This window comes from Ralstonia sp. OTU4908 (assembly GCF_038440115.1).
In the GTDB taxonomy this organism is placed as follows: domain Bacteria; phylum Pseudomonadota; class Gammaproteobacteria; order Burkholderiales; family Burkholderiaceae; genus Ralstonia; species Ralstonia pickettii.
In genome coordinates, this window is sequence record NZ_JASATD010000002.1 from 1 (window position 1) to 57,671 (window position 57,671).

The window sequence follows — 57,671 nt, forward strand, 5'->3', positions numbered from 1 at the left end:
CCTCACTCCCTGGCGGAGAAAAAGTGTCAACCTTATTCAGGACGGGTCACGCGAACAAAAAAAAGCCACGCGTAGCTGCGTGGCTTTTTTGGTCAGCCGATCGGCTTAAAGATGCACGAGCCGCTCCGGCCGGAGCACACCGCCTTGCCAGGCAGCCACTCCGAGCAGCGACGCAGTGGCATCCGCCGCGATCGCGTCACGCACGCCGTAGACGCGCACCTGGTCTGCATTCGGCAACGCCAATTGCAACGGCAAGCGCTGGCCATGCAGGAAGCGACGGCTCTCTTGCGCATCCAGCTCCACGCGCGGCAGCGTCTGCAACAGCGCATCGACCGGCGCCAGCAATGCACCACGTGCATCTTCAGCAGCAGCGTCCAACGCTTCGAGCGTCACGGCGCCGTCCAGCGTGAGGTTGCCCACCTGGGTGCGACGCAGCGCAACCAGATGCCCGCCGCAGCCCAGCGCCTCCCCAATGTCTTCACCCAACGTGCGGATGTATGTTCCTTTGCTGCATGACACGCGCAACGTGATCGTCGGTTCGGCCGATTGCAGGTCGGTTGCCAGCAGATCAATCGCGTAGATCGTTACCCGACGCGCAGCACGTTCCACCGTTTGCCCCGCACGGGCGTACTCGTACAGCGGCTTGCCGTCCTTCTTCAGCGCCGAGTGCATCGGCGGCACCTGGTCGATCTCGCCGACGAAGCGCGCGATGGCTGCCTGCAGTTGCTCGGGCGTGACCGATACCGGGCGCTCGCTCAGCACCTCGCCTTCCGCGTCTGCGGTACTCGTCCTGATCCCGAGGCGCACGACGGTTTCGTACGTCTTGTCCGCATCGAGCAGATCCTGCGAAAACTTGGTCGCCTCGCCAAAACACAGCGGCAACAGTCCCGTAGCAAGCGGATCGAGCGTGCCGGTATGCCCCGCCTTCTTGGCCCACAGCAGGCGTTTGGCGCGGATCAGCGCATCGTTGCTCGACCAGCCGATCGGCTTGTCTAGGAGCAGCACGCCATGCACATCACGCCGCGGCGGCTTTTGGGGCCTGGGCACTTGGTGCTCAGCCATCTCAATCGTCTTTGGCACGCGTGGCGTTGGCCTCATCGATCAGGCGCGACATCTCGATACCGCGCTCGACCGAACCGTCGAAGTGGAAATGCAGTGTCGGCACCGTATGGATGTGCAGGCGCTTGAACAACAGCGAATGCAGGTAGCCCGCCTTCTCGTTCAGGATGGCGCCGGCGACTTCCGGCTCGGCACCCAGCACCGTGAAGTAGATCTTGGCGTGCGCGTAGTCTGGCGTGAGCGTCACGGATTGCAGTGTCACCAGGCCCATTGCCGGGTTCTTGATTTCGCGCTGGATCAACTCGGCCAGATCGCGCTGGATCTGATCGGCGATGCGCACGTTGCGGCCAGCGGCCGATCCCGATTTCTTCGGCATAGAGTATTCCTCACATGGGCGCCGACAGCATGCGCCGGCTGGCCCAAAAAGACAAAACGGTGGCGCGGGACGCGCCCGGGCCACCGTCGCAAAGTCGAGCCGGACACCGCAGCGCCCGGCCAACGTATTACAGCGTACGCGCCACCTCAGTGATCTCGTAGACCTCGAGCTGATCGCCTTCCTGAACGTCGTTGAAGTTCTTGATCGACAGGCCGCACTCGAAGCCTTGCTTCACTTCCTTCACGTCGTCCTTGAAGCGCTTGAGCGAATCGAGTTCGCCCGAGAAGATGACCACGTTCGCGCGCAGTACCCGCACCAGCGAATTGCGCTTGACGAAGCCGTCCAGCACCATACAGCCAGCCACTGCGCCAACCTTCGGCACGTGGAAGACCTGGCGCACCTCGACAAGGCCCGTCGTCTCTTCGCGCTTCTCCGGCGACAGCATGCCCGACATCGCCGCCTTCACCTCATCCACAGCGTCATAGATGATGTTGTAGTAGCGGATGTCGATGCCGTGGTTCTCCGCCAGCTTGCGCGCACCGGCGTCGGCCCGCGTGTTGAAGCCGATGATGACGGCCTTCGACGCGGTTGCCAGATTGACGTCCGACTCGGTGATACCGCCCACGGCAGCGTGCACAATCTGCACACGCACTTCGTCGGTCGACAGCTTCTTGAGCGAATGCACCAGCGCTTCCTGCGAGCCCTGCACGTCGGCCTTGATGATCAGCGGCAGCGACTTCACGTCGCCTTCGCTCATCTGTTCCAGCATGTTTTCCAGCTTGGCAGCCTGTTGGCGTGCCAGCTTCACATCGCGGAACTTGCCTTGGCGGAACAGCGCGATTTCGCGTGCCTTACGTTCGTCCGGCAGCACCAGCACTTCTTCACCGGCACCCGGCACTTCCGACAGACCCTGAATTTCCACCGGGATCGACGGACCAGCTTCCTTGGCCGGCTTGCCGTTTTCGTCCAGCATGGCGCGCACGCGGCCATAGGCGGTGCCCGCGAGCACCACGTCGCCGCGCTTGAGCGTACCGCTCTGCACCAGCACCGTAGCGATCGGACCCTTGCCCTTGTCCAACTGCGCTTCCACCACCAGACCCTTGGCCGGCGCGTTGACCGGCGCCTTGAGTTCCAGCACTTCGGCTTGCAGCAGCACGTTTTCCAGCAGGCTGTCGATACCTTCGCCAGTCTTGGCGGATACCGGCACGAACGGCACATCGCCGCCGTACTCTTCCGGAATCACGCTCTCAGCCACCAGTTCCTGCTTGACACGGTCGGGGTTGGCTTCGGGCTTGTCGACCTTGGTGATCGCCACCACAATGGGCACCCCGGCCGCCTTCGCGTGCGCGATGGCTTCCTTCGTCTGCGGCATGACGCCATCGTCGGCCGCCACTACCAGAATCACAATATCGGTCGCCTTCGCACCGCGTGCACGCATGGCCGTGAAGGCCTCGTGACCCGGGGTGTCCAGGAACGTAATGACGCCGCGATCGGTTTCGACGTGATACGCGCCGATGTGCTGCGTGATGCCACCGGCCTCGCCCGCCGCAACCTTGGCGCGACGAATGTAGTCCAGCAGCGAGGTCTTGCCGTGGTCGACGTGGCCCATGACGGTGACAACCGGCGGACGGGTTTCGGCTTCGGCGTTGGTTTGCTCCTGCACGTCCCCAACCAGCATCGCTTCCGGATCGTCCAGCTTGGCTGCGACCGCCTGGTGGCCCATTTCTTCGACCACGATCATCGCGGTCTCTTGGTCCAGCACTTGGTTGATCGTGACCATCTGGCCGAGCTTCATCATCTGCTTGATGACTTCAGCGGCCTTGACCGACATCTTGTGCGCCAGATCGGCAACGGAGATGGTTTCCGGCACGTGCACTTCACGCACGACCGGCTCGGTCGGTGCCTGGAAGGCATTGCGGTTGTCGTCGCCATGACGGTTGCGGCCGCCCTTGGAGCCGGAGCGCCAGCCGTCGGCACCGCCGCCCGTGTCGCCGCGCGTCTTCAGGCCGCCGCGCTTTCCGGTACGGTTGTCGTCTTGCCAACCCGACTTGCCGCGACCGCCCTTCTTGTCACCCGACGGCGAGCTCGGTGCAGCAGCGGCAGGTGCCGGGGCAGCCGGCTTCTTGGCAGCCGCAGCCGGGCGTGCTTCGCCGGCCGGCTTCACAGGCTTATGCAGCGTGCCCGATTGCTCTGCCTTCTTGACCTCTTCAGCCTTCCGCTCGGCGGGCGTCTTCAGCACGCGAGCCGGGGCGCTCATCATCTCGCGGATCGCGCGGGCTTCTGCTTCGGCAGCTTCGCGGCGCTTACGCGCGGCGTCTTCCTCGGCCTTGATCTTGTCGGCAGCGACGCGCGCCTCGTCAGCAGCCTTCTGCGCGGCTTCGCGCTCGGTTGCCAGACGCGCGGCGTCTTCCTCGGCCTTGCGGCGCGGGGCTTCGTCCGACGCTTCAGCAGCAGCGCGGGCAGCAACGGCCTCCTCTTCCGCTTTCTTGGCAGCGAGTTCAGCCTGACGCTTCTGCTCGGCCTCGGCGGCCTCCTGACGGGCGCGCCGCTCAGCTTCCTCGCGCTCCATCGCTTCCTGGCGCGCCTTGAGTTCGGCTTCTTGACGAGCCAGCAATTCGGCCTGGCGACGATGTTCTTCCTCGCGACGCGCGACTTCCTCGGCATCGACCACCGGCGCAGCCTCAGCCGCTTCCGATTCAGCCTGTGCCGCGTTCGGCTCATCACGCTTGACCAGCACGCGCTTCTTCTTGACTTCCACTTGCACGGTACGCGTCTTACCCGTGGCATCCGCCTGGCGGATTTCGCTGGTTTCGCGCTTGGTGATCGTGATCTTCTTGCGCGCGCCATCCTCGGCGCTGCCGTGTGCTCGCTTGAGATAGTCGAGCAAACGGGTCTTGTCCGATTCGGTGATGACGTCTTCCGGCGTCGCCTTTTGCACGCCCGCGGCCTGCAATTGTTCCAGCAGTGCTGATGCACTACGGTTCAATTCGCCAGCGAGCTGGGCAACTGTTGTGCTTGCCATTCAAACCCTTTCGATGCTTGGTTTCAGTGAGGATTGCGATAAACGATCAACGTTTATGCGACTCACGAAAACCAGTGTTCACGCGCCTTCATGATCAGCGCCTTGGCTTGTTCTTCGTCGACGCCGGTCATCTCGACCAATTCGTCCACGGCCAGCTCGGCCAAGTCGTCGCGCGTCTGGATGTTCCCCTCGGCCAGCTTGCCGATCAGCTCCGGGGTCAGCCCCTCGAGGTCGCGCAGGTCTTGCGACACCTTCTCGACCCTTTCTTCCTTCGCCAGCTCCATCGTCAACAGCACGTCGCGAGCGCGATTACGCAGCTCGTTGACGGTGTCTTCGTCGAACGCTTCGATTTCCAGCATTTCCTGCAGCGGCACGTAGGCCACTTCCTCGAGCGAGCTGAAGCCCTCTTCGATCAGGATGTCGGCAACCTCTTCGTCCACGTCCAGCTTCGCCATGAACAACTGACGAACGACGGAGCTTTCTTCCGCCTGCTTCTGCGCAGATTCTGCCGGCGTCATGATGTTGATCTGCCAGCCGGTCAATTCCGACGCCAGGCGAACGTTCTGGCCGCTACGGCCGATGGCCACGGCGAGATTTTCCTCGTCGACCACCACGTCCATGCTGTGCTTTTCCTCGTCCACGACGATGGACTGCACTTGTGCCGGCGCCAGCGCACCAATCACGAACTGCGCCGGGTCTTCCGACCACAGCACGATGTCTACAGCTTCGCCACCAACTTCGTTACGCACGGCGGTCACACGGGTGCCGCGCACGCCGACGCAGGTGCCAATCGGGTCGATGCGCTTGTCATGTGCAACGACTGCGATTTTCGCACGCACGCCCGGATCGCGCGCGGCGGCCTTGATCTCCAGCAGGCCCTGTTCCATTTCCGGCACTTCGTTTTCGAAGAGCTTGATCAGGAACTCCGGGCAGGTGCGGGACAGCTCGATCTGCGGGCCGCGTGCGGTACGGTCGACATTCAGGATGTATGCGCGGACGCGGTCGCCCGTACGCAGGTTTTCCTTCGGGATCATCTGGTCGCGGGCCAGCAGCGCCTCGACGCGACCGGTTTCTACGATCAGGCCCTTCTTGTCGGCGCGCTTGATCGTGCCGGTCATGACCTTCTCGCCACGATCCAGGTAATCGTTCAGGATCTGCTCGCGCTCGGCATCGCGGATGCGCTGCAGGATCACCTGCTTGGCAGCCTGCGCGCCGATGCGGCCAAACTCGACCGATTCGATCTGCTCTTCGACAAAATCGTCGACGTCGAGGTCAGGGTTCTGCTCCTTGGCTTCGAACAGCAGAATCTGCTTGTCCGGCTCCTGCAGGCCTGCATCGTCGGGAACGACGAGCCAGCGACGGAAGGTTTCGTGTTCGCCCGACTCACGGTCGATCGCCACGCGCACATCCACGTCTTCTTCAAAGCGCTTCTTGGTCGCCGAAGCCAGTGCAGCTTCCAGCGCCCCGAACACCACATCCTTGTCGACGTTTTTTTCGCGCGCAAGCGCATCGACGAGCAACAGAACTTCGCGGCTCATTGCTTGTTCCCTTTGTTTCGATTTCCTTTGAAGTCCAGCACGGGCACCAGCCGGGCGCGGTCGAGTTCCGACAGCGTGAATTCCAGCAGCGCAGGGCCTTCCTTGCCCTCAAACTCAAGGCCGATCCGTTCCTGGCCTGGCTCGCCCGTCGGAGCCTGAATGATTCCCGTGAAATTCTTCTGTCCATTCACCGGCAAGCGCAGCGTCACCTTGGCCTCAAGGCCGGCGAAGCGCGTGAAGTCGGCGAGCGTGCGTAGCGGGCGGTCCAGCCCAGGCGACGACACTTCCAGCCGTTCGTAGTTGACGTTTTCAACTTCGAACACGCGCGTGAGTTGATGACTCACTTTTTCGCAATCTTCAATGACGACGCCGTTCTCTGCCTGATCGATATACACGCGCAGCAGCCCGGCAGGCGCGCGCTCCACTTCCACCAGCTCATACCCCATGGCGGTGAGGGTTTTCTCAATCAGATCAGTCAGATGCACGTTTTTCCTGAAGAATTTCCCGGTATGGCCAACCTGCTGAAGCAAAAAAAAATGGGCGCAACGCCCATATCATTCGCTCATCTTCTGCAGGATGACTTTTGATTAGACTCACATTGTAATACGCTTCGAGGCAAAACGCAAAAATTGCCCCAAAGCCGGCACAAAATGGGGCGTTGCGACGAATGCCGCACACAACGCCCGCATTTTTAACGCTTACCGCCGCGTTTGCCACCACCGCGTGGCGCCTTGTTGCCGTTCGGCATGCCGCCAGCGCTCTTTCCGGGGCGCTTGTTGCCGGGTATGCGATTGCCATCACGCATGCCACCACCCGTCCCCGCACCGCCACGGCCGTTCGCACGGTCGCCCATACGAGTCCGCGCTGTGAGCGTGGTTGGGCCTCCCACATTGATGTAGCCCATGGACGTCTGCATCGGATCCGGCTGACGCGGGCTGGACGGACGGCGCTGCGCGGGTTGCGCGCGATTCCCGTTCTCGATGCCCATACCGCGTGACTGGAAGTTCGCTTCCCCAGCAAAACCGGACGACATCGGGCCCATTAGTACCGGCGCGGGCCCACGGCGACGGTTGCCCTGGCGATCTTGGCCGCCGCCAGAACTCGCCGTCGGCACCTTCATGCCCAGCGTGCCCATCAGCGTACGCACGTCCTCTGCCGACACCTCCTGCCAGCGGCCGCGCTTGAGGCCACGCGGCAGCACGAAGCTGCCATAGCGCGTACGGATCAGGCGCGACACGGTCAGATTGACCGCCTCGAACATACGTCGGACTTCACGGTTCCGGCCTTCGGTCAGGGCCACGTGGTACCAGTGGTTGACACCCTCGCCGCCGCCGTCGACGCAGCGCAGGAAGTTGGCCTCGCCGTCCTGGAGCGGGATACCGTGCAGCAGCTTCTGGCGGTCGGTCTCAGCCAATTCGCCCAGCGTACGCACCGCATATTCACGTTCAACACCATAGCGCGGGTGCATAAACCGGTTGGCGATATCGCCGGAGGTCGTGAAAATCAGCAGGCCCTCGGTATTGAAGTCGAGGCGGCCGACGGCGACCCACTTGCCGGTCTTCATGCGCGGCAACGCGTCGAACACCGTCGGACGACCTTCCGGATCGGACTGGCTGACGATTTCACCCGACGGCTTGTGATACAGCAGCACGCGCGGCGGCTTGTTCGGCAACTTGCGCTGGATCAGCTTGCCGTTCACGCGCACCTGGTCGGTCGCGAGAATGCGTTGACCGATATGAGCCGGCAGGCCATTCACGGAGACGCGCCCTTGCAGGATCAGGTCTTCCATGTCGCGGCGAGAGCCAAGCCCGGCATCAGCCAGGATTTTGTGCAGTTTGGGAGCGTCGTCTTCGGAGGTCAGTTCGCGCGCCTTGGGAGGCTGCGATGCACCGCCGGTGTCAGCCTCTGAGTCGTACGCCCCGGAAATCACGTATTGGAAGACGTCTTCAGAGCCCTTGCCTCCCTTCAGCCCCTTGCCCCCGCGATTCTGGTTCGCGCCGCCTGCCTTGCCTTGCGGTTTGCCGTTGCGGTTCTGCGACTTGCCACGACCCCCGGTGTTCTTGCCGCCAGCGCCTTCCACACGGTCGTTGCGCTCGGCGCGCTCCAGCGGCTGACCTTCGCCCGGGCGGCGGCGGTTCTTGCCGAAACGGCCGCGCGGGCCACGTCGCTCGCCCTGGTTTTCTGCTGGCGCCTGTTCGGCCGGCGCAGCACCTTCTGCAGCAACTACCGCCGGCTCACCAGCCGCCTCTTTCGGCTTGCGCGGTTGCGCAGGCTGGCCGGCGTCTGCACCACCCGCATCGGCGGCTTCGCCCTCAGGGCGACCATCCTGCTGCTGGCGGCGCGAAGCCACGAGGTTGCGCAAGCCTCGGCGCAATCCCTTGCGGCGAGGGGTGGCCTCAGTCCCATCACCGCCGTCTTGTCGCGGCGGCTGAGCGTCGGCGTCGGCCGGCATACGTGTATCCATGGAGTCTGGCTGGGTGCTCACAACGTCTTTCAAATCTAGGGGTTCAAGCCATCCGCGGACTGCGCGGCGGGCATGGCGTTACGAATGTTCATTGGCGGCAGCCGCGGGCGGCTCGACCGGTGTTTTGTGTTCTGGCCCTGACGCAACCTCGGCCGCACTCACCGCTTGAGGCTCGGTTTCCAGGGCCGGCTCGTCGCGCGGCGCCATCTCAGGTTGCGCTAGTGTTTCAGCAGCCGCCTCAACGGAAGCCTCGGCAACCGGCGATCCGGCCGCTTCCGCCACCGAAGCCTCTGCACCTTCCGGCACGTCGTTGACCAGCGCTGTCAGTTCTTCCACCGCAATTGCGCCGCCCTCGAATTCGATGGCGCCCTGCTCCAGCAGGCTCGCCTGCGCCTGGGCGCGGGCATCTTCGAGCGGCGGCAACTCGTCCAGCGAGCGCAAGCCAAGGTCATCGAGAAACTGCTTGGTCGTTGCATACAGCGCAGGGCGGCCGGGCACGTCGCGATGACCGATGACTTCGATCCAGCCGCGGTCTTCAATCTGCTTGATGACCTGCGTGTTGACCGTAACACCGCGAATGTCTTCAATATCGCCGCGCGTGACCGGCTGGCGGTAAGCGATGATCGCAAGCGTCTCCATCACGGCGCGCGAGTACTTGGGCGGCTTTTCCGGATGCAGGCGGTCGAGATACACACGCATCTCGGGGCGGCTCTGCAGACGCCAGCCGGAGGCCAGCGCAACCAGTTCGACACCGCGATTCAGCCAGTCCTGGCGCAGCTCCTCGAGGAGCACACGGATGGTGTCTGCGGAAACATCTTCGTCGAATAGCTTGCGCAAGTCATTGACTCGCAACGGGTCCTGCGCGCAGATCAGCGCGGTTTCGAGGACGATCTTCGCCTCTTGGGTATTCATCGGGTTGAGCGGCTCGTCATTGCTCGCGCGCGGCGAATTGCCGTCACGCTTGAGGTTTGTCGTCCCGCCGCGACGCACGCGGCATTTCTGGTTGCTGTTGCCCGCCCGGGCCCGGAGCGCAAAGGCCAATCGATTCAATTGGACCCTGCACCGAAACGCAGTGGCTGTGCCCGCAAAGTAAGGGCCGGAGGAGCGAGTTGATCCGGTGCCGGTCAGGCACCACAAGGGCAATTTCTTCCGCCGCCATGTGGACGGATACTGCACCGGACGACTACCAAGAAGAATGGCAGTCCACCCGAATCGACTGTCCAGGGTGACACTACCGCTGGAGGGCATCGCTTGGCGCCGCGCTTGGGATTGTTGATTTGCGCGGGTGGCGAATCGAATTGTTAGCGATTGTAGGGCAATTTCCAGCGGCGCCGCAACCGGGAAGATGATCTAGCCTTCCTATCCCAGGTCGGATGGCAATTTACGCGTGCTTTAAACGCCTACAGTACCAGACAGAATCCGTGTGCGTTGAGCATCTCTGGCAGCCAGATCGCGTGCACCAGCCCCCATATGCCGAACCCGGCGATGGCGACGCCGGCCGCGCCACGCGCCCACCGGCGGCGCGACAAGCCGCGCAGCCACCCAGCGAAGCCAGACATCATCAACAGGTTGGGCAGCGTACCCGCACCAAAGGCGAGCATGACCACCGCCCCGGAGGCAGCGTTGCCTGCCAGCAACGCCATAGCCAATGCGCCGTAGACCATGCCGCACGGCACCAGTCCCCAGGCCATACCCGTGATATAGCGGCGTAGGAACGGCGGCTGACGTTGCAGCGTGCCGCCCAGTGTGGCAGCCCCCCGAGACAGGCCGCCAGCGACGCGGCCGAGCAAGCGCTCGAGCCACACACTGCGCCACGCATCTCCGGCGGAACGCACGAGCAGCATGGTCCCATAGGCGAGTAGCAATACACTGGCGAAGGCAAACAAGCCGCGTTGAATCGGCAGCCATTGCTGGCGCCAGAAGGTCGCGCCCATCGCACCCATGATTGCGCCAAGCAGCGCGTAGGTGGTCAACCGGCCGGCATGCATGACGACCTGCTCGAACCATAGCCGGCGGCGCGACACGACCCGTACCGCCACAGTTCCACGTTCGGCCGCGAGCGCGATCCCGCTGCACATCGCCAGACAATGCACACCGCCGAGCAATGCAATCAGAAAAACGCTGAGAAGCGCTGCAGCACTCATCTTTTTGACGCTCTTTTGATATGGGCCAAGGTTTTCGTTTTGCTGTTGCGAACTAAGCGTAATTGACGCGTTTTGCCGCATCGGAAATGTCCGAGGACAAGAAGGTCGCCGTTATAATAAGCTGAGCTGCATCACAAGAATTACTCATTTCACTTTCCCGAAATTCAGTCGCCCCGCCCGTGCTCACTCGAATCGCACTCACCGACCACGCCTCGCGTTGCTCCACCTGTGTACTCGGGCAAATCTGCCTGCCGGTGGGAATGAACTCGGACGACGTGCGCAAGATGGACGATTTGGTCAGCGAGCGCATCCGCATTAAGAAGGGGCAATCGCTCTATTCCCTGGGGGAGCCGCTCGAAGCGGTTTACGGCATTCGTTTCGGTACGCTCAAAACCCATCTGACGCTGGAAGACGGTCGGCACCAGATCACGGGGTTCCACCTGCCGGGTGAGATCGTCGGGCTCGATGGCATTGGCGATATGCGCCATGTGTCGGATGCCACCGCGCTCGAAGATACCGAAGTCTGCGTGGTGCGCTACGACGAGCTGCAACACCTTTCGCGCCGGCTGCCTTCGCTGCAGCATCAGTTCCTGCGCATCATGAGCAAGGAAATTTCGCAGGATCACCTGATGCTGCTCACGCTGGGTTCCATGCGTGCGGAGGAGCGTCTCGCAGCGTTCCTGCTTAACCTCTCGAAGCGTTCGGCCCAGCGGGGATATTCGTCAACAGAGTTTGTGCTGCGCATGAGCCGCGAAGAGCTGGGCAGCTATCTGGGTCTCAAGCTCGAAACCGTCAGCCGCCTGTTCTCGCGCTTTGCCGAAGCGGGCCTCATCCAGATCCGCCAACGCCACGTCAAACTGATCGACCTGGCCGGCCTGCGCCAGGTCATGAGCGGTCAAGCCGCTTGAAGCTCCTTCCATGGCGCCCGCTCACACGAGCGGGTGTTCATGCGCTTCCAGTTTGCCGATGCCCGGCGACACGTACAGCGTCAGCGCGCTCGACAATCCGCACAGCAACCAGAACACAAAGAACGATACCGTGTAGACCGCCTGGGCCGACACGGTGATCTGTTCGCCGAAGAAACGCAGGTCGGCGGGGTCCACCACTGCAAAGACCACCAGTTCAGCCAGCGCGGCCGACAGAAATGCCGGCCACAGAATCCACATCAGCAGTCGACGCTTCATCGGGCCTCCGCGTGAATACCATGTGTCGGCGTGACGGTCGTCTTTTCAACGACCAAACCGTGGCGCACGACGTTGTCGTGAATAGCGACATCGGGATGCGAAATCGCCAGCCAGATGGTGACGCCGCAGCCGATCATGGCGACAAACGGCCCTGCCATGAGCAGCCACGGCCAGGGCTCGCGCCACCACGGACGGGCCTGCGCGGAAGATTGCGTTGCGTGCATCGTTGCCTCCTGTTGGGGATGCCGCATCAGCGCGGCACGATGAAGCTAGACGGTTCGCGCAGTACGAGGCTGGCGCTACCGCTGTCTGCGTGGATGACGAAACGGATTTTGTGCGAGCCGGGGGCGGCATCATCGGCTGGCCGGCGTACGCGCACTGGCAGCAGTCGGTTGGCCGCCGGTGGCAGCTCCAGTGTGGTCGACTCGCCACGACCGCCCTGCACATCCAGTTCCGGCATGCCCTCTGCTGTGATGGTCACGCGCATGGGGAGCTCGGACGCGTTCATCAACTGCAGGCGGTAAACGTTCTCGATCTTGCCCCCGTCCACTTCGCGCGCCAGTGCACCACGATCACGAATCACATCAACCTTGAGCGGCTGGCGCATGGCCAATGCCATGATGAAGCCGGTGATGAGCACAAGCATGATCCCGGTATAGATCAGCACGCGCGGGCGCAGCAGATGTCGCCGGGCGTCCTTCGGGCTGAGCCGATCGCGCATTGCGCGTTCCGACGTATAGCGGATCAGACCGCGCGGGTAGCGCATCTTGTCCATGACCTGATCACAGGCATCAATGCAGGCGCCGCAACCAATGCATTCGTATTGCAGCCCCTGGCGGATGTCGATACCGGTCGGGCACACCTGTACACAGATACTGCAGTCGACGCACGAGCCCAGGCCCTGCGCTTGGAAGTCGGCATTGCGGGAGCGGCTGCCCCTCGGTTCACCGCGCTGCGTGTCGTATGTGACGACGTAGGTATCGGGGTCGACCATCACGCTCTGGAAACGCGCGTACGGGCACATGTAGCGACACACCTGCTCGCGCATGAAGCCTGCGTTGCCCCATGTGGCAAAAGCGTAGAACAGCATCCAGAACGTTTGCCATGGCCCGAGGGAAAGCGTCCACGTCTCCATGCCGAGATCGCGGATCGGCGTGAAGAAGCCGACGAAGGTGAATCCCGTCCATAGCGCAATGAGAATCCAGGCCGAGTGCTTTGCAGCCTTGAGGCGGAATTTGCGTAGGCTCCAACGCTCACCGTCGAGGCGGATGCGGGCAAAGCGGTCACCTTCGACATGCCGCTCGATCCACATGAAGATTTCGGTGTAAACCGTCTGCGGACAGGCATAACCGCAAAAGAGCCGCCCCGCCACCGCAGTGAACAGGAACAGCCCCAACGCCGACAGCACCAGCAGTACCGTCAGATAAATCACGTCTTGCGGCCAAAGTACGAGGCCGAACAGATAGAACTTGCGTGCGCCCAGATCAAAGAGCACGGCTTGGCGACCATTCCACTGTAACCACGGCAAGCCATAGAAGATGGCTTGCGTCGCCAGCACCAGCCAGACGCGCCAACGCGCAAACGCACCGGTCACGGCGCGCGGATAGATCTTGCGCCGGACTTCATAGAGCATCTGCTCAGTCGGCGCGTCGTCTACACCCGCCACTGCGGTGGCGGGTGTCATCGGGCGCCAGGCAGGTTCTTTGTCGCTCATTGCGCGTGGCTCGTGTTGCTATTGGACAGGCCCCAGACATAGGCCGCCAGCATGCGAATCTTCTCCGGAGAGAGCAGGTTCTCGTGTGCCGGCATCGTGTTGTCACGACCCTTGAGGATGGTCTCGACGATGGTCGCTTCCGAACTGCCATATAGCCAGACGCGGTCGGTCAGGTTGGGCGCGCCCAGCGCCTGATTGCCCTTGCCGGTTGCCATGTGGCAAGCCGCACAGACCGACTTGAACGTCGGTTCGCCGCGCGCTGCCTTGATCGGGTCATACGACAGTCCCGACAGCGAGCGCACGTAGTTCGCCACATTGACTGCCTGATTGCCATCCACGACCGCCGTCAGGGACGGCATGACGCCGTGACGCCCCTTGGTGATGGTGGTCAGGATCGTCTCGGGGTCTCCGCCGTACAGCCAGTCGCCGTCGGTCAGATTCGGAAAGCCCTTCGAGCCGCCGGCATCCGAGCCATGGCACTGCGCACAGTTGTTAAGGAAAAGGCGCTGGCCGATCTCATGGGCCTGCGGATCGGCGGCGATCTGCTTGATGTCCATGCTGGCATAACGCTCATAGAGCGGTCGGACCTGCGCATCGGCGGCCGCACGCTGCGAGGCCAACTCGCCGCGCGTGGAGAAACCAAGCACACCGCCATATGCGCCCAAGCCCGGATACAGGATCAGGTACCCCAATGCAAAGACGCACGACAGCAGGAACATCCACATCCACCAGCGCGGCAGCGGATTGTTCAGTTCGCGCAAATCGCCATCCCATACGTGGCCGGTGTCTTCCCCGGCGCTGCGCCCCGGTGCCACTTGAATGCGCCGCTGGGAGAACAGCAGCCAGATGCACCACACGATGCCGACCAGGGCAATCGCCGCGATGTAATACCCCCAGAACTCCGAAATGAAGTCGCTCATGATTCTGTGTCCTTATTGATGCGGGCGCGATGCGTCTGCATGCGCACCGGCGACTTCGGCCTCATCGGGCAGCAGGAACGGCAGCATGGCCGATTCAGCGTTCGCCGCGCGGCGATGCGCCGAGAATGCCCACCAGGAAATGCAGACGAACAGCACGAGGAAGACGGCAGTCGCAATTGCACTGAGCGTGGCCATGGCTTACTCCTTGGCAGCAACGGTTGCAGGTGCAGCAGCCGGTGCGGCAGCCACGTCCCGTATGTTGCGCAGTTCCACGCCGAGGCCTTGCAGATAGGCGACCACGGCGTCTTCCTCCGTCTTGCCGACCAGTTGCTCGCGCGCTGCGGCAATCTGCGCATCCGTGTACGGCACACCAAGCTGGCGCAGGACGTGCATCTTCTTTTCGATGTCGCTGTTGTCGAGCGGCGTCTTCGACAGCCACGCATATGCAGGCATGTTCGACTCGGGCACCACTTCACGCGGGTCGCGCAGGTGGATGCGATGCCAGTCGTCCGAATAGCGTTGCCCCACGCGCGCCAAGTCCGGACCGGTGCGCTTGGAACCCCACAGGAACGGGTGATCGAACACCGATTCACCTGCCAGCGAATAGTGGCCATAGCGCTCGGTCTCGGCGCGCAACGTACGCACTTGCTGCGAGTGGCAGCCAACACAGCCTTCGCGGATGTAGATGTCGCGCCCCGCCAGCCGCAGTGGCGAATAGGGAGCGATGCCCTTGACCGGTTCAGTGGTCGAGTGCTGGAAGAAGAGCGGCAAAATCTGCACCAAGCCCGCAATGCTGACGACGACGAGCGTCATCGCAATCAGCAAGCCGATGTTCTTTTCCAGCGTCTCGTGCGAGAAAAACTTGTTGGATTGGTTGCTCATGTTCCCCTCCTCACTGAGCCGCGACCATCGGGGTCTGGGCCGATTGAGGAATCGGCGCATCGATTGCCTTGCTGCCCTGAATGGTCTTGAACACGTTGAATGCCATCAGCAGCATGCCGCCCAGGAAGCACAGACCACCAGCCAAGCGAATCAGGTAGAACGGGTACGTTGCCTTGACCGCCTCGACAAAGCTGTAGGTCAGCGTGCCGTCGGCCTCAGTGGCACGCCACATCAGGCCTTGCATCACGCCGGCAACCCACATGGCGGCGATGTAGAGCACCACGCCGATGGTGGCCACCCAGAAGTGCACCTCGATCAGGCGCGTGCTGTACATCTTCTGCTGGCCGAACAGGCGCGGAATCATGTAGTACATCGAGCCGATGGTGATCATCGCCACCCAGCCCAGGGCGCCGGAGTGCACGTGGCCGATCGTCCAATCGGTGTAGTGCGACAGCGCGTTGACGGTCTTGATGGACATCATCGAGCCCTCGAACGTCGCCATGCCGTAGAACGACAGCGCCACCACCAGGAACTTCAGGATCGGATCGGTGCGCAGCTTGTGCCAGGCACCCGAGAGGGTCATGATCCCGTTGATCATGCCGCCCCACGACGGCGCCAGCAGGATCAGCGAAAACACCATGCCGAGCGACTGGGCCCAGTCGGGCAGCGCCGTGTATTGCAGGTGGTGAGGACCCGCCCACATGTAGGTGAAGTTCAGCGCCCAGAAGTGCACGATCGACAGGCGATACGAATAGATCGGGCGCTCGGCCTGCTTCGGCACGAAGTAATACATCATGCCCAGGAAGCTGGTGGTCAGGAAGAAGCCCACTGCATTGTGGCCATACCACCATTGCACCATCGCATCCTGCACGCCGGCATAAGCCGAGTACGACTTCCACATCGACACCGGCAACTCAGCGTTGTTGACGATATGCAGCAGCGCGATCGTGATGATGTAAGCGCCGAAGAACCAGTTGGCCACGTAGATGTGCCGGGTCTTGCGCTTGATGATGGTGCCGAAGAAGACGATCGCGTAGACCACCCACACCACAGTGATCAGGATGTCGATCGGCCATTCGAGCTCGGCGTATTCCTTCGAGCTTGTGTAGCCCAGCGGCAGGGTGATGGCGGCAGCCACGATCACTGCCTGCCAGCCCCAGAACGTGAAGGCGGCAAGCTTGTCGGAAAGCAGGCGCACCTGGCAGGTACGCTGCACGATGTAGTAGGACGTCGCAAACAGCGCGCTGCCGCCAAACGCAAAGATGACGGCATTCGTGTGCAGAGGACGCAGCCGGCCGTAGGACAGCCAGGGCACCCCGAAATTCAGTTGCGGCCAGATCAACTGGGCCGCGATCAGCGCACCGACCGCCATACCGACGATGCCCCAGACGATCGTCATGATCGAGAACTGGCGTACCACGCGATAGTTGAAGGTCTGGGTGTGCTGCAACGCGCTGGACGATTCCATGCTTGCTCCCCAAGATAATTGGTGTGATGTGGTCATGTTAAGAACCGGGCCGCCAAAGAGTCTTGACGTGCATCAAGGCAACCCTGGCAATGTGGTCAGGCAGTTCCATCCCGCGACACTGCGTCGCGTGCAGGGGTATCGGGGTCCAGCAGAATCGATTCAGCAGGCGCTCTCAGATCGTCGTACTGCCCTGAGCCGACGGCCCACCAAAGCGCACCGACGATCGCCACGACGAGCATCAGCGACAACGGAATCAGCAGGAACAGGGTTTCCATGACAGCTCTCCTAGACCGCGCGCGACAGGCGCCACGCATTGAGCGCCACCAGCAGCGATGACACCGACATGCCGATGCCAGCGGCCAGCGGCGAGAGCCACCCGAGCGTGGCCATCGGGATGCTGATCGCGTTATAGGCAAAGGCCCAGCCGAGGTTCTGGCGCACCACGCGCAACGCGCGGCGGCCAATCGACACGGCCTCGCTGATGGCAATCAGACGCGGTTCGGTCAGGATGGCATCGGCACCGGCCTGAGCCAACGGCGCACCTGATCCAATGGCGATGGAGACCTGCGCCTGTGCGAGCAACGGCGCATCGTTGATGCCATCGCCGACGGCCAGCACGCGGGCGCCGTCTGCCTGCAGCTTATGCACGTAGGCGCGCTTGTCTTCGGGGCTGGACCCGCCCACGGCGTGGTTGATGCCCAGGCGGTTGGCCCACCAGTGCACGGTTTCAGGCGCATCGCCGGAAACGAGATGCAAGCGCAATCCTTGTGCACGCAACGCGCCCAGGCATGCAGGCGCGTCGGCGCGTGGCGTATCGGCCAGCGTGAAGCGCGCGAGCGGTTGGCCATCGCGGCCGAGCCAGACCGACGTGCATGCGGCCGCCAGCGGCACCTCCTCCATTGGTGCTTCCGCGCCGTAACGGATGGTGGCAACCGGCTGGTTTGCGTAGTGCGTGGCCGCAAACGACTGCGTTCCCAGACGCATCAAGCGGTTCTCCGCCATGGCATACACGCCCTGCCCCGGCACGTTTGTCACGCGCCCCAACGTGGGCAGCGGCATTGCATTCGAGGTGCCGGCGCGTAACGACTGGGCGATCGGATGGTTCTCGGATTGCTCCATCGCGCATGCCAATGCAAGACAGTGCTCGGCATCCACATCGGCGAAGGTCTCGATGCTCAGCAAGCGCAAACGCCCCTCGGTGAGCGTGCCGGTCTTGTCGAGCAGCACATCCGTCACGGCTGCCAGGCTCTCGATGGCGTGGCCCCGCGTGACCAGCACACCCCGCCGTGCCAGCGCACCGCTGGCCGCCGCCAGCGCAGACGGTGTGGCGAGCGACAGCGCGCATGGGCAGCTCACCACCAGCACCGCCACAGTGACCGCAATCACGCGTGTCGGATCGATCCACCACCACGCGATCGCGGTGAGCAGCGCCCAGCCGAGCAGCACTGCCACAAAGCGCCCGGCGACACGATCGGCGAGTTCAGCCATGCGGGGCTTATCGGTCAAGGCGCGTTCGAGCAGATCGACGATGGCGGCAAGGCGCGTCTGGGTGCCCACGCGGTTCACACGCACACGAATGGCGCTGACCACGTTGTAGCTGCCTGCCAGCACGGTCGCGCCCACGTCGCGCGGACGCGGCACGCTTTCACCCGAGAGAAGCGATTCGTCGATCTCGGTGGTGCCGTGTTCAATGGTTCCGTCTGCAGGCAGGACCTCACCGGCGCGCACTTCCACGCAGTCGCCTTGCTGCAAGGTAGCAACAGGGATCGTTTCGAGGGCGCCGCTTACGGCGTTGAAGCGCCGGCAGGTAGCCGGCAACTGACGGACCAATGCCTCGGCGCCCGAAGCTGCGCTCTGCCGCGCACGCAGTTCGAGATAACGCGCGGCCAACAGGAAAGCGACGAACATCGTCACCGAATCGAAATACGTTTCGCCATGGCCGCGCAAGGTGGCGAATACGCTGGCAATGAAGGCGGCACCGATCCCCAGCGCCACGGGCGCGTCCATGCCGACGTGCGCGTGCCTCACTTGCCGCCACGCGTTGATGAAAATGGGCCGCGCAGAAATCAACACCACCGGCACCGTCAGCACCAGGCTGGCCCACTGCATCAGGCGGGTCTGGTTCACGGGGATGTCGCCACCATGCAGGTACACCGGCCACGCGTACATCATGACTTGCATCATGCCCAGCATTGCCAATCCCAAGCGGATCAGCAGGCTGCGGCGTTCGCGCGCCTCGGCAGTGCGGCGCGCGGATGGCTGGTCCGGCCACGCTTCATATCCGACGTCGGCAATGGCGGCAAGCACCGCGGACAACCGTATCACCCCTGCATCTCCGACGATGCGCGCGCGTTCCGTGGCGTAATTGACGGTGGCTTCACGCATGCCCGGCACCCGCGAAAGCGCACGCTCGATCAGCCACACACATGCGGCGCAACGCATGCCGCTGATGGCGAGGGAAAGTTCTTCCGCACCGTCAGCGCGTGTGCGCACGAAGCGCTCACGCATGACCGGCAGATCGTAGGTCGCCCAAACCGCTTCGGCTTCTGTGCGGCGGTCCCCTTCGATGGGCTTGGCGAAGGCGATCGGGCCGTCATAGACGTGGCCCATGCCGGAGGCGTGCAGCGTCTGCGCGACAGCCTGGCAGCCGGCACAGCAAAATTCCCGGGACTTCCCGCCGATATCCGCGTGGAGTGCGATGGCACCGTCAAGCGGCGATGCGCAGTGATAGCAGGTGATGCGCGACGCGGCTGTCCCGCTCAAGCCAATAGGCGAGCCTGTTCCGGCAACCGGTGCGGTTGGATGAGTGGGGGCGAATGTCGTCGTCATTATGAGGACGATGCTAGCCAGCCTCCCCCGGCCGGCCCTTGACGCGCATCAAGCGCCTGGCAATCAGAATGAGGTGGAAATGCGACCCTCAGCGCACCCTCCGCTGCCACCCCTCCCATAAAAAAATAAGCCGCCTATAGTGGATAGCTGCACCAGGCAAACAGGAGGGCGCGACATGGCAACCGAATTCAGCCTGTACAACATCCACTGCGAATGGGGCGAGCACGGCGCGTCCGCGCTGGCGCCGCATTGCGACGCCGTCATCGTCGTGGACGTGCTGTCCTTCTGCACCTGTGTGGATGTGGCCGTGGCGCGCGGGGCACGGATCTATCCCTACCCATGGCGCGACGCCAGCGCTGAAACCTTCGCGCGCCGCGCCGGTGCCATGCTGGCGGGCTACAACCGAAGCCAGGCGGGCTATACGCTCTCCCCGGCCTCGCTGCGTGAATTGCCAATGGGCAGCAGCCTCGTCCTGCCCTCGCCCAATGGGGCCACCCTGGCGCTCGCCACCGGATCGACGCCGACGTTTGCTGGCTGCCTGCGCAACGCGCGTGCGGTAGCTGAAGCGGCCTCGCGGCTGGGCCGACGCGTGGCCGTGGTGGCATCAGGAGAGCGCTGGGCCGACGGCAGCCTGCGCCCAGCCCTGGAAGACTGGCTGGCCGCCGGTGCGATCGTGCACCACCTGTCGGAAACGGTGGCGGGGTTCCTGCCGCAAGCGCTGTCGCCCGAAGCGCTCGCCGCCCGCGCGATCTATCGCGAGGCGTCGCAGACCGGCATGATGAAAGCGTGGCTGCTTGATTCGGTATCGGGCCGCGAGCTGTGCGAACGCGGCTTTACCGAAGACGTGACCATGGCTTCGCAAACGGATGTGAGCAACGTCGCCCCCATGCTGGTGGAAGGCGCGTTCCGCAACGTCAACCGCAAGACCGAGCGCCTGCCGCAGGACTTCCTTGGCGCAAGCCTGCGGCCCTCGCAGGCCCCGCCGTCGCACCGCAACCCGCCGCCGACGTCACACTAGGCAGTTGCTACTCAAAGCAATCACGTCAACGACGTGTCCACTTCGCGGCGAGGTGCTTCGAGGTATTCGCGCGACTGCATCTCGACGATGCGCGACACGGTGCGCTGGAATTCGTTGGCCATCTGGCCTTCGGTGTACAGCTCCTCCGCCGTCACCTCCGCCGACATCAGCAGCTTGACCTTGTGGTCGTAGAACACGTCGATCAACCACGTGAAGCGGCGTGCTTCGGACGCCATGCGCGGCGTCATCTTGGGCACATCGGCCAGGATGACGGTGTGAAAGCGCGAGGCGATTTCCAGGTAATCGTTCTGTGAGCGCGGCCCCCCGCACAGCGTGGCGAAGTCGAACCACACGACGCCGCCGGCCTTGCGCGCTGCGCGAATCTCACGGTGCTCGATGCGCAGCACCGGCGACTCGTCCGGCACCCCGGCCACCGCCGTAAATGCATCCCGCAACGCCGAGTTGGCCTTCGCGCCCAGCGGCGTGTAATACGCCTGCACCTGCTCCATCGCCCGCTTGCGGTAATCGACACCCGCGTCGACGTTGAGGATGTCGAGCTTCTCCTGCAGCAGCGCGATGGCCGGCAGCACGCGGTCGCGATGCAGGCCGTCCGGATACAGCAAGTCGGGCCGATAGTTGGACGTCATCACGAACTGCACGCCGTTGGCAAACAACTGATCGAGCAAGCGGTGCAGGATCATCGCGTCGGCTACGTCGCTGACGTGGAATTCGTCAAAGCAGATCAGGCGGTAGCGCTTGGCAATGCGTCGGGCCAACTCGTCCAGCGGATCAGCGCGGCCACGCAATTCTTCCAGCTGGCGATGCACTTCGCGCATGAACTCGTGAAAGTGCAGACGCGTTTTGCGCACCAATGGCACGCAGCTATAGAACGCATCCATCAGGAACGACTTGCCGCGCCCCACCCCGCCCCACATGTAGACACCACGCGGCAAATCGGGGCGCACGAGCATCTTGCGCAGCGCATTCGAACGACGGGCCTTGTAGGCGACCCACTCGTCGTAGCACCGCTGCAGGCGGTCGACAGCGCGTTGCTGCGCTTCGTCCGGCTGGTAGCCGCGCGCCTTCAGTTCCTGTAGGTAGGTTTCCTGGACGTTCATCTGCTTGATCTGCTTGGGGCACCATTTACGGGCCCAAAAGGACCGATGCCCGGCAATCTTGTGGATTCACCGGGCATCGTGCTTGCCTTGCGGCTTGCGATTTACATATTGAGCTGACGCTTGTCGACGGCCAGCGCAGCTTCGCGCATCACTTCCGACATCGACGGGTGCGGGTGGCAGATACGGCCGATGTCTTCGGCTGCAGCCTTGAATTCCATCGCCACCACGGCTTCGGCAACGAGGTCCGAGGCGTTGGCTGCGACGATGTGCACGCCCAGGATTTCATCGGTCTTCGCATCGGCGATGACCTTCACGAAACCGTCGGATGCGCCCATGCCCAACGCACGGCCGTTGGCCAGGAACGGGAACTGGCCGGCCTTGGTCTCGCGGCCTTCGGCCTTGAGCTGCTGCTCGGTCTTGCCCACCCATGCAATTTCCGGGTACGTGTAGATGACCCACGGAATGCAGTTGTAGTCGATGTGCGGCTTCTGGCCGACGATGCGCTCGGCCACGGCCACGCCTTCATCTTCTGCCTTGTGCGCCAGCATCGGGCCGCGCACCACGTCGCCGATCGCCCACAGGTTCGGCAGCTTGGTCGCGCAGTGCTCGTCCACCTCGATAAAGCCACGCTGATCCGCCGCCAGGCCGATCGCTTCCAGGCCCAGGTTGTCGGTGTTGGGCACACGGCCGATCGACACGATCAGCTTGTCGCACTCCAGCACTTGCGCAGCGCCGGCAGCGTCGGTGTAGTTGACCTTCACGCCCTTGGCCGACGATTCGATCTCGCCAACCTTCACGCCGACGTTGATCTTCAGGCCCTGCTTGGTCAGCAGCTTGTTGGCTTCCTTGGCAACCGATTCGTCCGCCGCACCCAGGAAGCTCGGCAGCGCTTCGAGAATCGTCACTTCTGCACCCAGACGGCGCCACACCGAACCCAGTTCCAGGCCGATCACGCCAGCGCCGATCACGCCCAGCTTCTTCGGCACTTCGGCAAACTTCAGTGCGCCTTCGTTGTCGGCAATGGTTACGTTGTCGACCTTCACGCCCGGCAGATGGCGAGCCTTCGAGCCCGTGGCGATGATCACGTGCTTGGCGGTCACGACTTCCGTGCCCGCCTTGCCTGCGATCTCGACCTGATAGCCGGCCTCGGTCTTGCCGACGAACTTGCCGTGGCCCTTGAGCAGCGTCACCTTGTTCTTGCGGAACAGGAACTCGATGCCTTTCGTCATCTTGCCGACGATGTCGTCCTTGCGCTTGAGCATCTTGGCCACGTCGACCTTGACGCCATCCACCGTGATGCCGTGGTCGGCCAGGTGGTGGTTCACGTTCTCGAACTCTTCCGACGAGGCGAGCAGCGCCTTCGAAGGAATGCAGCCGACGTTCAGGCAAGTGCCACCCAGTCGCGGCTCGCCCTTCGGATCGTCGTAGGGGTTGTCTTCGCAGCAGGCCACGTTCAGACCCAGCTGACCCGCGCGGATGGCGGCGATGTAACCACCGGGGCCGGCGCCGATCACCAGCACGTCAAATTCTTTGCTCATGGAAAAATCCTCGATTCGGACGCCGCCGCACAGCGCGGGCGGCGTCTCGTGTCATCAACGCGGTCGATTAGAGATCCAGCAGCAGGCGGGCCGGGTCTTCCAGCGCTTCCTTCATCGCCACCAGGCCCAGAACGGCTTCGCGGCCGTCGATGATGCGGTGGTCGTAGGACATGGCCAGGTAGTTCATCGGGCGAACCACGACCTGGCCGTTCTCCACTACGGCGCGATCCTTGGTGGCGTGCACGCCCAGGATGGCCGATTGCGGCGGGTTGATGATCGGGGTGGACAGCATAGAGCCGAACGTGCCGCCGTTCGAGATCGAGAACGTACCGCCGGTCAGGTCGTCCAGCGTCAGCTTGCCGTCCTTGGCCTTCTGGCCGAATTCAGCAATCTTCTTCTCGATATCGGCCAGGCTCATCTGGTCGGCATTGCGCAGGATGGGCACCACCAGGCCGCGCGGCGAGCCGACAGCGATACCGATGTCGAAGTAGCCGTGGTAGACGATGTCGTTGCCGTCAACCGATGCGTTGATGATCGGGTACTTCTTCAGCGCGTGGACAGCGGCCTTCACGAAGAACGACATGAAGCCCAGCTTCACGCCGTGAGTCTTCTCGAACTGGTCCTTGAACTTGGCGCGCAAGTCCATCACCGGCTTCATGTTGACTTCGTTGAAGGTGGTGAGGATGGCGTTGGTCGATTGCGACTGCACCAGACGCTCGGCGATACGGGCACGCAGGCGGCTCATCGGCACGCGCTCTTCCGGACGGTCGCCCAGGGCGGCGAAGTCCACCGGAGCAGCCACTTGCTGCAGCGCCGGACGTGCGGCTTGCGGAGCGGCAACAGCAGCCGGCTTGGCGCCACCGGCCACGGCACCCAGCACGTCGCCTTTGGTGATGCGGCCATCGCGGCCCGTGCCGGCCACTTGGCCAGCCGACAGGTTGTTCTCGGCCATCAGCTTGGCAGCCGACGGCATCGCCACGCCACCCGCTGCAGCGGCGGCCGGAGCGGCAGCAGCCGGTGCCGGTGCAGCAGCCACGGGGGCCGGTGCAGCAGCTGCCGGAGCCGCGGCGCCTGCCTTCCCTTCGGTGTCGATCTTGGCCAGCAGCTGTTCCGACGTCACGGTTGCGCCGTCTGCCACCAGCACTTCAGCCAGCACGCCAGCCGACGGGGCCGGCACTTCCAGTACAACCTTGTCGGTCTCGACTTCAATGAGGATTTCGTCCTGGGCCACGGCTTCGCCCGGCTTCTTCTTCCAGGAGATCAGCGTGCCCTCTTCAACGGACTCGGAAAACTGCGGGACCTTGACTTCAACGATAGCCATTTCGGTGCTTCCTTGGATTCATGTGCACGTGCCCCTCTCGTTCGGGAGCCGCGCTAATTCGATATATGGTGGAATTCGGTAGCGGAGATGCGTCAAGGCGACAGCCGAAGCTGCCGCCTTGGAGCGAATGTCGCTTACTTGTTCAGCACGAAGCCTTTGAGCTTGCTAAACGCGGCATCGATCAGTGCCTTCTGCTGCTCGTTGTGCTTGGCGTAGTAGCCCACGGCCGGCGATGCCGATGCCGGGCGGCCTGCGTAGCCCAGCTTCTGGCCCTCGGTCATGTTCTCGAGGATGTAGTGCTGCACGAAGAACCAGGCACCCTGGTTCTGCGGCTCGTCCTGGCACCACACCACTTCAGCGAGGTTCGGATACTTCTTGAGCTCGGCTGCGAACGCCTTGTGCGGGAACGGATAGAGCTGTTCCACACGGATGATCGCCGTGTCGGTCAGGCCACGTTCCTTACGAGCGTTGACCAGGTCGTAGTAGACCTTGCCCGAGCAAGCCACGACGCGCTTGACCTTGGCGGCGTTCAGATCTTCGGCCGTATCGGCAATCACCGTCTCGAAATGGCCCTTGGCCAGATCCGACAGCGGCGACACAGCGTCCTTGCTGCGCAGCAGCGACTTCGGCGTCAGGATGATCAGCGGCTTGCGGAACATCCGGATCATCTGGCGACGCAGCAGGTGGAAGATCTGCGCCGGCGTGGTCGGCTGCACCACTTGCATGTTGTGGTCTGCGCAGAGCTGCAGGTAGCGCTCCAGGCGTGCCGAGCTGTGCTCCGGACCTTGGCCTTCGTAGCCGTGCGGCAGCATCAGCGTCAGACCCGAGGCGCGGCCCCACTTCACTTCGCCCGACGAGATGAACTGGTCGATCACGACCTGCGCACCGTTGGCAAAGTCGCCGAACTGGGCTTCCCAGATCACCAGGGTGTTCGGCTCAGCCGACGAGTAGCCGTACTCGAAGCCCATCACGGCTTCTTCCGACAGCACCGAGTCGATCACCGTAAAGGGCGCTTGGCTTTCCGACACGTTCTGCAGCGGGACGTAGCTGCCGGCATCCCAACGCTCGCGGTTCTGGTCGTGCAACACAGCGTGGCGGTGCGTGAAAGTACCGCGGCCTGCATCCTGGCCGGTAATGCGCACCGGGTAACCCGATGCCACCAGCGATGCGAAGGCCAGGTGCTCGCCCATGCCCCAGTCCAGCGGCAGCTCGCCCTTGCCCATCTTGGCGCGGTTGTTGACGACGTTCTCAACCAGCGGGTGCAGCTTGAAGTGATCGGGGATGGCGGTGATGCGTTCGGCCAAACGCTTCAGTTCGGCCATCGGCACGGCCGTGTCGGCCGAATCCGTCCACTTGCGGTTCAGGAACGGCAGCCAATCCACCGCGAACTTGTTCTTGAAGTTGGACAGCACCGGATCGACCGTGTGCTTGCCCGCATCCATGGCGGCACGGAATTCCTGCACCAGGGCGTCCGGCTCTTCGGGCTTCAGCGTCTTCTGCGTGACCAGCTTGTCGGCGTAGAGCTTGCGCGTGCCCGGGTGCGTGCCGATCTTCTTGTACATCAGCGGCTGCGTCATCGCAGGCGTGTCTTGCTCGTTGTGGCCGAGCTTACGGAAGCAGATGATGTCGACCGCGATGTCCTTCTGGAACTCGGTACGGAAATCCACGGCCAGTTGCATGGCCAGCACGACGGCTTCGGGATCGTCACCGTTCACGTGCAGGACCGGCGCTTCGATCATCTTGACCACGTCGGTACAGTACAGCGTCGAGCGCGAGTCGCGCGGGTCCGACGTCGTGAAGCCGATCTGGTTGTTGATGACGATGTGGATCGTGCCACCCGTGCCGTAACCACGCGTTTGCGCGAGGTTCAGCGTTTCCATCACGACGCCCTGGCCTGCGAAGGCCGCATCGCCGTGGACTTGCACAGCCAGCACCTGCGCGCCGTGCTTGTCGCCGCGACGTTCCTGGCGTGCCTTGACCGAGCCTTCCACGACCGGGTTGACGATTTCCAGGTGCGACGGGTTGAACGCCAGCGACAGGTGGACGGGGCCACCCGGGGTCGTCACGTCGCTCGAGAAGCCCTTGTGGTACTTCACGTCGCCGGCCGGCAGGTCGTCAACGTGCTTGCCTTCGAATTCGGCGAACAGGTCAGCGGGCATCTTGCCCAACGTGTTGACCAGCACGTTCAGACGGCCGCGGTGGGCCATGCCGATCACGATTTCCTGCACGCCCTTGGCGCCGGAATGCTGGATCAGTTCGTCCATCGCCGCGATGAAGCTTTCGCCGCCTTCCAGCGAGAAACGCTTCTGACCGACGTACTTCGTATGCAGGAAGCGCTCGAGGCCTTCAGCGGCCGTCAGGCGTTCGAGGATGTGCTTTTTCTTTTCAGCCGAGAACGTCGGCTTGGAACGAATGGTTTCCAGACGCTCCTGCCACCAGCGCTTTTGCGCCTGGTCGCTGATGTACATGAACTCAGCGCCGATCGAGCCGCAGTACGTTTCGCGCAGGTTGTTGACCAGCTCGCGCAGGCTCATCGACTCCTTGCCGAAATACGTGTTGCTGGCGTTGAAAACGATGTCCTGATCGGCTTCGGTGAAACCGTAGAAAGCCGGGTCCAGATCCGGAACGGGCGGGCGCTCCTGACGCTTGAGCGGATCGAGATCGGCCCAACGCAGGCCCACGTTGCGGTAGGCAGCCACCAGCTGCGTCGCCGCCACGCGCTTGCGACCCATATCGGAATCGGCAGACGCGACGATCGTGCGGATCGGGCCATGCTTGGCGCGCTCGGCGAACGAGGTGACGATGGGGGCGTGGGGGATATCCCGGGCGTTGGAACCGTCGACGGCGGGGACGTTCTGCAGCGCATCGAAGTACGCGCGCAGTGCCTCGCTAACGGACGTGGGATCTTGAAGGTACGCTTCGTACTGATCTTCAACGTAGGCGGCGTTACCGCCGGACAGGTACGAAGTGTCCAGGTACTGCTTATACAGCTCTGTCATGGGGCGCTCACTTTTCTCCGGGTCTGCCGGAGTTCAGCGGGTTCATCAACCTTCCGCGACACGGCTTGACCGGTTAGCGGATCGCAAACTAAATCGCCTGAAATCACCTGGTCGGACCGGATCGCGCATGGCAGAAAGGGGGTACCGAGACAGCTTTTACAGACAAGTTGTGCGGGAAGGACCTAAGTCTTCACGAGGCAGAAGCATAGCATGTTTATAAGCAATATTCTGATTCTTTGACGTGACAAACGATCCTTGTTATGCCACATCAAAACCATGCTTCCGTCACATTCAGGCGGGCGAAATACGATCTACCCAATCGGTGATCAAACCATCCAGTCCTGCGCTCCAAAGCAGGTGCGCGCGATCCAGGTCGTTGACGGTATAGCAGCAGACGCGAAAGCCTGCGGCGTGTGCCTGGTCAATGATCTCGGGCGTCAGTTCGCGATGGTTGGCGTCGAGCGCAACACAATCCAATGCGCGCAGGCGATCGAGCCAATCGGCCGGGAGCTTGTCGAGCAGCAACGCGCGAGGCAACTCCGGCACCGCCTCGCGCGCGGCAGCCAGCGCATCTTCGGAAAACGACGACAGCAGCGGCGGCACGGCGGCGCCGGCCCACAGTGTGCGGGCATCCAGCGCAACCGCCGCGCCGGTGCGCCACTCCGCGCCTGGCACCGGCTTGATCTCGATATTGGCAAGGAAGTTGTTGGCGCGAAGGTAGCGCGCGATGGCTGCCAGCGTGGGCACCGGCTCGCCGGCGTAGGCGGGGCTGTGCCAACTGCCTGCATCCAGCTGCGCGATCTGACCGAGCGTGAGCGCATCAAGACGGCCCGCGCCGTTCGTGGTGCGATCCAGCGTGGCGTCGTGCAACAGGACCGACGCGCCGTCGCCTGAGAGCTTCACATCAAACTCGAACATGCGATAGCCGAACGACGCACCATGGCGGAAGGCTGCCAGCGTGTTCTCCGGCGCCAGCTTGCCCGCGCCGCGGTGCGCAATAGCACGCGGATACGGCCAGGCTGGCAATGCGCGCGCGCCGGTCATGCCAGCGCCTCGATGCGGCGCGTGGTTTGCGGGTCGAACCAGTGCAGGTGCTCGGCCGACGCGGTGATGGGTAGCTTGTCGCCCGCCTTTACGCTGGCGTGCGGTTCAAGACGAACCACGACCGGATGGCCGGCCAGGGCGCCGTACGCGAATGCATCCGCGCCGAGGGCCTCCACCACGCGCACGTCGATGAAGGCGATGGCCTCATCAGCCGAGCACGGCTCGATATGTTCGGGACGCAAACCCATGAGCGCACGCTCGGGCAGATGAAGGCCCATCGGCAAGTGGCCGAGCGTGGCGGCGGCATCGCTCTCCTTCGCTCCGTCCACCCGAATCTGCGTGTCGCCGCCGGCGTTGCGCGACACGGGCACGAGGTTCATCGGCGGCGAGCCAATAAAACCGGCCACAAACGTGCTCGCCGGACGCGAGTACACCTCGAGCGGTGTGCCGATCTGCTCGACCCGGCCGCCGTTGAGCACCATCATGCGATCGGCCAGCGTCATGGCTTCGACCTGATCATGCGTGACGTACAGGCTCGTCGTGCGCAAACGGCGATGCAGATCCTTCAGCTCCAGGCGCATCTGCACGCGCAGCTTGGCATCCAGGTTGGAGAGCGGCTCGTCGAACAAAAACACAGCCGGTTCACGCACGATCGCCCGACCCATGGCCACCCGCTGGCGTTGCCCGCCCGAGAGCTGACGCGGCTTGCGATCCAGCAGCTTGCCCAGCTCGAGAATGCCCGCAGCCTGTTCCACACGCGCTTGAATATCGCTCTTGGGCAAGCCGCGAATCTTTAAGCCATAAGCCATGTTGTCGAACACGCTCATGTGCGGATACAGCGCGTAGTTCTGGAACACCATCGCGATGTCGCGCTCGGCCGGCTCGAGTTCGTTGACGACGCGGTCGCCGATCCAAACTTCGCCGCCGGTGATGGGCTCGAGGCCCGCCACCATGCGCAGCAGCGTGGACTTGCCGCAGCCCGAGGGGCCGACGATGACGATGAACTCCCCGTCGCCGATTTCCATGTCGATGCCGTGCACGACCTGGAGGTTGGCGTAGTGCTTCTGAACGTTGCGTAGCGAAAGTTTTGCCATCTTGCTTCTATTACTTTTCGGTTTCGACGAGGCCCTTCACGAACCACCGCTGCATCCCGATCACGATTGCCGCTGGCGGCAACATGGCCAGCATCACGGTGGCCATCAGCAGGTTCCAGTCGGTGGCGGAATCGCCGGAGCGGGAGATCATTTGCGTCACGCCCAGCACAATGGGCGTCATGTTCTTTTCCGTCGTGATCAGCAGCGGCCAGAGATACTGGTTCCAGCCGTAGATGAACTGGATCACGAACAATGCCGCGATGCTGGTGCGCGAGAGCGGCAGCACCACGTCCCAGAAGAACTTGAGCGGGCCGGCGCCATCGATGCGCACAGCTTCCGCCAATTCATCGGGAATCGTCAGGAAAAACTGCCGAAACAGGAACGTGGCCGTGGCCGACGCAATGATCGGAATCGTCAGGCCCGCGTAGCTGTTCAGCATGCCAAGGTCCGACACCACCTTGTACGTGGGCAGGATCCGAACTTCCACCGGCAGCATCAGCGTGACGAAGATGAGCCAGAAGAACGTCTTGCGCAGCGGGAACTTGAAATAGACGATCGCAAACGCCGAGATGATGGAGATGGCGATCTTCCCGAGCGAGATGCCCAGTGCCATGATCAGGCTGTTCATGAGCATGGTGCCGACCGGCGTGGCCGAGTTGCCCATGCCCGACGTGAGCACCGTGCGGTAGTTTTCGATGAGATGCGGACCGGGGATCAGCGTCATGGGCGCCTGCAGCACGTCTTCGGCCGTCAACGACGACGCGACGAATACGACGTACACCGGAAACGCCACGACGATCACACCGAGAATCAGCACGACGTGGGTGAGGAAGTCCAGGAACGGACGGCGTTCAATCATGGTGCGTCTGCCCTCCTTTCAGTATTGGACTTTGCGTTCAACGTAACGGAACTGGACGATCGTCAGCACGATCACCAGGCCCATGAGGATCACCGACTGTGCAGCCGATCCACCGATATCCAGACCGCGCACGCCGTCTTGGTAGACCTTGAACACCAGCGTCTCCGTCGCCTTGAACGGGCCGCCCTGCGTGACCGAATCGATGATGGCGAAGGTGTCGAAGAACGCATAGACGACGTTCACCACCATCAGGAAGAACGTGGTGGGCGACAGCAGCGGAAAGACGATCGACCAGAAGCGCTTCCACGGCCCGGCACCGTCAATGGCGGCCGCTTCGATCAGCGACTTCGGAATGCTTTGCAGCCCTGCCAGGAAGAAGAGGAAGTTGTAGCTGATCTGCTTCCACGCCGCAATGATGACCACCAGCGTCAGCGCCTGACCGCCGTTGAGCACGAAGTTCCAGTCCACGCCCATCTTGCGGATCACGAACGAGACGATGCCCAGTGATGGGTTGAACAGGAAGCTCCACAGCACGCCCGCGACGGCCGGCGCAATCGCGTACGGCCAGATCAGCAAGGTCTTATAGAACGTGGCGCCACGCAGCGCGCGATCGGCAAAATACGCCAGCGCCAGCGAGGTGCCAAGACCAACCAGCGCAACGCCAATGGCGAATACTGCGGTGGTCTGGAACGAACCGAGATAGGTCGGATCGGCAAAGAGATCACGAAAGTTCTCCAGCCCCACGAATTCGAGGTTGATGCCGAAGGCATCCTGGCGCAGCAGCGACTGATACAGCGCCTGCCCCGCGGGCCAGAAGAAGAACACCAGAGTGACGACGATCTGCGGGGCGACCAGCACATACGGCAGCCAGCGCGATCGGAAAACGACGCGTTTTTCCATGCGACATTCCAAAAACGCACCGCCGGCCGGTGCGAGCGCACGAGGCCGGCGGTTTAGACGAGCGCCGAATCGGCGCTTATTCCTTGACGGTCTTCTCGAAGCGGACGAGCAGCTCGTTGCCGCGTGACACTGCCGTGTCCAGCGCCTCCTTCGGCGCCTTCTTGCCGGCCCAGACGGATTCCAGCTCTTCGTCGATCACCTGACGGATCTGCGGGAAGTTGCCCAGACGGATACCGCGCGACTTGTCGGTCGTCTTGACGATCATCTGCTTGACGGCCACGTCGGCGCCCGGGTTCTTCTCATAGAAACCGGACTTCTTGGTCAGCTCATACGCTTCCAGCGTCACGGGCAGATAACCCGTCGACTGGTGCCAGTCGGCCTGCATTTCCGGACGCGACAGGAACGAGAAGAACTTCGCCACGCCCTTGTACTCCTCGGCCTTGTGGCCGCCCATCACCCACAGCGAAGCGCCGCCGATGATCGTGTTCTGCGGGGCACCCGGCACGCCGGCTTCATACGGCAGCGGTGCCGGGCTGAAGTTGAACTTGGCGTTCTTGCGGATATTCGCCAGCGCTGCCGACGAACCCGTGTGCATGGCGCACTCACCTGCGATGAACTTCGCCTTCGGCTCGTCCTTGCGGCCGGCGTATGTGAAGTAGCCCTTCTTCTGCATGTCGAGCAGGTTCTCGATGTGCTTGATCTGCACAGGGCCGTTGAAGTTCAAGCGGGCCTTGGCCCCGCCAAAACCGTTGTTCTCGGTCGCGAACGACACGTTGTGCCATGCCGAGAAGCTCTCCAGATGCACCCACGACTGCCAGTCGGTCGTGTAACCGCAGGGCACGCCAGCCGCCTTCAGCTTGGCCGCGTCGACAGCCACTTCCTGCCACGTTGCGGGCGGCTTGTTCGGGTCAAGGCCAGCCTTCTTGAAGGCGTCCTTGTTGTAATACATGATCGTCGTCGAGCTGTTGAACGGGAAAGACAGCATCTCGCCCTTGTTCGACGTGTAGTAACCCGCCACGGCCGGCACATAGGCCTTCGGGTCAAACTTCTCGCCAGCGTCCTTCATGATCTTGGCTACCGGCACGATGGCGCCCTTGGCGTTCATCATCGTTGCGGTACCGACTTCGAAGACTTGCAGGATGGCCGGTGCATTGCCGGCGCGGAAGGCCGCGATGCCGGCGGCCAGCGATTCATCGTATTGGCCCTTGTAGACCGGCACGATCTTGTAGTCGGACTGGCTAGCGTTGAACTTGGTGGCGATCTCATTCACCTTGTCGTTCAAGGCGCCTTCCATCGAATGCCACCATTGGATTTCCGTCACTGCGTACGCGCCTTGCGCAAACGTACACGCGGCCAGTACTGCCGCCGCCTCCGCAATCTTCTTGATCGACATCATTTCTCCTTGTTTCGACCCGGCGGGCTCCCTCGCTCCGCCCACGGCGCGCCGACTGTATATGCACGGTCGGTCATTTTTATGACAGCGGGATGTTACTTGCCTTTCTGTCACAAAGAAATCGGGAAATCCCTCCAAGGTTTGGCTTGCAACGGCCGTTAGAATGGGTTGAAGACACTCTCTATTGCTCGCGCAGCATGCTCGCTCCACCCACCACTCCTGCCGCTCCAGACTCGCCTGAAACCGCGCCCCTCATTGCCGACCGGCGTGCTCCGCTGGCCCTGCATCAGCTCTCGGATGATGCACTGCGCAATATCACCGGCATCTTCACCGACGTGGATGGAACCCTCACGACGAAGGGCAAGCTGCCCGCGCACACGTACTCGGCGCTGGAGCGCTTGCATCGCGCCGGCATCAAGGTCGTGCCCGTCACCGGCCGGTCGATTGCCTGGTGCGAAGTCATTGCGCGGTTGTGGCCCGTTGATGCGGTGATCGGCGAGAACGGCGCGTTTGCCATGCGCGTCGATTCGCGCGGCCATCTGGCCACCGATTTCGTGGACGACGCGCAAACGCGCGCACGCAACCTCGAGCGCATCCGCGAAGTGGGTGCAGAGATCCGGCGTGCCGTGCCGGGTTCAGCGCTGGCGACGGATCAAGCCTGGCACGCGGCGGATCTGGCCGTCGACCATGCCGAACAAGTCCCGCCGCTGCCGCAGCACGCCGTGCGGCACATCGTCGACATCATGCGCACGCACGGGATGCATGCCACCGTCAGTTCGATTCACGTCAACGGCTGGTTCGGCAAGCACGACAAGCTGAGCGCCAGCGTGTCGCTCGCGCGCCGCGCATTCGGCCTCGACCTGCATGCCGAGCGCGAACGCTGGGTGTTCGTGGGCGACTCCGCCAACGATGCGGCAATGTTCGAGTTCTTTCCACTCTCGGTGGGCGTGGCCAATGTGCTGGATGTGATCGACACGCTGCCCGTGCCGCCGGCGTACCTCACCGAGGCCGAAGGCGGCGGCGGTTTTGCCGAAGTCGCCGAGCGCATCCTGGAAGCGCGTTCCCTGGCCCTCCCCGCGCCGCACGACTGACGCGGCATTCCTGCACCGCAACACGCCCTGGAGAGCCAGCGTCGCTTGCCGCAAGCGGCAAGCCGCTTGCGCCGAAATTGGGCGTTGCACCGCTTTGCACCATGTGACGGCCTCATAACGGTGCATGCTGTGCCAACGCCCTTTTTAGCGCAACCGACAGGAGCCCCCATGCAACCAGAGAAACTGCGCCAGCGTTTTGAACATGCGGAAAACACCATCGCCGAACTGGCCCGGACCTGCGCCTCGCACAAGGACGTGCCTGACGCGCTGAAGCAATCGATCCAGCAACTGGACGATCAAGCCCGCCAATGCCACTCGCGCCTGGAAGGCGCTGAAGACCCGCAGACTTTCGTAGAAGCCATCGACAAGCTCGAAGCCTGTTCCGACCATGCGAAAATGGCCTGCCAGAACGCCAGCGGCAAGGTGGACCATTCCGTGGAATCTGCCGTGATGCGCGCGCATGAAGAGCTGTCGCAGCTCAAGCACAAGCTGCACTAAGCGCAGCACGCATTCTCGGCCGACAAAAAAGGGCGGATTCCCTTATCGGAAATCCGCCCAATCCCAATCGCCAAGCTCGACGATATCCAGTGGACTGGCCCCGCTGACGGCACGTCAGTCGAAGCCAAGCTCCTGCAATTTGCGCGTGATGGTGTTGCGGCCGATGCCCAGACGCGTTGCCGCTTCAACACGGCGCCCGCGCGTGACACCCAGCGCAGCCTCAAGAATCGCCTTCTCGAAGCGTCGCGTAAGTGCGTCCATGACGTCGGGCTGGCCCGCTTCGAGCATGGCCTTGGCCTCGCCCGCGAGCGCGCGCTCCCAACCTGCTGCGATGGATGCCCCCGCTGCAGAGCTTGAAAGCAACGTATCGACCGACGGCGTAACACCATACGGTTCGCCACCATGCGACGGCTCGCCGATGAAGGCTGGGCGAGCCGCGGCCTCGCCCATGACCGGTAGCATCTGCGCGTTGCCTCGCACCAGGTCGGCGGGCAGATCCTTGCTTTCAATGGTCTGCGCCGGCGCCATCACAGTGAGCCAGTTGCAGAGGTTTTCCAGTTGCCGCACGTTGCCGGGGAACGGCAGCGTGGCGATATGCGCCAGCGCATCGTCCGACATGCGCTTGGGCTCCACGCCCAGCTCCTTGGCACTCTTCTGCAAGAAATGGCGCGCCAGCAGCGTGATGTCTTCCGGGCGTTCGCGCAGCGCCGGCAAGCGCAGACGGATCACGTTCAGCCGGTGAAACAAGTCCTCGCGGAACAGACCGTCCTTGACGCGGGTTTCCAGATTCTGGTGCGTGGCCGCGATGACGCGCACGTTGGCCTTGAGCGGGTTGTGGCCGCCCACGCGATAGAAGTGGCCGTCCGACAGCACGCGCAGTAAGCGCGTCTGCAGATCGAACGGCATGTCGCCGATTTCATCGAGGAACAGCGTGCCGCCCTCGGCTTGCTCAAAGCGGCCGCGGCGCATGGTCTGCGCGCCCGTAAATGCGCCACGCTCGTGGCCGAACAGCTCGGATTCGAGCAGGTCTTTCGGAATCGCCGCCGTATTCAGCGCGATGAACGGGCCGCTGGCGCGTGGGCTGTGCTTATGCAGCGCCCGGGCCACCAGTTCCTTACCCGTGCCGGATTCGCCGGTGATCAGCACCGTCACGTTGGACTGTGACAGCCGCCCGATCGCGCGGAACACGTCCTGCATGGCCGGCGCCTGTCCGAGGATCTCCGGCGCATCGCTCAGGCGATCATCGATCTCCTCTTCGCGCAGGCTCTCCTCCAGCGCACGGCGGATCAGTTCGACTGCGCGATCCACGTCAAACGGCTTAGCGAGATATTCGAACGCGCCGCCCTGGAACGCCGCTACGGCACTGTCGAGATCGGAATACGCGGTCATGATGATGACCGGCAGCCCCGGGTGCTTTGCCTTGATGGCCTGCAGCAGATCCAGCCCCGAGCCGCCCGGCATACGGACGTCGGAGATCAGGACTTGCGGCGTTTCTTCGTCGAGCGCGTTGAGCGCGTCGCGCACGTTGGTAAAGCTGCGCGAGAGCAGGCTCTCGCGTGCCAGCGCCTTCTCAAGGACCCAGCGGATGGATTGATCGTCGTCGACTATCCAGATTGGCTTCATGTGTTGGTTCGTCTGCTTGACTTCGTCTCGCCTGGGCCGTCTCGCGCTGCGTTGTTGAGGCTGTGACGCTTCAGTGCAGCGGTACGAGAATGCGGAAATCCGTCTGACCTGGCCTGCTCTCGCATTCAATCAGGCCGTCATGCTGCTGCACGAACGTCTGCGCGAGTGTCAGACCCAGCCCACTTCCCCCCTCCCTTCCTGACACCAGCGGGAAAAAGATTCGCTCGCGGATGTCGTCCGGGATACCAGGACCGTTGTCCACTACATGCAAGTCCAATGCCAGCTTGTAAAGACGCTTTGCAATCGTAACTTTGCGCGCAACGCGCGTGCGCAGAATGATTTCGCCGTCGCCCTGCGCAATCCGAGCGCCAAGCGCATGCGCCGCGTTGTGCACGATGTTGAGCACCGCCTGGATGAGCTGCTCCTTGTCACCGCGAAACTCCGGCAGACTCGCGTCGTAGTCGCGCACGATATGCAAGCCCTGCGGGAACTCCGCCAGCACCACCGAGCGCACGCGCTCCAGCACCTCGTGGATGTTCACATCGCCAACGATATGCGGATGCCGGTGTGGTTCGAGCAGGCGATCGACCAGCGTCTGCAGGCGGTCGGATTCCTTGATGATGACTTGCGTGTACTCGCGCAGCGAACGTTCCGGCAGTTCGAACTCCAGCAACTGCGCCGCGCCGCGAATGCCGCCCAACGGATTCTTGATCTCGTGTGCCAGATTGCGGATCAGCTCTTTGTTGGCGGAGGTCAGGTCCAGCAGGCGCTCTTCGCGCTCGCTGCGAATCTTCTGCTCGTTGGGCAGCAGCTCAAGCAGCACTGACGCAGGCGCAAAGTCGAGTGCGCCAACGACGGCGTGCGCGTGCAGCGGTTCGTGGCCCAAACGGTCGAGCGAGACGTCGCGCCGCTTGGCATCGAATTGGCGGGCTGCCACGGTGGCAATCATCTCGGCCAGTTCGGACGGGTCGGCAAACAGCTCGTACAGCGACATCTCCACCAACTGCCGGCGTGACACGGCCAGGGCGGCTTCCGCGGCGGGATTGGCGTAGAAGATTGTCAGCGCCGGATGGCGGACGAAGAGGATGGGATTGGGCGCCGCGTCGAGCCCAGGGAACAATGGCGGCGCGCCATGTGAAAACGGAATGGGTGGCGGCCCGTCGATGGGCTCGCCCGCTGCCGCCTCACGCGCGGCGGACGCTGACGGCGCAGATGGCGTCGTCTGTTCCTGTTCATCGCGGCGTGCCGCTTTGCGGATCAGTCGACGCATGGCTCACCTACTCCTTGAGATTGCCCAGCTCCCGGCGGATGGAATCGACATTGGCCTGGCTGCGTTCGATGTCGCCCTTCAACTGCGCGGTGCGGTCCAGATACTTCTGATAGTTACGTTCGTTGCCCTGGCGCTCGGGTTGACCGTTGTTGTATTCGGCCTTCAACGCCTGGAGCTTGCGCTCCTCGTCTGCCAGCTCGGCCTCCAGCACCTGGCGGCGTTCGCCGTCACGCGCCTTCTGCGTGGCGTTGTCCACGCGGGGGAAGCCACCGCCTGCATTGTTTTGCGCCGGTGCGGGTGCAGCACCCGCACTGCGCGGGCTGCGCGTGCCAGGCACGGTCACCACATCGGGCAGCGTCAACTTCTTGCAGCCCTTCACGTTGCCACTGTTGCGGTACTCCGGCACGCCGTTCGGACCGGTGCACAGATAGACATCATCAGCGTACGCGGGAGCCTGCACGGACAGCGTGGCAAACACCGCCGCAGCGGCGGCAAGCAGCCCAGATGCGATGCGTGGGGAAGGACGGAACATGAATGGAACCTGGCGGATACGTCGATCGGGCGCCGGAGTCCGGCGGACGCTCATTCTAGCCACAAAACTCCGCTTCACAAAAAGGAAGGGCGACCTGCGCCGCCCCCCCTCTCACAACCGTCTCTTCGCCCCGACACATTGCCCGGGACGCTCGCACATTACAGCGAGTAGTACATCTCGAACTCGAGCGGGTGCGTCGTCATGCGGAAGCGCGTGACTTCTTCCATCTTCAGCTCGATGTAGGCGTCGAGCATGGCGTTGGAGAACACCCCACCGCGGGTCAGGAATTCGCGGTCCTTGTCCAGGTACTCGAGGGCCTGATCCAGGCTCGAGCACACGGTCGGGATCTTTGCGTCTTCTTCCGGCGGCAGGTCGTACAGGTTCTTGTCGGCAGCTTCGCCCGGGTGGATCTTGTTCTGCACGCCATCCAGACCGGCCATCAGCAGCGCCGAGAAGCCCAGGTACGGGTTCATCAGCGGATCCGGGAAGCGGGTCTCGATACGACGGCCCTTCGGGTTCGCAACGTACGGAATGCGGATCGAGGCCGAACGGTTACGTGCCGAGTAAGCCAGCTTGACCGGAGCCTCGAAGCCCGGCACCAGACGCTTGTACGAGTTCGTACCCGGGTTGGTGAGGGCATTCAGCGCGCGGGCGTGCTTGATGATGCCGCCGATGTAGTACAGCGCGAACTCCGACAGACCAGCGTAGCCGTTGCCTGCGAACAGGTTCTGGCCGTCCTTCCACACCGACTGGTGAACGTGCATGCCCGAACCGTTGTCGCCCACGACCGGCTTCGGCATGAACGTCGCCGTCTTGCCATAGGTGTGCGCGACGTTCTGGATCACGTACTTTTGCAGCTGGGTCCAGTCGGCGCGTTGCACCAGCGTGCTGAACTTCGTGCCGATTTCGTTCTGGCCTTGGCCTGCCACTTCGTGGTGGTGCACTTCAACGGGAATACCCAGCGATTCCAGGATCAGGCACATTTCCGAGCGCATGTCTTGGAACGTGTCGATCGGGGCAACCGGGAAGTAGCCGCCCTTCTTGCCCGGACGGTGGCCCGAGTTGCCGTGTTCGAACTCCTTGCCCGACGACCACGGAGCTTCTTCGGAATTGATCTTCACGAAGCAACCCTGCATGTCGATGTTCCAGGTCACGCCGTCGAAGATGAAGAATTCGGGTTCCGGACCAAAGTAGGCGGTGTCGCCCAGGCCGGTGCTCTTCAGGTAGGCTTCAGCGCGCTTGGCGATCGAGCGCGGGTCGCGGTCGTAGCCCTTGCCGTCCGACGGCTCGACCACGTCGCAGGTCAGGACCAGGGTCGGCTCTTCGTAGAACGGGTCGATGTGCGCGGTGTTTGCATCCGGCACCAGCAGCATGTCCGACGCTTCGATGCCTTTCCAGCCGGCGATCGACGAGCCGTCGAATGCGTGACCGCTTTCGAACTTGTCTTCGTCGAAATGCGAAACGGGGACCGAGACGTGCTGCTCCTTACCCTTGGTATCGGTGAAGCGGAAATCGACGAACTTGACGTCGTTTTCCTTCACGAGCTTCATCACGTCTGCAATGCTTTGGGACATGCCATTCTCCTGGTAGCGCAATAACGCAAAGTATTGTGAGCCGGTTGTGTGACGGATCGCTGCGCAATCGGCCGCAACCCGCCCTCACTCCGAAACATCTTCTTTCCAGCAAGGTCGTCCGACACGGACGGACGCCCCTGAAAAAGACCGCGGGAATCTTAGCAGAAACTATGCCAATTCCGGCCCAACAACAGGCAAGCACTCCCGCAAACAGTGCAGCACTGCGCCAGCCCATGCCTGACACGGTGCGCAAGCCCTGCAATCCGGCCGAACCGCCTCCCGCCGAATTCCCGCTGATAGGGCTGAAGCTGTTCAAGCAGCAGAGCCAACGCACATAAACGGTGCATGAAACTGCAATCAGCACCTCTTTTGTGCAAGCGGGTCGTGCACGCACCATCGCGGGGATTTTCGCCCGCGCTATGTGACGGCGGCGCTAAAATGATGGCTTCCTCTTTCACCCGCCCCTGATCACCATGACTGCCACCACGCTGACCCGCGAGTCCCTGCTAGAGGCTGCCGCCGCCCGCCGTGAGGCAGACCAGCTGCCGTACTTCGGCGCGCTGTCGCCGCAAGAGGCTGCCGCGTTGTTGGCCGCCGACCCGCAGGCGCGCCTGGTGGACGTGCGCACGCGCGCTGAACTCGACTGGGTTGGCACGCCCGACATTTCGCCGGGCCAGTTTGTCCATGTGGAGTGGAATCAGTATCCGGGCGGCGCGCGCAACGCCAACTTCCTGAGCGCGCTCGAGGCTGCCGTGCCGAAAGATGCGCCAGTGCTGTTCCTGTGCCGCAGCGCAGCGCGCTCCAAGCATGCAGCAACGGCCGCCGCACAGGCCGGTTACGCGGCAGCCATGGATGTGCTGGAAGGTTTTGAGGGTGCAAAAGACACCGAAGGCCATCGCAAGACCGTGGAGGGCTGGTGTTTCCGAGGCCTGCCCTGGCACGGTGCCTGAGGCGCGCCGGTGAGCGTCAGGACGCCGCGCTGGCGTCCGCCTCGAAAATCTCACCACCCAGCGCCAGCGCGCCCTCTCGCAGCATCGCATAGGCGCGCGCCACGGCTTCCGGTGAGCCCTTGACGCCCAGGTCGATGTGCGAGCGGGCATAGCGCTCACCGCGCGCTGCATCCCCCACGCTGGGCAGACTGAAGACCTTCACGCCATCGAACTCCGCTTCGATGCGCTCCATCAGCGGTGTAAGCCGCGACTCCGGCAGGCCAAACACCAGGAACGAGCGCTCCTCGCGCGGCGCGCGGTGGAATTGATCGGCGTAATAGGTGTCGAGCACCCATTCCATCATCGGCCATGCCATCACCGGAAAACCCGGCATGAAATGGTGATGCGCCACCGAGAACCCGGGGATGCGGTTATAGCTGTTGGGGATGATGCGCGCGCCCTGCGGAAACTCGCCCATCTTGAAGCGGTGCTGGTTTTCGGGCGTTGAGACGTCCGCCTTGACCGGGTCGCCGTTGGCCGACTCGATGATGCGCAGCGTGATCTGCTCGCGCGCTTCCGGATGCAGCTCCAACGGTACGCCCAGCGCAGCGGCCGCGCATTGGCGCGTGTGGTCATCGGGCGTGGCGCCGATGCCGCCGGTGCAGAACACCACGTCATCGCTGGCGAACGTACGCTTGAGTACGTTCGTAATGCGCGCGGGCTGGTCCCCGACGTACTCGGCCCACTCCAATGTCAGGCCGCGCTCGCCAAGCACTTCGATCAGCTTGCGCAGGTGTTTGTCTTCGCGGCGGCCAGAGAGAATCTCGTCGCCGATGATGATCATGCCGAAAGCCATGTCAGTTCCGATGGTTTCTGATTATTCGCGAGGCAGTTCGATGGTCGTAACTTCTATCACGCTGGCCTCGACCATGCGCGCAGGCGGCGCTTCGGCTCGCAGACGCGTCAGCGCACGCAAGCAGAAATGGCCGAACCACAGCGCCGAGAAGATGAATATCAGCACATACAGCCAGATGACCGCGATGGCGATGATCGGAAACAGCACAATCGTCACCACCGACGATACCCACAGCAGCGTCGGCGCCGAGCCCAGCATGCCAACGGCCACGCCAATGCCAAGGAGCGGCAGCCGATAGCGCTGCATGATCGCGCGGCGCTCTTCAGCGGTAGCGTGGTCAGCGAGCGCGTCGTACGTCATCAAGCGGTATGTAAGCCAACCCCATAGCAGCGGCGGGATCAGCGCGAAGAATGGCGGGATCAGCCACAACGGCAGCGTGACGATGGCCACGAGAATGACCACCAGCGTGCACAGCAGCGCATGCGTCAGGCTGCCCAGCAACGAGCCGCCCTTGCGACGTTCGAGCTGCGGATAGCTCCGATCAAGAAAACGCATGACCACCGGCACCGACGCAACGCTGACCAGCACAAGAATCGACACAACGATCACCGGAACGAGCAAGGTGATGACGAGCAGCGGCGCGATGGCCGACCACAGCCCCGCCATGCCAATGGCGTTCAGGCCGCTCTTGATCCAGCCCATGAAAGCCCAGCCTTCCACGGCGTTACGGGCCATGCCGTTCATGGCATCCCAGCCAAAATACAGCACGCCGCCCCAAACAACGACAGCCACGACAAACGGCATGACAGTCAGGAACAGCATGCGCGGATGCAGTTGCGAAAGCAGCGCGCGGCCAAATGAGCGAATCAGGTCGTTCATGCAGAAGTCGGAAAATCCGGGAGCGGACAGCCTAGCACAGCGCGCAGAAATTACGCAGGCGCCGCCCCGCGAAGGCCTTAGGCGCGACCGAACAGGCGCTTAACGCCGAGCCACTGCTGACGCAGCACGCCGCGCCCGTAGTCGCGCGAGTGCCCGTGGGGCGCGGGAAGCTGATCGCGGATACCGGTGGCGTGGTACTCCGGCGAGAAGATGGCGGTGCCGAACAGCATGTCCCACCATGGGAACAGCACGCCAAAATTGCATCCGCCCAGCACACCAGGCTTGCCGGGCACCTCGTGCCCCAGCCCGATGGCGTGATGCAGCCGATGAAAGCGGGGCGAGATCAGCAGCCGGTCGCCGAGCCAGCCGAAATGCAGCCGCACGTTGGCATGCTGAAGACTCTGCAGCAACTGTGAAATGGCGACCAGCAGCACGTACTGCGAAGGCTCAACCCCGATGACCAGCGCCGCGATGGCAAACACCGCACCACGCAATACATCGTCGAGTATGTGGTTGCGGTCATCCGACCACAGCGTCATCTGCTGCTGACTGTGATGCAACGAATGCAGGTTCCACCACCAGTGAAACTTGTGTGACAGGCGGTGATACCAGTAGTCGAGCAGGTCGAACAACACTAGATAGATCAGAAAGCTGACGGCGGCGACGGACGTAACGCCCGGCCACCAGTCCTCCACGTTCAGATGCGCCCAGCCCCAAAAGCGCAGCTTGCCGTCGAGGTCGTCGATCAGCGGCTGCAGCGTGAAAAACATCAGCAACGGGAAGAAACCGAGCCGGTGAAAGAGCGTGTAGAAGATGTCGGCACGCACGGCCTTGCGGTCTTGCAGCGGCTCCACCGGACGCCAGCGCTCCAGCGGACGGAAGATCAGCAGCAGCACCGCGATCTGCACCAACCCCATCAGCAGCCATTCCGTGCCGGGGTAGGCATCTTCGACGTAACCACCCAGGCCGACGGCATAGGTGATCGGCATCACGACGTGCTGGAAGAGCACATCCTGCGCTTGGGTGAAGGTGTCGGCGATCCAGTCGAACATGTCAGCGTGCCGCTGTGTGTGCCGGGTGGGCGGCAAACCATGCCTGGTACTGCGGATGATCGCGCAGCGTGGCGAAGCAGAAACCCTTGCGTTCCAGACCGGCGATCAGCGGTTCCAAGTCGGCTGGCGCCCACGGATCCTTGCGCGACCAAATGCCCAGATGCGCCATGGTGATGTCGCCATCGCGCAGGTTGGACAGTGCCTTCTGCAGCAAGGCGTCGTTCGGATAACGGTCTGACGGCAACTCGTCGCCCAGGAAACCGGCGGGCGCCCAAGCCACATGCGCAAACCCGCATTGCTTGGCCCAGGCCTCGGTCGTCGCCGACAGGTGACCTCCCGGCGCCCGCCACAGCGGGTCCATCGGCTGACCGGTCATGGCTTTGAACCGCTCGGCGCTGTGTTTGAGCTCCGCGCAGAATTCAGGCTCGCCCCACACGACATTGCGGCTGCCCTGCTCGCCAAACTGCGGCCGGAAGCGGACCTTGCCCGCACCCGCCTCGCCCTTGTAGTAGACGTGATCGAAGGTGTGCGTACCGAAGGCGTGGCCGTCGGCAGCAAGCGATTTCCAATACGGAGCCCAACCGTCATCCAGCGTGCTGTCGCCGTGGATGGTCTTTTCGTTGGCGAGGAAGAACGTGGCGTGGATACGATGGCGACGCAGCGTATCGGCAATCAACTGCGCCTGGCTCATGCTGCCGGTATCGAACGTCAGGTAGACGGTGCCTTTGCACGCGCCGGCATTCACACCACCGGGCGCAGCCGTGGCCAATGCGCACAGCACCAGCGCAGCCGTGGCAGCTGCAGCGCGCAACATCGACAGGCGGGATTTCATCGTCGTCTCTTGACGCTCAAATCAGCGGAGCGCGCGTGCGGAAGTAAATACCGTGCGGCGAGCGCCCAACCTTGATCTCTTCCACCACCTTGCGGCTTGCCACGTCGACAATCGCCACGCGCTTGGCCCAGCGGCAGGTCACCCACAGCTGCTTGCCGTCGGCGGTCAATTCCATATCGTCAGGGCCAGGCGGGAGGCCGGTGATGTCGCCCACCTTGGTCAGCGTTTGCTGATCGATGATGCTGATCGTGCCCGACACGCGGTTCGACAGGAACAGGTGGCGCTTGTCGCCCAGCGCACGGAAGTTGTGCGCGCCCTTGCCGGTCGGGATGCGCTTGACGCTGGTGCGGGTGTGCCAGTCGATCACTTCGACGTAATCGGCGCCGGTCATGCCCACCAACAGGTATTTCTGGTCAGTCGTCACCCACACGCCGGCCGGCGCGGAACCAATCGTCATGCGCCACATCACGTTCTGCGTGGGCAGGTCGATGGCCATCACCTCGTTGGAATCCTGCACGGTGACGAACGCGATCTTGCTGTCGGCGGTAAACGCAATGTGGCTGGGCGTCTTGGCCGCCGGAATCTGTTTGGCGATGGTCAGGGCGTGGCCGTCCCAGCGATAAATATCGATGCGGTCTAGACGGTTGCCCGTGGTCAGAAACCACTTCTGGTCAGGCGAAAAGCCAATCTGATACGGATCGTCAATGTGCGGCACGCGCTGCTGGATCTTGCCCGTGACAGGGTCGAGGAACACCAGATCGTTGCCGACGGCGTTCGCGACGATCAACGACTTTTCGTCGGGCGTGGCGATCAGGTGATGCGGCTCTTTGCCGATCGGGAACGTCTCGAGCACCTTGCGGGTGTCCTTGTCGATCAAAGAGACGCTTGCGTCGCCCGAATTGAGCACGGTGACGACTTCGGCACGCGCCGCATGCGCTGCCAGGAGTGCAGCGGCCGACAGGACCAGCGTGGAGAACCAACGGGGGGCAAACGAGGCGCGCGAGGAAGACATAACGAGAAGATTCAGCAACTTAGCCAGCCATTCTAACGCTGGCGTTTAGCCCATCGCTGACACAAATCAAAAAAAGAAAGCGGGAACTTTCGCAGCGCCTGACAACGCATCGACAGCTATCGCTGCATCGATTCCCACACCTTCTGCAGCCGTTTGACCGACATCGGCACCGGCGTGCGCAGTTCCTGTGCAAACAGCGCGATGCGCAACTCCTCGAGCATCCAGCGGAATTCCTCCATGCGCGGGTCATTGCCGCCCTGACCTTGCACGCGCAGCGCCTTTTCCGCACGTTGATATTGCTGGATGAGCGGCGCCATCTCTTGCATGCGCTGCGTGTCGCGCGCCGGGTCCGCCTTGAGCTTGTCGATGCGCAGCGCGATGCCCTTCAGGTAGCGCGGGAAGTGCGTCAACTGCGCATACGGCGTTGCCTCGATAAAGCGCTTGTGCATCAGCGTCTTGAGCTGCGCGTCGATATCGGCGGTGGCCGCAGCAAACGGCTTGGCGATCTGCAGCTTGCGCGGCAGTTGCGCGTATTCGGCCAGGATGGCGCCGACCAGCCGTGCGATTTCCTGCGCCAGCAACGTCAGGCGCGCGCGGCTTTCGTCCTTGCGCGCGCCGAAACTGGCGTCATCGGTGGGCAGCGGGTCTTGCAGGCAGGCGCGCTCCAGCGTGGCATCCAGAATCTGGTCGCGCAGATCGTCCTGCGTGCCGAGGTTCATGAACTGGATGGCCATCTGCGACAAGCCTGGGATGTTCTTTTCCAGGTATTTCAACGGTTCGCGCAGCTGGATCGCAAACAGCCGTCGCAAGCCCAGGCGATGGATGCGGGTGGCTTCCGACGGATCATCGAAGACCTCCACATCGCAGTGGTCACCGGCATCGACAAGTGCCGGGTAGCCGAACAGCGTCTGGTTGCCCTTGCGGACTTCCAGCAGTTCCGGCAACTCGCCGAAGTTCCAGGTCGTCAGGCCCGAGTACAGCGCGGCGTTGGCCGGCGCTTCCGATTTGCCGCTCTTACCTGCCTTTCCCGGCTTGGCGCCGTCGTTCTGGGCACCGGCCACGGCAGCATCCTGTGCCGCGATCGACTGGAACGTCTGCTGCGCGCGGCCGCCGAGTTCCGCCCGCAACTGGGCCAGATTGCGCCCCATGTCTAGCTGGCGACCGTGCTCGTCGATCACCTTGAAGTTCATGAAATGATGCGCGGGCAGCGTCTCGAGCTTGAAGTCGGCGCGCTTGAGGGCGATGCCAGTCTGCTCGCGCACGTCGGCAATCAAGCAGTCGAGCAGGTCGCCATCGCCCAACCGCACGCGCGACACGAATCCGGCGGCATAGTCTGGCAACGGCACGCAATGGCGGCGCAGCTTCTGCGGCAGACTCTTCAGCAACAGATGCACCTTCTCCTTGAGCATGCCCGGCACCAGCCATTCAGTGCGCTGCGCGGGCACCTGGTTGAGCGCATACAGCGGCACGGTGAGCGTCACGCCATCGCGGGGGCTGCCGGGCTCGAAGTGATACGTCAGGCCCATGTCGATGCCGGCAATCGGCAGCACCTTCGGGAACAGGTCGGTCGTGATGCCGGCCGCCTCATGCCGCATGAGGTCATCGCGATTCAGGTACAGCAGCTTCTGGCCGCTTTTGCCGCCCGCGCTGGCGGCCTCGGCATACCAGCGCTCAAACGACACGGTGTTGTAAATGTCCGCTGGGATCTGGCTGTCGTAGAACGCGTAGATCAGTTCGTCGTCCACCAGCACGTCTTGTCGGCGTGACTTGTGTTCGAGGTTTTCGATCTCGCGCACCAGGCGCTGGTTGTGCGTGAAGAACGGCAGGCGCGTTTCGAACTCGCCATCGACCAGCGCGCGGCGGATGAACATCTCGCGCGCCTCCTTCGGCTGCATCGGCCCGAAGTGCACACGGCGCTGTTGATAGATCGGCAGCCCGTACAGCGTGCCCCGCTCGAAGGCCATCACCTGGCCGGCCTTCTTTTCCCAATGCGGATCGCTCCACGACACCTTCAACAGGTGCACGCCGACCTTTTCCACCCATTCCGGCTCGATGCGCGCCAGCGTGCGGCCGAACAGGCGGCTGGTCTCGACCAACTCGCCTGCCACGACCCACTTGCCGGCCTTGCGCGCGATGACCGAACCCGGCCACAGGAAGAACTTGATGCCGCGCGCGCCGAGGTATTCGCGGCCTTTTCCGTCTGCCTCCTCGATGCGCACTCCGATGTTGCCGAGCAAGCCCGTCAGCAACGCCAGGTGTAACTGCTCATACGTCGGATCGGATTCGTTGAGCTTCCAGCCCTGCTCCGCCACCGTGGTATGCAACTGCGAATGCACGTCGCGCCATTCGCGCAACCGCACATGCGACAGGAAGTGCGAGCGGCACTGGTCCTGCAATTGTTTGTTCGATTTCTTGTGCGCGATGGCCTCTTCAAACCACTTCCACAGCTTCACCCAGCCGAGGAATTCCGATTTTTCGTCGGCGAACTGCCGGTGCGCCTGATCGGCCTGCTGTTGCAGTTCCTGCGGGCGCTCGCGCGGGTCCTGAACGGACAAGGCGCTCGCGATGATCAGCATCTCGCGCAGACATTGGTGGTCGCGGCCTGCCAGGATCATCCGCGCCACCCGCGGGTCCAGCGGCAGCCGGGCCACCTGCCTGCCCAGCGGGGTCAGCGCGTTTTCGTCGTCGACCGCCCCGAGTTCTTGCAGGAGCTGGTAGCCGTCGGCAATTGCACGGCCTAGCGGCGGCTCGATGAAGGGAAACTGCTCAACGTCTGTCAATCGCAGCGCCTTCATGCGCAGGATGACGGCGGCGAGCGACGAACGCAGGATTTCCGGATCGGTAAAACGCGGCCGTGCAATGAAATCCGCTTCTTCATACAAGCGGATGCAGACGCCATCGGCCACCCGGCCGCAACGGCCGGCGCGCTGGTTGGCTGCGGCCTGCGACACTGGCTCAATCTGCAATTGCTCGACCTTGTTGCGATACGAATAGCGCTTCACGCGCGCCAGCCCCGTATCGACCACGTAGCGAATGCCCGGCACCGTCAGCGAGGTCTCAGCCACGTTGGTCGCCAGCACGATGCGGCGGGCGTTGGACGGCCGGAACACACGTTCCTGCTCCTGCACAGACAGGCGCGCAAACAGCGGCAGGATTTCGGTATGCGCCGGATGGTGCTTGCGCAGCGCCTCGGCCGCCTCGCGAATCTCGCGCTCGCCCGGCAGGAAGATGAGCACGTCGCCAGGGCCTTCGCGGGCGAGTTCGTCCACCGCATCGACGAGCGCCTCGTAAAGATCGCGCTCCTTGTCCTTCTCGTCGCGCTGGATCGGGCGGTAGCGCACCTCGACCGGATACAACCGGCCGCTGACTTCAATGACGGGCGCCGGCCCCTTCGGGCCAGCAAAGTGCTCGGCAAACCGCTGCGCGTCGATGGTCGCCGAGGTGATGATCACCTTCAGGTCGGGCCGGCGCGGCAAGAGCTGCTTGAGATAGCCGATCAGGAAGTCGATGTTGAGGCTACGTTCGTGCGCCTCGTCGATGATGATCGTGTCGTAGGCGCGCAGCAGCGGATCGTTCTGCGTCTCGGCCAGTAAGATGCCGTCGGTCATCAGCTTGACCGACGCCCCCGCCGACAGCGTGTCGTTAAAGCGCACCTGGAAGCCCACGTGCTCGCCCACCGGCGTGCCGATTTCCTGCGCGATGCGCTTGGCCGTAGACGTCGCTGCAATCCGGCGCGGCTGCGTATGGCCGATCAGCCCGGTACCGCCCGCGCCAATGCCTCGCCCGATCGACAAGCAGATCTTCGGCAACTGGGTGGTTTTGCCCGAGCCGGTTTCGCCCGAGACGATCACCACCTGGTTGCCGGCGATGGCCTCGGCGATTTCGTCGCGCCTGGCTGACACGGGCAGCGCTTCGGGAAACGTGATCGGCGGGACACGGTTGGCACGCGCGCGGCGTGCCTCCAGCGCTGCGGCGAGTTCTTCCGGCGTGGGCTTTTGGCGGCGCTGCGGACGCGCATTGCCGCCGGGCTTGCGCTCGGGCGGCGGCGTGTCTTTCGGCGATTTCTGGGAGGGCGCCGCCGGGCGTGGCCGGGGCGGCTGGGCGTGGGAATCTGACATCGGGCGGGATTATAATCCGCGCATCTTTCCTATGTCGGCCCGCGCCCCGTGCCGCTTTTCCTCCTCCGCCCGTGACCGCTCGTTCTCCCGTCCCCGCCTCCGGCGTTTCGCTGGCGGCGCATACGCCCGCCCCCGTCGACGTCGCCCCGATTCCGCCCACGCCCGAACAGCAGCAGTTCGTGGACTGGCTGCGCGAGGTGGCACCGTACATCCACTCTTTCCGCGACAAGACGTTCGTGATCGGTTTTGGCGGCGAATTGGTCAAGGCCGACATGCTGGGCGCGCTGGTCAACGACGTCGCGTTGCTGCATGCCATGGGCATGCGCATCGTGCTGGTGCATGGTTCGCGCCCACAGGTGGAAGAACAGCTCGCCCTGCGCAGTGTGCAAACTCAGTTCGTCGACGGCGTACGCGTGACGGACGCCGCCGCACTGGAATCCGCCAAGGAAGCCTCGGGCGAACTGCGCCTGGATATCGAAGCTGCCTTCAGCCAGGGCCTGCCGAATACACCGATGGCCGGCGCGCGCATGTCGGTCGTGTCCGGCAACTTCGTGACGGCGCGGCCGGTGGGCATCGTCAATGGCGTGGATTTCCAGCACACGGGGCTGGTGCGCAAGATCGATGCGGAGTCGATCCAGCATTCCCTGTCCAATCGCAAGATCGTGCTGCTCTCGCCGCTGGGCTTTTCGCCAACGGGCCAGGCGTTCAACCTGTCGATGGAAGACGTAGCTGCCAACACCGCCACGGCGCTCAAGGCCGACAAGCTCATCTTCATCACCGAGCTGCCGGGGATCATGGACCGCGTGGGCAAGCTGCAGCAGGACCTGTCGATGGAAACGGCCATCGAGCGCCTGCGAGACGGCAGCCTGTCGCACGACACCGCCTATTACCTGCAGCACATCGTCAAGGCGATGCGCGGCGGCGTGCGCCGGGCGCACGTCATCCCGTTCGCGCTGGACGGCAGCATCCTGCTGGAGCTGTTCCTGCACGATGGTGTGGGCACCATGGTCTCGCACACTGACCTGGAATACCTACGCGAAGCCACCCTGGACGACGTGGGCGGCATCGTCTCGCTCATCGAGCCCCTCGAGGCGGACGGCACATTGGTGCCGCGCGAACGCCGGCTGCTGGAGCGCGACATCGCCAACTTTTCGGTCATCGAGCACGACGGCATCATCTTTGGCTGCGTTGCACTGTATCCGTACCCCAAGGATGGCATGGCCGAAATGGCTTGCCTGATCGTCTCCCCGGACAGCCAGGGCACCGGCGACGGCGAACGTCTGCTCAAGCACACCGAAGTGCGTGCCCGTGCGCTGGGCCTCAAGCGCCTCTTCGTTCTCACTACGCGCACGGAGCATTGGTTCCTCAAGCGCGGCTTTGTGCGTGCCAGCGTGGACGATCTGCCGGAAGACCGCCGCAAGCTTTACAACTGGCAGCGCCGCTCGATGGTGCTGATGAAGAAGCTCTAAACCCTTGGCGCGCGTCGTGGAATCCAAGCCCGGCGGCGCGCGGCCTTTACAATAGCGGCACCTGCGTCGCGCTCGAGCGGCGCTTCCGCCACACAAGAGGAATCCCCATGGCCCGCATGGTCCACTGCGTCAAGCTCAACAAGGAAGCCGAAGGCCTCGACTTCCCGCCCCTGCCCGGCGAACTGGGTAAGAAACTCTGGCAAAGCGTCTCGAAAGAAGCCTGGGCCGGCTGGCTCAAGCATCAGACCATGCTGATCAACGAAAACCGCCTGAACATGGCCGATTCGCGCGCACGCCAGTACTTGCTCAAACAGACCGAGAAGTACTTTTTTGGCGATGGTGCAGATGAAGCCGCCGGCTACGTGCCGCCGCCCTCGGCCTGATCTGCCGCCATCAACAACAAAGCCGTTCAGCGCAGACTGAACGGCTTTTTGTTTGGGGAACGCCATTGAACGTGCCGCAACGGGCGCAAAAAAAACTGCCCATTTGCATGAGCAGCTTTTCGACAATGCGCAAACAGCGATCAGAAATCGCGACGCTGCACGCCCGCTTCGGTCCCCAGCAGCAGCACATTGGCGCCGCGCTTGGCAAACAGGCCGACCGTCACCACGCCCGGAATCTCGTTGACCACCGATTCCAGGCCCTTCGGATCGGCAATGCGCAGGCCCACCACATCGATGATCACGTTGCCGTTATCGGTCTTGTAGATCTGGCCTTCCTTGGTCATGCGCAGGCGCGGCTGACCGCCCAGCGCAGCCAGTTGGCGCGCCACGGCCGCACGTGCCATGGGCACCACTTCCACCGGCAGCGGGAAGGCACCCATCGTCTCAACGAGCTTGCTGCCGTCAGCGATGCAAACGAACACCTTGGCCACCGAGGCAACAATCTTTTCACGCGTGAGCGCACCGCCGCCGCCCTTGATCATGGCTCCGGAGGCGTCGATCTCGTCAGCGCCATCCACGTACACGGGAATAGCATCGACCTCATTCAGATCGAGCACCGTAAAGCCGTGGCCCTGCAGGCGGCGTGTCGAAGCCTCGGAGCTGGACACCGCGCCGGCGAAGCGTGCCTTGTGCGGCGCCATCGCGTCGATGAACAGGTTGGCCGTCGAGCCGGTGCCGACACCCAGCACAGCGCCCTCGGGCACGTTGGCCAATACGTAGTCTGCGGCGGCTTGTGCCACCAGCGCCTTCAGTTCATCCTGCGTCATCGCAAAAACTCGGTCGGGATCGGGAAACCCGGTAGTGTACCGGATCAATGCGATGACCCTCAGCCGGCTGGTGGAGCCAAACCCGCGGAGTACAATCGATTCATTCCTCCACCTCCAGCGCAACGCAGGAACGTACTTCGGACTCGCTTCATGACTCAGCTCGATCAACTCAAGCAGTTCACCACCGTCGTCGCCGACACGGGCGACTTCCAGGCAATGCGTGCCTACGCGCCGCACGATGCAACGACCAATCCGTCGCTGATCCTCAAGGCCGTGCAGAAAGCCGAATACCGCCCGCTGCTGGAACAAGCCGTGCGTGACGCCCGTAGCGACAGCGTCGAGGACATCATCGATGCCGTCCTCGTGGCGTTCGGCTGCGAAATCCTGTCGATCATCCCGGGCCGCGTGTCGACCGAGGTTGATGCGCGCCTGTCGTTCGACACCGAGGCGACAGTGGCCAAGGCCAAGCATTTGATTGCGCTGTACGAAGCGCGAGGCGTGGCGCGCGAGCGCGTGCTGATCAAGATTGCGTCGACGTGGGAAGGCATCCGCGCGGCGGATCAGCTCCGTGCCGAAGGCATCCGCTGCAACATGACGCTGCTGTTCTCGCTGGCCCAAGCGGTGGCGTGCGCGGAAGCGGGCGTGCAGCTCATCTCGCCCTTCGTCGGCCGCATCTACGACTGGTACAAAAAGGATGCCGGCGCCAACTGGGACCCGGTCGCGCAAGGCGGCCCGAACGACCCCGGCGTGCAGTCCGTCCTGCGCATCTACAACTACTACAAGAAGTTCGACTACCCGACCGAAGTGATGGGCGCGAGCTTCCGCAATATCTCGCAGATCGTCGAACTGGCCGGCTGCGACCTCCTGACCATCAGCCCGGATCTGCTCGCCCAACTGCAGCAGTCCGACGCGCCGGTCGAGCGCAAGCTGTCTCCGGACAACGCCAACGCGGCCAATATCGTGCGCCTGCCGGCTGACGAGAAATCGTTCCGCTGGCACATGAACGCGGACGCCATGGCCACCGAAAAGCTGGCCGAAGGCATCCGCCTGTTTGCAGCGGACGCGATCAAGTTGGAAGCGTTGATTGAGCCGCTGCGCGCAGCGGCGTAAGAAGAAAGCCGGGTCTTATCCCAGCATGGCGGGCAGGCACACGCCCGCCGGCTGGTGGATCACGAGGTCCGCCGTTGCATCCAGGGCGCTTGGCTCCGGATTCACGACGATCACCTTGGCGCCATGGTCCTTCGCCAGCCCCGGCAAGCCAGCGGCCGGATATACCATGCCGGATGTGCCAACAACGAGGCATACGTCACACGTGTTAGCTGCCTCTTCAGCACGGTAGTTCGCGACCAGCGGCAGTTGCTCGCCAAACCACACCACGCCTGGGCGCAGCATCGCGCCACATGTCGCACAACGCGGTGGGCGTCCCGGCTCGGCGGTGGCGATATCGCATTTGCCGCAGCCACCCAGCCACTTGTCCGCAAACAGGTTGCCGTGCAACTCGATCACCCCTTCGCTGCCGGCGCGCTGATGCAAACCATCGACGTTCTGCGTGACGAGCGTCACCGTCTTGCGCTTGGCGAGCGCGGCTATCGCAAGATGGGCCGGATTGGGCTGCACCTGCAGCACACGCTCACGGCGCTCCTGATACCAGTCCCACACCATGCGCGGATGCTTGCGATACGCTGCCTCGGTCGCCATGTCTTCCGGGTTGAAGCGCGCCCACAAGCCGGTCAGGGCATCACGAAACGTAGGAACACCGGATTCGGCCGAGACACCAGCGCCCGTGAGCACCATGACGTGCTGTGCTGCCTCGACCCAGGCGCGGGCCTGCGCCAATGCAGCCGCATCGGATACGGCTGTGGGTTCGATGCCCATTACTTCTTGGCAGGTGCCGCCGCGCGTTGGCGTACCGCTTCAAACAGACACACGCCACTGGCCACCGATACGTTCAGGCTTTCCACGCTTCCCGCCATCGGAATGCTGACCAGCGCGTCGCACGTTTCACGCGTGAGGCGGCGCATGCCTTCGCCTTCGGCGCCCATCACGATGGCGGTGGGGCCCTTGAAGTCTGCCTGGTAGAGATCCTGTTCGGCCTCGTCAGCCGTGCCGATCACCCACACGCCGCGCTCCTGCAATTCACGCAGCGTGCGCGCCAGGTTGGTCACGGTGATATACGGGACGGTTTCAGCCGCGCCGCTGGCGACCTTGGCGACCGTCGTGTTGATCCCAACGCTGCGGTCCTTCGGCGCGATCACGGCATGCGCGCCGGCAGCATCGGCCACGCGCAGGCAAGCGCCGAGGTTGTGCGGGTCCGTCACACCGTCGAGCACCAGCAGCAGCGGCGTGCCTTCGATGCCGTCGAGCAGTTCATCAAGATTGAGCGCCAACGACAGCGACTCTGCCTTGGCAACCACGCCCTGGTGGCGGTCGGTACCGGCAATGCCGCGCAGCCGGTCAGCGTCGGCGGGGATGAGGCGCACGCCCGCTGCTTCCGCCGCTTTCAGGAAATCCTGCATGCGGCGGTCGCGGCGGTTGGCCTCGAAGTAGATTTCGTCGATCGACTTGGCGCCGTGGCGCAGTCGGGCGGTGACGGCATGAAAGCCGATGAGGAGCTTGGATTTAGACATGGCGCGATTGTACCCGTCCGCCCTCGCTCCTCGGCCGCTTTAACCGCTTTAACGCCCCTTCGTCTTGCGCGGGGCCTTGCCTGCCACCTTGCGCGGCGCAGCGGTCTTGGCGCCACCCTTGGGCTTGGTACCACGCGCCGTCTGCTTCTTGCGCGCAGGCTTTGCGTGGGCATGGCCCGGGGGCAGTGCACGGCTACCCGGCTCGAACACCGGCTGCTCTTCGATGACGCGATCGAGCGTCTCGTCGAACGACTCCTCCGGCTTGGCCGTACCGCCCAACAATGCGGCCAACTGGCGCGGCTTCTTGCGGCCAACCGGCGGCGCCGGCGTCGCCCCGGCAGGCTGACGCGCCACCGAGGCTTCGGGCGCGCCCGTCACCTTGGCCGGGCGCAGCGCCTTGGTCGACGGCTCCTGGATCAGGCGGAAATCCATCTTCCGGGCATCCAGATCGACGCGCAGCAACTGCACGCGCACGCGGTCGGTCAGGCGATAACGGATGCCCGTACGCTCTCCGCGCAGCTCGTTGCGCGCTTCGTCGTATTGGAAGTAATCGCTGCCCAGCTCGGTCACGTGTACCAGACCTTCCACGTACAGCTCGTCGAGTTGCACGAAGATCCCGAACGACGTAACCGCGCTGACGGTGCCCGAGAACTCGTTGCCGAGCTTGTCGCGCATGAAATAGCACTTGAGCCAGGCCTCGACGTCGCGCGAGGCTTCGTCCGCGCGACGCTCGTTGGCCGAGCAATGCACGCCTAGCTCATGCCAGATCGCTTCGACCTTCGCCTTGTTGACAACCGCCGCCGGCACGCCTTTCTCGGCTTCAGCCTGCAGACGACGCGCCTTGGGCGATAGCGCGCTGTTCAACTGCACGCCCGGTGCCAGCGCCGGCACATAACGCGTGCGATGCAGAATCGCCTTGATGGAGCGATGCACCAGCAAATCGGGGTAGCGGCGGATCGGGCTCGTGAAGTGCGCATACGCCGGATACGCCAGGCCAAAGTGACCGATGTTGTCCGGGCTGTAGACCGCCTGCTGCATCGAGCGCAGCAACATGGTCTGCAGCATCGGTGCATCAGGACGGGCGGCCACCTTTTCCATCAGTTCGGCGTAATCGGCGGCCTGCGGCTTGTCGCCACCGCCCAGCGTCAAGCCGCTGGTTTTCAGGAAGGCGCGCAGCGCCTGCAGCTTTTCCTCAGTCGGACCTGCATGGACGCGGTACAGCGCCGGGTGCTTGTACTTCTCCAGCATCTCGGCCGCGCAGACATTGGCCGTCAGCATGCACTCTTCGATCAGCCTGTGTGCATCGTTGCGGGTGCGCGGCAGGATCTGCTCGATCTTGCCCTGCGCGTTGCAGACGATGTACGTCTCGGTGGTGTCGAAGTCGATCGCGCCACGCTCGCGGCGCGCCTTGAGCAGCGTCTGATACAGCTCGTACAGGTCCTGCAGATGCGGCACCAGCAGCGCGCGCTTGGCAGCCTCCGGGCCCTTCACATTGGACAGGATCGCCCAGACCTCGTTGTAGGTCAGACGCGCCTTCGAGTGCATCACCGCTGGGTAGAACTGATAGGCCTTGATCTCGCCCTTGGCCGTGATCACCGCATCGCAGACCATGCACAGGCGGTCCACTTCTGGGTTCAACGAGCACAAACCGTTGGAGAGCTTCTCCGGCAGCATCGGGATCACGCGGCGCGGAAAATAGACCGAAGTCGCTCGATCAATGGCGTCTGCATCGAGGGGATGCCCCGGGCGCACGTAGTGCGACACATCGGCAATCGCCACGATCAGGCGCCAGCCCTTGGTGCGGCCGATCTTGACGGGCTCGGCGTAGACGGCGTCATCGAAGTCGCGCGCGTCTTCGCCGTCGATGGTGACCAACGGTACGTCGCGCAAGTCGATGCGCCCCGCCAAATCGGCATCGCGAACGACGTCGGGCAGCGCCTCAGCTTCTCGCTGTGTCGGCTCGGAAAACTCGTGCGGCACGCCGTACTTGCGCACGGCGATTTCGATCTCCATGCCGGGGTCGTCAATCTCACCCAGCACCTCCACCACGCGGCCAATCGGTTGCACGTAGCGGTCCGGATATTCCAGGATCTCAACGCTCACCACTTGGCCAACCTTGGCCTTGCCCTGCCCCTTCGGCGCGATCAGGATGTCGCGGCCCAGACGCTTGTCTTCGGGCGCCACGACCAGCGTGCCGCTTTCCGAGAGCAACCGGCCGATAACGCGCTTGTTGGCCCGCTGCAGGATCTCGACGATCTGCCCCTCCGAGCGCCCGCGGCGATCGTAGCCGACGGCGCGCACCAGGGCGCGGTCGCCGTGCATGGCCTTCTGCATCTCTCGCTCGGGCAGGAAGATATCGGGCTCGCCGTCATCGCGGACGAAAAAGCCGAAGCCATCGCGGTGGCCAATGACGCGGCCTTCGATGAAGTTGGGCTGGTGCGCAAGCTCGTAGCGCCCCTTGCGGTTGAGTTCGATCTGACCATCCCGCTCCATGGCGGTCAAACGCTTGATAAAGCCGTCATGCTCCTTGCGCGTGACCGACAGCGCCTTGGCAATGTCAGTGGCAGACAGCGGAGACCCCGACGTGCGCAGCACACCGAGGATTTCCTCGCGGCTCGGGATCGGATAAGTCGGTTGATTCAATTTTTTCTTCTAGAGTGTTGACAGGATCGCTGGATCCCGTAATAATTACAGCTTCGGTACACGCACACCTGCCCAGGTGGCGGAATTGGTAGACGCACTAGTTTCAGGTACTAGCGGGTAACTCCGTGGAGGTTCGAGTCCTCTCCTGGGCACCAGAGTTTAGGAACGGCGCAACGCAAGTTGCGCCGTTTTTCTTTTCCGCGACCGGATTATCGTTATTCAGTAGCTGACGCGACATTCCGCGAAGGACGACGTGCATTGTGTCTTGGCTATCACGCCAGGGCCGAGCCAGGATCACCGGCCTCACCTGCCCTAGACGCTGGGTGGGTTCAAAGCCTGGCACATCGACATCGATGCACCACGCTTCGATCAACCGCGCTGCTCGTATTGGCATGCCCTGCAAAGCCAATCCGTACGCGGGTTTCGGGCCAATGTTGCGGCCCGTGACGTCAGGTTACCGAAGTGGCACGCACGACGCAAGCCGCACACGCCACTCCATTCACACTCGACGCAATCGACCAACGCTTAAGCCGCCGATGCTTCGCCGTTACCGGCCGAACGCGACTTGCCGC

At 63.2% G+C, this 57,671-nt stretch carries 49 protein-coding genes and 1 tRNA gene (1 of these 50 running past the window's edge); 9 read left to right on the top strand and 41 right to left on the bottom strand.

All coding sequences use genetic code 11. The features are described from left to right. Nucleotides 1-105 precede the first annotated feature (105 nt). The 8 genes from truB to AAHM38_RS01900 form a co-directional block, all read right to left on the bottom strand. Nucleotides 106-1,062, bottom strand: a complete 957-nt coding sequence (truB, locus tag AAHM38_RS01865) for a tRNA pseudouridine(55) synthase TruB (RefSeq protein ID WP_116574877.1) — start codon at nucleotides 1,060-1,062, stop codon at nucleotides 106-108. Nucleotide 1,063: 1 nt separating this feature from the next. Continuing rightward, nucleotides 1,064-1,435 (bottom strand): 30S ribosome-binding factor RbfA, encoded by a 372-nt coding sequence (gene rbfA / locus AAHM38_RS01870; RefSeq protein WP_004626422.1) that lies wholly within the window; start codon nucleotides 1,433-1,435, stop codon nucleotides 1,064-1,066. Between the two features lie 127 nt (nucleotides 1,436-1,562). Next, complete coding sequence (gene infB, locus AAHM38_RS01875) at nucleotides 1,563-4,457, bottom strand: translation initiation factor IF-2 (protein WP_009238354.1); 2,895 nt, start codon at nucleotides 4,455-4,457, stop codon at nucleotides 1,563-1,565. A gap of 62 nt (nucleotides 4,458-4,519) precedes the next feature. After that, the gene (nusA, locus tag AAHM38_RS01880; RefSeq protein ID WP_009238355.1) at nucleotides 4,520-5,995 is read right to left on the bottom strand and encodes a transcription termination factor NusA; all 1,476 of its coding nucleotides are present in this window, start codon (nucleotides 5,993-5,995) and stop codon (nucleotides 4,520-4,522) included. Beyond that, nucleotides 5,992-6,480, bottom strand: a complete 489-nt coding sequence (gene rimP, locus AAHM38_RS01885; RefSeq protein ID WP_009238356.1) for a ribosome maturation factor RimP — start codon at nucleotides 6,478-6,480, stop codon at nucleotides 5,992-5,994. Before rimP ends, nusA begins: the two co-directional genes overlap by 4 nt. 206 nt (nucleotides 6,481-6,686) lie before the next feature. Then, complete coding sequence (locus AAHM38_RS01890; protein ID WP_182552922.1) at nucleotides 6,687-8,447, bottom strand: pseudouridine synthase; 1,761 nt, start codon at nucleotides 8,445-8,447, stop codon at nucleotides 6,687-6,689. 90 nt (nucleotides 8,448-8,537) lie between these two features. Further along, complete coding sequence (scpB, locus tag AAHM38_RS01895) at nucleotides 8,538-9,371, bottom strand: SMC-Scp complex subunit ScpB (protein WP_009277547.1); 834 nt, start codon at nucleotides 9,369-9,371, stop codon at nucleotides 8,538-8,540. 488 nt (nucleotides 9,372-9,859) lie between these two features. Continuing rightward, complete coding sequence (locus tag AAHM38_RS01900; RefSeq protein WP_116574887.1) at nucleotides 9,860-10,603, bottom strand: sulfite exporter TauE/SafE family protein; 744 nt, start codon at nucleotides 10,601-10,603, stop codon at nucleotides 9,860-9,862. A gap of 179 nt (nucleotides 10,604-10,782) precedes the next feature. On the opposite strand from AAHM38_RS01900, the gene fnr reads away from it, so the two are divergent. Then, entirely contained in the window at nucleotides 10,783-11,511 is a 729-nt protein-coding gene (gene fnr, locus AAHM38_RS01905) for a fumarate/nitrate reduction transcriptional regulator Fnr (RefSeq protein WP_009277549.1), read from the top strand. A 21-nt stretch (nucleotides 11,512-11,532) separates the two neighbouring features. Here the strand turns inward: fnr and AAHM38_RS01910 are convergent, their stop codons facing one another. The 9 genes from AAHM38_RS01910 to AAHM38_RS01950 form a co-directional block, all read right to left on the bottom strand. Continuing rightward, on the bottom strand, nucleotides 11,533-11,787 hold the full coding sequence (locus AAHM38_RS01910; RefSeq protein WP_004626404.1) for a hypothetical protein: 255 nt from the start codon (nucleotides 11,785-11,787) through the stop codon (nucleotides 11,533-11,535). Further along, nucleotides 11,784-12,011, bottom strand: coding sequence for a FixH family protein (locus AAHM38_RS01915; RefSeq protein WP_012761800.1), 228 nt, complete (start codon nucleotides 12,009-12,011; stop codon nucleotides 11,784-11,786). The genes AAHM38_RS01910 and AAHM38_RS01915 overlap by 4 nt, the downstream gene beginning before the upstream one ends. A gap of 26 nt (nucleotides 12,012-12,037) precedes the next feature. Then, nucleotides 12,038-13,501, bottom strand: a complete 1,464-nt coding sequence (ccoG, locus tag AAHM38_RS01920; protein WP_116574876.1) for a cytochrome c oxidase accessory protein CcoG — start codon at nucleotides 13,499-13,501, stop codon at nucleotides 12,038-12,040. Next, complete coding sequence (gene ccoP / locus AAHM38_RS01925) at nucleotides 13,498-14,421, bottom strand: cytochrome-c oxidase, cbb3-type subunit III (RefSeq protein WP_116574875.1); 924 nt, start codon at nucleotides 14,419-14,421, stop codon at nucleotides 13,498-13,500. The genes ccoG and ccoP overlap by 4 nt, the downstream gene beginning before the upstream one ends. 12 nt (nucleotides 14,422-14,433) lie before the next feature. Further along, complete coding sequence (locus AAHM38_RS01930) at nucleotides 14,434-14,616, bottom strand: cbb3-type cytochrome oxidase subunit 3 (protein ID WP_116574874.1); 183 nt, start codon at nucleotides 14,614-14,616, stop codon at nucleotides 14,434-14,436. 3 nt (nucleotides 14,617-14,619) lie between these two features. Then, the gene (gene ccoO / locus AAHM38_RS01935; RefSeq protein WP_116574873.1) at nucleotides 14,620-15,303 is read right to left on the bottom strand and encodes a cytochrome-c oxidase, cbb3-type subunit II; all 684 of its coding nucleotides are present in this window, start codon (nucleotides 15,301-15,303) and stop codon (nucleotides 14,620-14,622) included. 10 nt (nucleotides 15,304-15,313) lie between these two features. After that, the gene (gene ccoN / locus AAHM38_RS01940; protein ID WP_012435343.1) at nucleotides 15,314-16,771 is read right to left on the bottom strand and encodes a cytochrome-c oxidase, cbb3-type subunit I; all 1,458 of its coding nucleotides are present in this window, start codon (nucleotides 16,769-16,771) and stop codon (nucleotides 15,314-15,316) included. Nucleotides 16,772-16,866: 95 nt separating this feature from the next. Further along, complete coding sequence (gene ccoS, locus AAHM38_RS01945) at nucleotides 16,867-17,046, bottom strand: cbb3-type cytochrome oxidase assembly protein CcoS (protein WP_004626389.1); 180 nt, start codon at nucleotides 17,044-17,046, stop codon at nucleotides 16,867-16,869. A 10-nt stretch (nucleotides 17,047-17,056) separates the two neighbouring features. Then, entirely contained in the window at nucleotides 17,057-19,600 is a 2,544-nt protein-coding gene (locus tag AAHM38_RS01950; RefSeq protein ID WP_116574872.1) for a heavy metal translocating P-type ATPase, read from the bottom strand. 175 nt (nucleotides 19,601-19,775) lie between these two features. Here AAHM38_RS01950 and AAHM38_RS01955 point away from each other — a divergent pair, with 175 nt between their 5' ends. Beyond that, entirely contained in the window at nucleotides 19,776-20,618 is an 843-nt protein-coding gene (locus AAHM38_RS01955) for a 2-phosphosulfolactate phosphatase (RefSeq protein ID WP_116574871.1), read from the top strand. Between the two features lie 20 nt (nucleotides 20,619-20,638). Here AAHM38_RS01955 and zapE read toward each other — a convergent pair whose 3' ends face one another. From zapE to ugpB, 9 genes are all read right to left on the bottom strand, one after another. Beyond that, a complete protein-coding gene (gene zapE, locus AAHM38_RS01960; RefSeq protein WP_116574870.1) occupies nucleotides 20,639-21,736 on the bottom strand; it encodes a cell division protein ZapE in 1,098 nt (365 codons plus the stop codon). Between the two features lie 101 nt (nucleotides 21,737-21,837). Then, complete coding sequence (gene lpdA / locus AAHM38_RS01965) at nucleotides 21,838-23,274, bottom strand: dihydrolipoyl dehydrogenase (protein ID WP_116574869.1); 1,437 nt, start codon at nucleotides 23,272-23,274, stop codon at nucleotides 21,838-21,840. Between the two features lie 67 nt (nucleotides 23,275-23,341). Then, entirely contained in the window at nucleotides 23,342-24,595 is a 1,254-nt protein-coding gene (gene odhB, locus AAHM38_RS01970) for a 2-oxoglutarate dehydrogenase complex dihydrolipoyllysine-residue succinyltransferase (protein ID WP_116574868.1), read from the bottom strand. Nucleotides 24,596-24,729: 134 nt separating this feature from the next. Then, a complete protein-coding gene (locus tag AAHM38_RS01975) occupies nucleotides 24,730-27,594 on the bottom strand; it encodes a 2-oxoglutarate dehydrogenase E1 component (protein WP_116574867.1) in 2,865 nt (954 codons plus the stop codon). 291 nt (nucleotides 27,595-27,885) lie between these two features. Then, on the bottom strand, nucleotides 27,886-28,638 hold the full coding sequence (ugpQ, locus tag AAHM38_RS01980) for a glycerophosphodiester phosphodiesterase (RefSeq protein ID WP_009238374.1): 753 nt from the start codon (nucleotides 28,636-28,638) through the stop codon (nucleotides 27,886-27,888). Next, complete coding sequence (locus tag AAHM38_RS01985; protein WP_009238375.1) at nucleotides 28,635-29,732, bottom strand: sn-glycerol-3-phosphate import ATP-binding protein UgpC; 1,098 nt, start codon at nucleotides 29,730-29,732, stop codon at nucleotides 28,635-28,637. The genes ugpQ and AAHM38_RS01985 overlap by 4 nt, the downstream gene beginning before the upstream one ends. 10 nt (nucleotides 29,733-29,742) lie before the next feature. Then, complete coding sequence (gene ugpE / locus AAHM38_RS01990; protein WP_009238376.1) at nucleotides 29,743-30,591, bottom strand: sn-glycerol-3-phosphate ABC transporter permease UgpE; 849 nt, start codon at nucleotides 30,589-30,591, stop codon at nucleotides 29,743-29,745. Between the two features lie 18 nt (nucleotides 30,592-30,609). Then, nucleotides 30,610-31,491, bottom strand: a complete 882-nt coding sequence (gene ugpA / locus AAHM38_RS01995; protein ID WP_116574866.1) for a sn-glycerol-3-phosphate ABC transporter permease UgpA — start codon at nucleotides 31,489-31,491, stop codon at nucleotides 30,610-30,612. 76 nt (nucleotides 31,492-31,567) lie between these two features. Next, nucleotides 31,568-32,884, bottom strand: a complete 1,317-nt coding sequence (gene ugpB / locus AAHM38_RS02000) for a sn-glycerol-3-phosphate ABC transporter substrate-binding protein UgpB (RefSeq protein ID WP_116574886.1) — start codon at nucleotides 32,882-32,884, stop codon at nucleotides 31,568-31,570. Nucleotides 32,885-33,081: 197 nt separating this feature from the next. Between ugpB and AAHM38_RS02005 the strand changes: the two genes are divergently transcribed. Together AAHM38_RS02005 and AAHM38_RS02010 are read left to right on the top strand one after the other, a co-directional pair. Then, entirely contained in the window at nucleotides 33,082-33,975 is an 894-nt protein-coding gene (locus AAHM38_RS02005; protein ID WP_103519410.1) for an HAD family hydrolase, read from the top strand. A gap of 168 nt (nucleotides 33,976-34,143) precedes the next feature. Next, on the top strand, nucleotides 34,144-34,473 hold the full coding sequence (locus AAHM38_RS02010; RefSeq protein WP_012761791.1) for a hypothetical protein: 330 nt from the start codon (nucleotides 34,144-34,146) through the stop codon (nucleotides 34,471-34,473). 114 nt (nucleotides 34,474-34,587) lie between these two features. Here the strand turns inward: AAHM38_RS02010 and ntrC are convergent, their stop codons facing one another. From ntrC to AAHM38_RS02030, 4 genes are all read right to left on the bottom strand, one after another. Then, nucleotides 34,588-36,096: a nitrogen regulation protein NR(I) gene (ntrC, locus tag AAHM38_RS02015; RefSeq protein WP_004626371.1), complete on the bottom strand. Its 1,509-nt coding sequence runs from the start codon at nucleotides 36,094-36,096 to the stop codon at nucleotides 34,588-34,590. 70 nt (nucleotides 36,097-36,166) lie between these two features. After that, entirely contained in the window at nucleotides 36,167-37,366 is a 1,200-nt protein-coding gene (gene glnL, locus AAHM38_RS02020) for a nitrogen regulation protein NR(II) (RefSeq protein WP_009238381.1), read from the bottom strand. 7 nt (nucleotides 37,367-37,373) lie between these two features. Then, complete coding sequence (locus tag AAHM38_RS02025) at nucleotides 37,374-37,898, bottom strand: hypothetical protein (protein WP_009238382.1); 525 nt, start codon at nucleotides 37,896-37,898, stop codon at nucleotides 37,374-37,376. Nucleotides 37,899-38,056: 158 nt separating this feature from the next. Further along, the gene (locus AAHM38_RS02030; RefSeq protein ID WP_004626362.1) at nucleotides 38,057-39,472 is read right to left on the bottom strand and encodes a 3-hydroxylaminophenol mutase; all 1,416 of its coding nucleotides are present in this window, start codon (nucleotides 39,470-39,472) and stop codon (nucleotides 38,057-38,059) included. A 473-nt stretch (nucleotides 39,473-39,945) separates the two neighbouring features. Between AAHM38_RS02030 and AAHM38_RS02035 the strand changes: the two genes are divergently transcribed. Beyond that, nucleotides 39,946-40,422, top strand: a complete 477-nt coding sequence (locus AAHM38_RS02035; RefSeq protein ID WP_004626360.1) for a rhodanese-like domain-containing protein — start codon at nucleotides 39,946-39,948, stop codon at nucleotides 40,420-40,422. A 16-nt stretch (nucleotides 40,423-40,438) separates the two neighbouring features. On the opposite strand, the gene AAHM38_RS02040 is transcribed toward AAHM38_RS02035, so the two are convergent. The 6 genes from AAHM38_RS02040 to hrpA all read right to left on the bottom strand — a co-directional run bounded on the left by AAHM38_RS02040 (nucleotide 40,439) and on the right by hrpA (nucleotide 49,150). Beyond that, nucleotides 40,439-41,257 carry a competence/damage-inducible protein A gene (locus AAHM38_RS02040; protein WP_012761789.1) on the bottom strand — a complete coding sequence of 273 codons (819 nt, stop codon included), beginning with the start codon at nucleotides 41,255-41,257 and terminating at the stop codon, nucleotides 40,439-40,441. A gap of 21 nt (nucleotides 41,258-41,278) precedes the next feature. Continuing rightward, a complete protein-coding gene (locus tag AAHM38_RS02045) occupies nucleotides 41,279-42,136 on the bottom strand; it encodes an EI24 domain-containing protein (RefSeq protein ID WP_009238384.1) in 858 nt (285 codons plus the stop codon). Between the two features lie 77 nt (nucleotides 42,137-42,213). Then, nucleotides 42,214-43,188 (bottom strand): sterol desaturase family protein, encoded by a 975-nt coding sequence (locus AAHM38_RS02050; protein WP_009238385.1) that lies wholly within the window; start codon nucleotides 43,186-43,188, stop codon nucleotides 42,214-42,216. Between the two features lies 1 nt (nucleotide 43,189). Further along, the gene (locus AAHM38_RS02055; protein WP_012761788.1) at nucleotides 43,190-44,020 is read right to left on the bottom strand and encodes a polysaccharide deacetylase family protein; all 831 of its coding nucleotides are present in this window, start codon (nucleotides 44,018-44,020) and stop codon (nucleotides 43,190-43,192) included. Nucleotides 44,021-44,036: 16 nt separating this feature from the next. Next, nucleotides 44,037-45,032, bottom strand: coding sequence for a YVTN family beta-propeller repeat protein (locus AAHM38_RS02060; protein ID WP_012761787.1), 996 nt, complete (start codon nucleotides 45,030-45,032; stop codon nucleotides 44,037-44,039). Between the two features lie 116 nt (nucleotides 45,033-45,148). Next, nucleotides 45,149-49,150, bottom strand: a complete 4,002-nt coding sequence (gene hrpA, locus AAHM38_RS02065) for an ATP-dependent RNA helicase HrpA (protein WP_116574865.1) — start codon at nucleotides 49,148-49,150, stop codon at nucleotides 45,149-45,151. A gap of 71 nt (nucleotides 49,151-49,221) precedes the next feature. Here hrpA and argA point away from each other — a divergent pair, with 71 nt between their 5' ends. Both argA and AAHM38_RS02075 read left to right on the top strand, forming a co-directional pair. Next, complete coding sequence (gene argA, locus AAHM38_RS02070) at nucleotides 49,222-50,619, top strand: amino-acid N-acetyltransferase (protein WP_116574864.1); 1,398 nt, start codon at nucleotides 49,222-49,224, stop codon at nucleotides 50,617-50,619. 107 nt (nucleotides 50,620-50,726) lie between these two features. Further along, the gene (locus tag AAHM38_RS02075) at nucleotides 50,727-51,002 is read left to right on the top strand and encodes an oxidative damage protection protein (protein ID WP_004626344.1); all 276 of its coding nucleotides are present in this window, start codon (nucleotides 50,727-50,729) and stop codon (nucleotides 51,000-51,002) included. Between the two features lie 140 nt (nucleotides 51,003-51,142). Here AAHM38_RS02075 and rpiA read toward each other — a convergent pair whose 3' ends face one another. Then, nucleotides 51,143-51,829 carry a ribose-5-phosphate isomerase RpiA gene (gene rpiA, locus AAHM38_RS02080; RefSeq protein ID WP_009238390.1) on the bottom strand — a complete coding sequence of 229 codons (687 nt, stop codon included), beginning with the start codon at nucleotides 51,827-51,829 and terminating at the stop codon, nucleotides 51,143-51,145. Between the two features lie 150 nt (nucleotides 51,830-51,979). On the opposite strand from rpiA, the gene tal reads away from it, so the two are divergent. After that, the gene (gene tal / locus AAHM38_RS02085; RefSeq protein ID WP_009238391.1) at nucleotides 51,980-52,939 is read left to right on the top strand and encodes a transaldolase; all 960 of its coding nucleotides are present in this window, start codon (nucleotides 51,980-51,982) and stop codon (nucleotides 52,937-52,939) included. Nucleotides 52,940-52,954: 15 nt separating this feature from the next. Here tal and AAHM38_RS02090 read toward each other — a convergent pair whose 3' ends face one another. Genes AAHM38_RS02090 through rnr form a run of 3 tightly spaced genes read right to left on the bottom strand, consistent with a single transcriptional unit; the run spans nucleotide 52,955 to nucleotide 57,099 of the window. After that, a complete protein-coding gene (locus AAHM38_RS02090; protein WP_116574863.1) occupies nucleotides 52,955-53,704 on the bottom strand; it encodes an SIR2 family NAD-dependent protein deacylase in 750 nt (249 codons plus the stop codon). Continuing rightward, entirely contained in the window at nucleotides 53,704-54,456 is a 753-nt protein-coding gene (gene rlmB, locus AAHM38_RS02095) for a 23S rRNA (guanosine(2251)-2'-O)-methyltransferase RlmB (protein ID WP_009238393.1), read from the bottom strand. Before rlmB ends, AAHM38_RS02090 begins: the two co-directional genes overlap by 1 nt. A 48-nt stretch (nucleotides 54,457-54,504) precedes the next feature. After that, entirely contained in the window at nucleotides 54,505-57,099 is a 2,595-nt protein-coding gene (gene rnr, locus AAHM38_RS02100) for a ribonuclease R (RefSeq protein WP_116574862.1), read from the bottom strand. 70 nt (nucleotides 57,100-57,169) lie between these two features. Between rnr and AAHM38_RS02105 the strand changes: the two genes are divergently transcribed. After that, nucleotides 57,170-57,254 (top strand) — tRNA-Leu (locus AAHM38_RS02105). Nucleotides 57,255-57,624: 370 nt separating this feature from the next. Here AAHM38_RS02105 and AAHM38_RS02110 read toward each other — a convergent pair. Continuing rightward, nucleotides 57,625-57,671 carry the 3' end of a phosphoribosyltransferase gene (locus AAHM38_RS02110; RefSeq protein ID WP_027677618.1) on the bottom strand. Its footprint extends 526 nt past the window's final position, so only the last 47 of its 573 coding nucleotides appear in the window; the start codon falls outside the window, past its right edge — the gene reads right to left on this strand; the stop codon is at nucleotides 57,625-57,627.

Coding starts and splice junctions, on each gene's coding strand:
- AAHM38_RS01900 (WP_116574887.1), bottom strand. CDS start 10,603: ATGAGTGCTGCAGCGCTTCTCAGCGTTTTTCTGATTGCATTGCTCGGC.
- AAHM38_RS02075 (WP_004626344.1), top strand. CDS start 50,727: ATGGCCCGCATGGTCCACTGCGTCAAGCTCAACAAGGAAGCCGAAGGC.
- truB (WP_116574877.1), bottom strand. CDS start 1,062: ATGGCTGAGCACCAAGTGCCCAGGCCCCAAAAGCCGCCGCGGCGTGAT.
- AAHM38_RS01910 (WP_004626404.1), bottom strand. CDS start 11,787: ATGAAGCGTCGACTGCTGATGTGGATTCTGTGGCCGGCATTTCTGTCG.
- AAHM38_RS02035 (WP_004626360.1), top strand. CDS start 39,946: ATGACTGCCACCACGCTGACCCGCGAGTCCCTGCTAGAGGCTGCCGCC.
- hrpA (WP_116574865.1), bottom strand. CDS start 49,150: ATGTCAGATTCCCACGCCCAGCCGCCCCGGCCACGCCCGGCGGCGCCC.
- ntrC (WP_004626371.1), bottom strand. CDS start 36,096: ATGAAGCCAATCTGGATAGTCGACGACGATCAATCCATCCGCTGGGTC.
- glnL (WP_009238381.1), bottom strand. CDS start 37,366: ATGCGTCGACTGATCCGCAAAGCGGCACGCCGCGATGAACAGGAACAG.
- lpdA (WP_116574869.1), bottom strand. CDS start 23,274: ATGAGCAAAGAATTTGACGTGCTGGTGATCGGCGCCGGCCCCGGTGGT.
- rbfA (WP_004626422.1), bottom strand. CDS start 1,435: ATGCCGAAGAAATCGGGATCGGCCGCTGGCCGCAACGTGCGCATCGCC.
- ccoO (WP_116574873.1), bottom strand. CDS start 15,303: ATGAGCAACCAATCCAACAAGTTTTTCTCGCACGAGACGCTGGAAAAG.
- nusA (WP_009238355.1), bottom strand. CDS start 5,995: ATGAGCCGCGAAGTTCTGTTGCTCGTCGATGCGCTTGCGCGCGAAAAA.
- AAHM38_RS02010 (WP_012761791.1), top strand. CDS start 34,144: ATGCAACCAGAGAAACTGCGCCAGCGTTTTGAACATGCGGAAAACACC.
- ugpA (WP_116574866.1), bottom strand. CDS start 31,491: ATGGAAAAACGCGTCGTTTTCCGATCGCGCTGGCTGCCGTATGTGCTG.
- AAHM38_RS02055 (WP_012761788.1), bottom strand. CDS start 44,020: ATGAAATCCCGCCTGTCGATGTTGCGCGCTGCAGCTGCCACGGCTGCG.
- odhB (WP_116574868.1), bottom strand. CDS start 24,595: ATGGCTATCGTTGAAGTCAAGGTCCCGCAGTTTTCCGAGTCCGTTGAA.
- ccoG (WP_116574876.1), bottom strand. CDS start 13,501: ATGAGCGACAAAGAACCTGCCTGGCGCCCGATGACACCCGCCACCGCA.
- AAHM38_RS01930 (WP_116574874.1), bottom strand. CDS start 14,616: ATGGCCACGCTCAGTGCAATTGCGACTGCCGTCTTCCTCGTGCTGTTC.
- scpB (WP_009277547.1), bottom strand. CDS start 9,371: ATGAATACCCAAGAGGCGAAGATCGTCCTCGAAACCGCGCTGATCTGC.
- AAHM38_RS01985 (WP_009238375.1), bottom strand. CDS start 29,732: ATGGCAAAACTTTCGCTACGCAACGTTCAGAAGCACTACGCCAACCTC.
- AAHM38_RS01890 (WP_182552922.1), bottom strand. CDS start 8,447: ATGCCGGCCGACGCCGACGCTCAGCCGCCGCGACAAGACGGCGGTGAT.
- AAHM38_RS02060 (WP_012761787.1), bottom strand. CDS start 45,032: ATGTCTTCCTCGCGCGCCTCGTTTGCCCCCCGTTGGTTCTCCACGCTG.
- ccoP (WP_116574875.1), bottom strand. CDS start 14,421: ATGAGCGACTTCATTTCGGAGTTCTGGGGGTATTACATCGCGGCGATT.
- ugpQ (WP_009238374.1), bottom strand. CDS start 28,638: ATGACCGGCGCGCGCGCATTGCCAGCCTGGCCGTATCCGCGTGCTATT.
- tal (WP_009238391.1), top strand. CDS start 51,980: ATGACTCAGCTCGATCAACTCAAGCAGTTCACCACCGTCGTCGCCGAC.
- ccoS (WP_004626389.1), bottom strand. CDS start 17,046: ATGGAAACCCTGTTCCTGCTGATTCCGTTGTCGCTGATGCTCGTCGTG.
- zapE (WP_116574870.1), bottom strand. CDS start 21,736: ATGAACGTCCAGGAAACCTACCTACAGGAACTGAAGGCGCGCGGCTAC.
- AAHM38_RS02050 (WP_009238385.1), bottom strand. CDS start 43,188: ATGTTCGACTGGATCGCCGACACCTTCACCCAAGCGCAGGATGTGCTC.
- AAHM38_RS02090 (WP_116574863.1), bottom strand. CDS start 53,704: ATGGGCATCGAACCCACAGCCGTATCCGATGCGGCTGCATTGGCGCAG.
- rlmB (WP_009238393.1), bottom strand. CDS start 54,456: ATGTCTAAATCCAAGCTCCTCATCGGCTTTCATGCCGTCACCGCCCGA.
- AAHM38_RS02025 (WP_009238382.1), bottom strand. CDS start 37,898: ATGTTCCGTCCTTCCCCACGCATCGCATCTGGGCTGCTTGCCGCCGCT.
- ccoN (WP_012435343.1), bottom strand. CDS start 16,771: ATGGAATCGTCCAGCGCGTTGCAGCACACCCAGACCTTCAACTATCGC.
- AAHM38_RS02040 (WP_012761789.1), bottom strand. CDS start 41,257: ATGGCTTTCGGCATGATCATCATCGGCGACGAGATTCTCTCTGGCCGC.
- AAHM38_RS01975 (WP_116574867.1), bottom strand. CDS start 27,594: ATGACAGAGCTGTATAAGCAGTACCTGGACACTTCGTACCTGTCCGGC.
- ugpB (WP_116574886.1), bottom strand. CDS start 32,884: ATGTCGATCAAGAAGATTGCGGAGGCGGCGGCAGTACTGGCCGCGTGT.
- AAHM38_RS01950 (WP_116574872.1), bottom strand. CDS start 19,600: ATGACGACGACATTCGCCCCCACTCATCCAACCGCACCGGTTGCCGGA.
- infB (WP_009238354.1), bottom strand. CDS start 4,457: ATGGCAAGCACAACAGTTGCCCAGCTCGCTGGCGAATTGAACCGTAGT.
- AAHM38_RS02005 (WP_103519410.1), top strand. CDS start 33,082: ATGCTCGCTCCACCCACCACTCCTGCCGCTCCAGACTCGCCTGAAACC.
- rpiA (WP_009238390.1), bottom strand. CDS start 51,829: ATGACGCAGGATGAACTGAAGGCGCTGGTGGCACAAGCCGCCGCAGAC.
- AAHM38_RS01955 (WP_116574871.1), top strand. CDS start 19,776: ATGGCAACCGAATTCAGCCTGTACAACATCCACTGCGAATGGGGCGAG.
- AAHM38_RS02045 (WP_009238384.1), bottom strand. CDS start 42,136: ATGAACGACCTGATTCGCTCATTTGGCCGCGCGCTGCTTTCGCAACTG.
- AAHM38_RS02030 (WP_004626362.1), bottom strand. CDS start 39,472: ATGTCCCAAAGCATTGCAGACGTGATGAAGCTCGTGAAGGAAAACGAC.
- ugpE (WP_009238376.1), bottom strand. CDS start 30,591: ATGATTGAACGCCGTCCGTTCCTGGACTTCCTCACCCACGTCGTGCTG.
- AAHM38_RS01915 (WP_012761800.1), bottom strand. CDS start 12,011: ATGCACGCAACGCAATCTTCCGCGCAGGCCCGTCCGTGGTGGCGCGAG.